The sequence below is a fragment of the Herpetosiphon llansteffanensis genome, assembly GCF_003205875.1.
Taxonomy (GTDB): domain Bacteria; phylum Chloroflexota; class Chloroflexia; order Chloroflexales; family Herpetosiphonaceae; genus Herpetosiphon; species Herpetosiphon llansteffanensis.
Genome location: NZ_PUBZ01000091.1, coordinates 1 through 57,325, shown reverse-complemented (window position 1 = coordinate 57,325; position 57,325 = coordinate 1). Strand labels below are relative to the sequence as shown.

Genomic DNA, 57,325 nt, shown 5'->3' with positions numbered 1-57,325 from the left:
GTGTTCTTCCCGCTCTATCTGAATACCTATCACGGTGTCCGCAGCATCGATCCCAAGCTGCGCGAGATGGGCATTGTCTATGGGCTATCGAAATGGGGTTTGTTTCGCCATATTATCTTTCCCGGGGCGTTGCCCTCGATTTTGGTTGGTTTACGCTATGCCTTGGGAGTTATGTGGCTCACCTTGATCGTCGCTGAAAGCTTGGCATCCAACGCGGGCATTGGCCACTTGACCATGAACGCCCGTGAATTTATGCAAACCGACGTGTTGGTTATGGGCATTGTGATTTATGCCCTGCTTGGCAAATTGGCCGACACAATTGCTCGTTTGATCGAACGCCGCAGCCTTCGTTGGCAAGTTGGCGCATAAACAATAATCTCGTAGGAGTGTGTGTGATGAGTATTCGTGGCGTTGAATTAGGGCTGCGTGGTTTGGGCAAGGCGATTGCCAACCGCACAATTTTGCACGACATCAATCTTGAAATTAAGCCAGGCGAGTTTATCGCCGTCATCGGCAAAAGCGGCTGTGGCAAAACCACGCTCTTGCGCTTGATTGCTGGCCTCACCGAGCCAACCATTGGCCAAGTTGCGCTTGATGATAGCCCGCTCGCTGGCTTGAATCCGGCGGCGCGGGTAATGTTTCAGGATGCGCGCTTGCTGCCGTGGAAACGGGTTTGGGAGAATGTTGCGCTCGGTTTGCCTGGTCTCAATGCAGATCAAGCCCTGCAAGCCTTGCACCAAGTTGGCCTCGCCGATCGCGCCTACGACTGGCCTTTAGGTTTATCTGGTGGCGAACGCCAACGCTTAGCCCTCGCCCGCGCCATCGCCAACACCCCAAGTTTGTTGCTGCTCGATGAGCCATTTGGGGCACTCGATGCCCTCACACGGATCGAAATGCAGCAATTAGTCGAGCAATTGTGGTGGGCTCAGGGCTTCACCGCCATTCTCGTCACCCACGATGTTGAAGAAGCCATTGCCTTAGCCGACCGCGTGCTGTTGATTCAAAATCAACATATTGCGCTCAATTTGCCAATTCACCTGCCGCGTAGCCGCCAACGTGGCAGCGCCGAATTCGCCGCGATCAAAGATCAACTGCTGGGGGCAATTTTTGGCGCTGGCTATCCTTTGGCTACCCGCGTCGTCGGAGCATAAAAGAACATAGAGCATAGAACATAGAGCATAAATCGAGGGGTCAGGGGCTAGTTGTCATGGGTCGGCATATGAATAAGCCCCTAGCTACTGGCCCATGATCCCCTCACCCCAACCCCTCTCCCGTGCGCGGGCGAGGGGCTTTAATCTCGTGGTTCATCCGCAATGCATGGGTAAAAAAGAAGTGCTCCCCTCGCCCGCGTTCAGTGGGCGAGGGGGCTTGGGGGGTGAGGGAACATTGATGCCAATTCAATGAAACACTCTAGCTACTGGCCCCTGATCCCTCTCAACTGCCCCTTCGATTTAGCGAATGCCGAAGATAGTGATGATATGCGGCGTATCAATGATGACGTGCGGCGCGATAGCGTGATAGCCCCAGGCATGGACCGAGGCATTGCCTGTGCGCAAGGTCAGCACCGTTTTGATCATGCCAGCCCCAAAGTAATTGATCAGCATAAAGATAATTGAAATTAGCGCATTGGTTGGCGTGCTAAAGTTGGTCCAAGCCTCGGCCATGTGCACCAGCGCATAGCACAGACCGCCAAGCAGCACCGTGGTGATAGCCGAATTCGTCAGTTTGAGGAAGCGCGGAACCAAAATTGAATAGATCAGCACCATGGTTGGCAGCACAGTGCCAATGCCATAAATCACAAAGGAAAGTGGCAAGCCCAAGGCCAATTGGCTAAAACTTAAGCGATTGAGGCTGGTACTCAAGGTTGTTAACTCGAATAATATTTCTGAAATACCAATCACGCCAATTACCAGCAAATCATTGCGGCGATTGCTTGAGACCAAGTTGAGCTGAGCTGCCGAATAGCGCCGCCGAAACCACAGATACGGCCCAACCGCATAAACCACAAAATTATAAATTGCCCAGCTCCACACTTCGGCTACCGCTAAATCGCTATGCCCACCAACCAAAGTTCCTGCCAAATGAAAACTGAAGGGCTTGAAGCCCAATAACGGGCCTAAAACCCAGCCCAACGCTTGGCCAAACGCGGCATAGGCGATTAATCCAAGTGTTTCGCGCAAGGCTTGGCTCCGTTCAGGAGCGCGCGCAGCAAGATCAGGGATTGTGCGTTTGCGCGTGAGCATATAGGTCAAACCCATCAATACAAACACTTCAATCAGCATAATGCTTGGCACAAGCATCTGCATCAGAAAGGGCGCACCAGCAAACGCAGGCCGATCAAACGGCAACGCGCCATTGGTCAACAACACGATCAGGCCATGGCCAACAATCCACAAAACGAACGTCAATTGAACGCCACGATGGCTTAGTAATGTCCGAAACCAGCTTGCTTGGGTTTGCTGCTGCGCTGGCGCTTGGCTGATTGGTATTTGCACGCTATTGCTCCTTCAGATTAATGAGCAAACCATAAAGCCTGACACAGTGGCAGAGTCAAGTATCAATGTAAGCGCAACCACGAAGAGCGCGAAGGACACGAAGCTGAACAAGCATTGCAGAATTGTTGGCTTTTTGAACATCTATGACAAAGGCTTGGCAAGCAGGCAACTCGTAGTACACTACCTAGGTGCTTGCGATGGCGGCACAGCGAAATATGCAATTTAATCATCCCAGAGAGGAAATAGCGTATGGCTTCATCAGAGGCAAACAGCAGACCCCAACGTCGAGCACGACCGCAACAGCTTAATCGGAGCAAAATCGCCAGCATTGTGATGGCATGGATGGCCTTGTGCTGGCTGATTATTGGCAGCGTGTTTTATAGCATCATCCCTGGTGGTTGGTTCAGCATCGTCGGCTTGATGCTGCTGAGTTATATTCCATTGCTCTTCGTTGCGCGCTCGTTTGGCGGGCCGGTTGCACCATCGGCGCATCTGCGCTTATGGGGCTTTCGACCATTTTGGTATAGCCAATTGCTGTTGCCGCTGATGGCCATGGGTGGCTTGGTCGGTTTAATCATCGGCTTGCCGTTTCATAGCAGTGGCATCGTTGGGCGTAGCCTTGCTGGCGGCATTGGGCTACTCTATTTGGCAGGTATTGGCTTGGCCTATTTTGGCTCACGCCGCTTGGCCGTGCGCGAATTGACCGCCAATTTGCCGCAATTGCCCAGCGAACTGGCAGGCTTGAAGATTGTACAAATTTCGGATACTCATGTTGGGCCGCATACGTCGCGCCACCATTTGCGCAATGTGGTCGAGGCAATCGAAGCAGCCAAGCCCGATTTGATTGTGATGACTGGCGATCAAGTTGATGATTATGTCGATGATGTTAAGCCGTTTGCTGCTGCCTTCGGCCAGCTTTCAGCACCATTAGGTGTGGTCGCGATCGCAGGCAACCACGATGTCTATGCAGGGTGGGATGGCGTGCGCGCTGGCTTAGAACAGATGGGCATCAAAGTTTTAGTCAATCAAGCCACTGCTTTTAACTATCGCGGGGTGCGTTGGTGGTTGGCGGGCACTGGCGATCCCGCCGGAACCTATGTGGCAGCGGGTCGCGAAGCAGTTGGACCAGATATTGCCAAAACCTTGACCAATATTCCGGCCAACGATTTTCACGTGGTCTTGGCGCATAACCCAGCCCTCTGGCCAGCATTGGCCGAACGCAACGTACCATTGACATTGAGCGGGCATACCCACTACGGCCAATTTGCCATCCCCAAACTTGGCTGGAGCATGGCCTCAGCCTTTTTGGAACATTCAATGGGCCACTATCAAGTAGCGCAATCGCTGCTTTACATCAACCCAGGCACCAACTATTGGGGCATTCCCTTCCGGCTTGGCACCAAACCAGAAGTAACCGTGATTACGCTCCAACCAAGCCCAACAGCCTCGATCAACGATTCAAAAGCCTAAATTCCAAGTATTGTTCATCAAACCATCAGCAGCTAGAGCTATTGCATTCTAGCTGCTGTTTTTTTGTTACGCATTTGTTACAACAAACATAGTTGATCCCAAAATTATTTCTTTTATACTTAGGTTATGCAGTATCTTTTTAAAAGTAATTGGCTCGCAATATTAGCATTTACGAGCTGCTTGTTATTGCAATGGATCGGGTTGCGTCCATTAGTGCTCGGTATTTCAGCAACCCAGCTTATATTTGCCCGCAATGAGCCATTCAGTCACCGTTTCTTCCTGTATCTTATTATGAGTTTTAGTTTACTGATTGGTGGCTTATTTGCTCACAAGCACTATCTGCTGTTAGCGCCACTGATCGCAACTAGTAGCTATCTGCTTGGCGTTTGCTATCTACAAAATCTGTTTGTGAACCCCGATCTCTGGAAGTTTAGCCAGCGTGGCTACGGCGTTAGAGCGCTCAAAATTGCCAGCATTGGCCTAGCCCTTGGTTGGCTCGTTGATCGCTTAAGGCACAAGATTCGTATTCGCCAACGCCAACGCCGAGCCCTGCACACAGCAACGCTTTATCCGAATGAGCGATAAGGCGTTCAATGCGCAGGACTAAGCGAGACGGGAACCACAAAGAACGCGAAGAGCGTGAAGCTATGCTTATACCGATCGAATGCAAACGTCATGCTAATTGCACGTTAAAGCAGCGTACTCACCTCAATCAACATTGCTGAAGGCGCTTCAACGTAGAAGCCATAGCTGCCGCGCATTGGATGCGGTTGCTGAATTGTCGCCGCATATTCAGCCTGCAAACGGGCAAAACATTGGTCAACAGCAGCGGTCGATTCAAGAATAAAGCCCACATGAAAACCAGCAGGATACTGCGGTAGCTCGTTTTTTTGGCTTAAAACCAAGCTAAATTGGGCTTGGCCTTGCAAGACCGCCAAACTGGAGCCTTTGGTCGCCAGCACAGCAAAATCAAAATAACGACAAAAGAAATCACACGCCTCAGCCAAATCGCTAACAATCAAATTCAGATGATTAAGCTGCATTGCTGGCCTCGGCATTCTTAATGAGCTGCGCCAACACGTTGAGCGTTGTTTGATACGCTTCTGGCGTGATCTGCTGCATCAGTTGCGCCCGCTGCTGGTGCACCAAGCGCGTAACATCAGCAAAGCGCGCCTGCGCCGCTGGATCGATTGTGAGTTCGCAGGCCAGTACATCATGCTGAGTTACAATCGTCAGCCAATGGTGTTCAATCAAAGCTACGACGGTTGTGCGCAGGTTCGCGTGATCAGCCAACACAGCGCTGATCGTTGACACTGAATCCAAGCGCACTGGCTGCTGTTGCTGCACAATATTCAATAGTTGCCAAGCCAAACGCGATAAGCCAAACTGGGCCATTGCCCGATCCAAACATGCGGTAATCGCCTGATCGGCCTCTTTGAGCCAATAGCCGATTGGTTTTTGTTGCTCGTTCATCGTTACTCCTCGATAACAGAACAACAGCATACTGCCTGCACGAGGCTTAATCTTGTAAAAAATCGGCATTAACTTGCTGGCAAAATTGGCGCGGCGTAAGGCCAGCAAAATGGCGAAATTCATGCAGCAAATGGGCTTGATCGCTATAACCCAAATCGACTGCGAGCGCGGCAATCGATTGTTGTGGTTGCTGCACCAAGCGATCGCGCACCTGCTCAAAGCGAATCAAACGCGCCAGTTGCTTGGGCGTAATGCCCGTTATTTGGCGAAATTGGCGCTCAAATTGGCTTAGCGAGAGCTTTTGATGCTGGGCCAATTCGCTCATGCGCAGATTGCCAAGCTGTTGATAGAGCAGCAAACCGCTGTGGTGCAGCGCCAACGTGGGCTTGCTCGCACCCACGTGATCGATTAAATACTCATGAACGTGCTGCAACAGTGTAGCCAAATCGGCAGCCCGCGCCCAATGACGAACCTGATTGGCAAAACGTTGCCAGTGCAGCTCCTGAAGTGCCAATGGTTGATTCGGTACACAAGCTTGGCCTAGCAAATCGCCAACCGCCCACGCATAGATTTGAATGCCAACCAGTTGGCAAGCGCCAGTTGCATACAAATGCAATGGTTGCTGTTGCACGCCCAAAATAAACGCCGCTGGCAGCTCGCAGAGCGTGCCATTGGGTTGCAGCCATTGCAGCGGCGCACCACAGCAAATAATCAATTGGGCATACGAATCGGGAATAATTGCCTGCCGATTATAGTAGGCCTGCGATTCAGCCAAAGCCCACAGCTGCACAATCTGCGAACGCAGCGATGCGTCAACGTCCAAGCTTTGGTGTTGCATCAAGCCTCCTTGCCGCTAAAAGCAACGTTAAACAAAAAGACACTCGGCAAAACCGAGTGTCTTGGTGACGCATACGGGATTCGAACCCGTGATCTTCACCTTGAAAGGGTGACGTCCTAGGCCGCTAGACGAATGCGCCATGCAACGTTGTGTATTATATCCAGCAGCCGATTTTTGTCAAATTGCCCAACGAATGATCACGATTGAGCGATTGTTGCCTCAGCCCAACCCTGCGCCAGACTGCGGGCACAGGGCTTTGCTTTGACTAAGGCAAGATTATAATTCGACAATTGATAAGCGGTCGAGCGCGAACATGCGCTGCGCATTGCGCAAGTAGCAGTAGGCGTGCAAGATGTGGCGTTTGCCCTCAACCGTCAGGCCAATTGGCAATACCCGCCGCTCAACTGGGTCGCCGCCAGCAGTCCGATACGAAATCATCAACGATTGACGGCTGGTCATGGCCGTCGAAATTTCTTGAATCAACGGGCTTTCTTCATCGCCAGGCAACAGGCCCCGCTGAGCGCGCAGCAAATCGGCCAAGGTATGCACACCTTTGCGATACAAAATATCGAGCAGATGTTCAAAGACTGGGCGCAAGGCCACAACATCGCTCATGGCGCGGTGCGAAGGCGCTTTTTCGCCAAGGTTGGTCGCCAACGAAGTCAAATTGTAGCGCCGCGCAGTGATGTAGCGTCGCGCCAAAGCCAGCGTATCGATAACTGGAGTTTCCAACGGTGGCAAATTAATACGACCTAATTCGCTGGTCAAGAACCCAATATCAAAATAGGCGTTGTGCGCAACTAGCACTGCTTCGTGAAACAATTTATTGACCTTGGGCCAAACTTCGCCAAATGATGGTGCATTTGCGATCATTTCGGCACTAATACCATTAACCGCGAATGCAGCGGGATCAATTTCGCGTTGCGGATTTACCAAAAACTCACAACGATCAATAATCTCGCGACCTTGAATGCGCATTGCAGCCATTTCACAAATGCGATGCCCAATTTGAACATCTAAGCCAGTGCTTTCCATATCGAACAACACAAACGGAATGGTGTGCAACGGACGATCAAGGAGAGTATACATGCGTGCTTCATTTCTAGTTCCCGTGCGGGAAACATTTAACAACTTCGCTCGACAGTACGTGCAAAAGGCTTGCAAGGTTTGTCGTTACTGATTGTCAGTCTAACACGCTCATGTGTCAATATTTGTCATTTTAATAATCAGTTTAGCTCTGGTCGTCGCTAATATCGGCCACTTGGGCTTTGGCTGCTTGTTGTAAATGGCTTGGCGCTACCAACATTTGCAAGCCACGTTGGCCGGCGCTCAAACTAATGCGCGCATGCTGAAAGGCACTGAAATCGAGCACAACCGGCATTGCCCGCCGCGTACCCAACGGCGAAACCCCACCCTTGAGATAGCCAGTCAAGCGAGTTAATTCCTCGATCGGAGCCATTTCAACCCGTTTATCGCCAATTGCATCGGCTAATTTCTTCAGGCTCAAATGATGATCGCTCGGCACAACTGCCAACACATAGCCTTTTTTCTCGCCTTTGACGAGCAAGGTTTTAAACAACATATTCAACGGCAAGTTGAGCTTTGTAGCAGCTTCTTCGGCAGTAAATTCAGTTGCCTCAAAGCTCAATAGCTCAAAATCGCTAGTCACACGGCACATCACATCAGTTGCTCGGGTTCTGGTTCCCATCATTGGCCTCCATTTGCGTTTATGGATAGCATTATAGCGCTTGATTACGCCGATTAAACCCGCCTAAAGCCGCATGCCACAGCAAAAATAGGCGGTATAATCAACCTTGAAATAGTAGCTCAATTGGAAGAGCGCTTAGCCCAAATACTTTGAGATGTGGTTTCGAGGCCCACCTATTTCAAACTTGGCCATGAACCGTAGCTTAATGAAAAGCATTACCTTGCCAAGGTAGTGATAGCGGTGCAAATCCGCTCGGTTCATGGCCTTGATCGCAGCTCAAGATATGAAATAGTAGCTCAATTGGAAGAGCACTGGCCTCCAACTCCGGGGATGTGGGTTCAAGGCCCACCTATTTCAGCCAAGCTCGCGCTGTCGCTTAATGAAAAGCATTGTTTCGCCAAATCAAAGATGGCGGTGCAAATCCGCCCAGCAGCGAGTTTGGCCAAATTTGGCTTATTGAATAACGAAAGGAGCACATGTATACAATTTTCAGCAGAACAGATTGAGCTTTGCTTAACGATTTTGCAACAGATTGCTGATGATCCCAGCCAGATCGACCAGCACGACCGTTTTAAATCATTGGTTGCCAAAATCTATAAGCAAGGCCGCAAAGCCCAAAACGACCGCAAACGCCAACAAATGGTCAATCACGATCAACACTTGAGAGAGCAGACAATCCTTCTGCAACACAAACGCGGCCAAAACGCGCCGCCAGTATTGCCAAGCGAAGCAACTAGCGAGTTGCAACGCGCCAATCATTGTTATAGCTGCAAGCAATCGTATACCAGCCTACACTTTTTTTATCATGCGCTGTGTCCGGCATGCGCTGAACTGAATTATCAAAAACGCCAACAACGCGCCGATCTGACTGGGCGGGTGGCGGTGGTTACTGGTGGCCGGATTAAAATTGGCTATCAATTGGTGTTGCGCCTATTGCGCGATGGCGCACGGGTCATTGCAACCACGCGCTTTGCCCACGATTGCGCCCAACGGCTCAAAGCCGAGCCAGATAGCCACGAATGGCTTGATCGGGTGCAAATTTATGGCTTAGATTTGCGCATGCTGCCAGCGGTTGAGCAATTTATTGCCCATTTGCACGCCACCGAGCCAAGCATCGATCTGCTGATTAACAACGCAGCCCAAACGATCAAACGGCCTTATGAGTTTTATCGGCCTTTGATCGAAGCCGAACGCCAAGCGCAGAATGAAGATCAGCACCTACTGGTTCATCATGAGCAACAGCATTTGGATTTGCTCAAGCAGAGCCAGAGCTATGCTTTGCTTGGAACAGGCCAGCATGTGATTGATCATACACGCCACGATTACGATGGCTTGCCACTCGATTATCGTGAGCACAATAGTTGGTCGTTGCTGCTTGATCAGATTGATACGCGCGAGTTGCTCGAAGTGCAATTAATCAATGCGGTTGCACCATTTATGCTCAATAGTCAGCTCAAACCATTGTTGTTGCGCTCGCCATTTGCGCGGCGCTTTATCATCAATGTTTCAGCCATGGAAGGTCAATTTCAGCGTACCAGCAAAACTGCACGCCATCCGCATACTAACATGGCCAAAGCAGCGCTGAATATGCTCACCAGAACTGCGGCCCAAGATTATGCCCAAACTGGCATTTTTATGAATAGCGTTGATACCGGCTGGATTACCGACGAAAATCCGTATGCTAAGCAGCAGATGTTGCAAAATGAGCATGGGTTTTATCCGCCGCTTGATGCAATTGATGGCATGGCACGCATTTACGATCCGATTGCCCAAGGCATTAATCACGCTGACGAGCCATTGTTTGGCCATTTTTTGAAAGATTACGCGCCATTTCCATGGTAAAGGAGCGCCACAATGAGCGAACCAGTGCTATGCCCAATTCAAGAGCCGCTTGCGCAGCCCAATAACCAGGCTGTTTTGCAACCATTGCTTGCGCATTTATGCCACAATCAGCCAGTAACCAGCGCTACAAGTTTTACGCGCGGAACCGTGCTGCCTGATGGCCGCTTAGATTTATGTAAACAGCAACTTGGCATCGAGGGCTGCCAACTGGTGACCCAAGCGCTTACCCAAAATACCACAATCAAAAGCCTGTTGCTGGGAACAAATGGCATCGGCAATGCAGGCGCAGCAGCAGTTGCCCAACTCATCGAGCAAACTCCAAGCTTAGAAATTGTCTATCTTGGATGCAATGCAATTGAAGCGAGTGGCGTTGAAGCATTAAGCCAAAGCCTGCGCAACAATCGCAATGTGCATGGCCTCTGGCTCAAGCGCAACCCGCTCGGCCTCGCGGGCGCGCAAGCAATTGCCACCCTGCTTGAGCACAACCAACATTTGCGCACGCTCGATTTGGTCAATACCAATTTGGGCATGGAAGGCTTTGGTCTGATTATGCAGGCCTTGATTCGCAGCAATCGCAGCCTTGAGCGCATTTATCTGAGTGGCAATCAGCTTGAGCTAGAGGCCGCCGAGTTATTAGTCGCATTGCTACAGCATAATTCAACGCTCAGCGAGCTTTATTTAAGCGTCAATCAATTTGGCGATCGTGGCGCACAGATTTTGGCAGAAGGCCTAGCTGTCAATCAAACGCTGCGGGTTTTGGAGCTTTCGAGCAATGGCATTGGCTTTGCAGGCGGCGCACCCTTGATCGAAGCAGCCTTTGCCCATCCACGGCTTGAGCAATTTAAGCTTGGCTATGCACCTTCAACCAAGGTTTTAGCGGCGCAGGCCAACCAACTTGGCGATCGCGGCGCACAACTCATTGGCCAATTGCTGCCAATCAATCAGCGGCTGCGTCAACTCGACCTAACGCGCAATGGCATTAGCAAGCTTGGCCAAACCAGCCTGGCTCAAGGCTTGGAGCATAATCAGAGTGTGGTAGAATTGGCGCTTAATAATTTGCAAGAGCCATTGATCAAACACTATCTAGAGCGCAACCGCCAAACAGCGCCGCCAATTCAGCCGCCTGCGGATATTGCGCAAATCAAGAGTGTTTATCGTACTAATATCGAATAAATTTACGCTAGGAGATGGAGAAAGACCCATGTTCAAACCAAAACCACAGCTTAAGCTCTCGAAACAGGGCATCAATGCAGTCTTGCTGATTGGCGGCATTGGCGCAAGTTTTCTGTTGATCACGACGCTAATTATCACGCTCTCAACCAAAGAACTTGATGGTTTTTTATTTTGGTTCAACTTACTGGGATTTCTCATCGTGTTGGTGAGTATTCGGCTGGTGCTACGGAGGCCGGGCATGTACGAATTGCCACCGCCGCCAGTAATGCCAACCAACCCTGATCCAAGTCAAGGCTATTATGTCCCGCCAGCGTATGTCAATGAATCACCAGGGCCATTTGTTCATGGCCGTGGTATGAGTTCAATCCCGCCAATGCGCGCAACCTTGCGTGGCAAATTTGCCTTAGCTGGCACATTTATTTTGGGTTTTGTGGTCATGATTGGCTTGATGGCAATTTTGTCGCGCGTTGCGAAACTTGATAATGATACATTCACCACAATTTTCGTCCTTGGAATGGTTGCGGTTGCCGTCGCAGCACCCAACATTTTGCGCTTACCAGGCATGCGCAAACCCAGACAATAAATCCGATCCACGAAGATCACGAAGGCTATAGGCTGTTGGCTATGGGTTTTAGGATTAATCACCTCTTGCTCATGATGATCCACGAAGGACACGAAGCGCACGAAGGGTTAGCTTTGTGCGCTTCGTGGATTAACATTATGTTCTATGCTCTATGTTCTTCGTGGATCAAATGGGGGATTATGTTAAATATCGCCTATATTGGCCGAACGGCAGCTGGCAAACTAACGAATTTGAAAGCTCTAGCCAAACAGTTACCCCAGCACATTCGCCAGCCATTGAACCAAGTCTGGATAGAATCAGGTTTTTACTATTATCAACTTGGCCTGCATTATGGCGGGCATAACCTCACCCTCAACGCCAATCATGGGGCAATTCTGTTTCAACGCCATCAATTACATATCCTAAATGATGCCGATGGTGTAGTATTCGTGCTTGATTCGAATCGCGAACTGCTTGAGCAAAATATTCTGCTGCTGCGCACAAGTTGCAGCTATTTGGCTCAACAAGGCAGGCTGGCAAAAATCGCCAAGGTTATTCAATTCAACAAGTATGATCTGCCAGATCCATATTTAACGTCGCTAGCTAATTTTCAACACTATTGCAACTCAATGAACTGGCCAAGCATCGCTACGAGTACAGTCAATCAGCAAAATTGTGTTGAAACATTGGATTTACTGCTTACCCAAGTTTGATCTACGCAGAAACGAGGCTATAGGCTATTGGCGTTAGGCTTTTGATTTTACTTCATCCCTCATCCTTCTATTATTTTAGCCACGAATTGCACAGATTGCACGAATAATTATCCAAATAGCCCATAGCCTGACCCTTGGCCCCTTCATCCCTCATCCTTCATCCTTCATCCTTCGGTTCTCTGCGCCTCTGAGTTGAATATTCCGATCCCCAAACCCCGATCCCCGATCCCTATGTTCTATGCTCTTCTTTTGGTGGATCGCCAATCGGCGGTTGGGGTCTGCTTGGTGGATCGCCAATCGTGGGCGGCGCATCATTGGCTGGCTCAATTGGCGGGTCGCCAATCGGCTCGGATTCAGGTGTTGGTGGCTCGATTGGTTTTGGCTGATCGCTTTGGTCGCTCATCGCAATATCCTCATACTAAAGTTAGGCTTTGCCGTTGCGCAAGGTTCGAATAAATTGGATAATCGCAACTAGCGTACCAACAATACTCATCACGACCCCCAAAACCACACCCAAGGCCGTGCCCCCAACCGCATAGGTTGCTTTTTGTTGCGATGTAGCCAGCGCTGGCGGCAAGGCGGTCGTCGGCAGATCGGGCGGCGTGGGCAAGGCGATTGCTGGCGCTCGTTTCGCACGCCGAGTTTGATTCCAATCGGTATAGACACGGCAAAATTCCGCGCCAAAAAAGATAATTTGGCTGGCGTAATAAATCCATGCTAGCAGCGCGATAAAGGCCGCCACTGTTGTCGAAGCTGTATATTTATTGCCGCCAAGAAACAGCGAAAGCACGATTTTGCCAATTTCCCACAGCGCTGCGGTCAAAATCGCGCCTGGCAATATATCACGCCAGCGCATTTTGGGCTTGGGCATGGCAAAAAATAGCAAAAAGAATATCAAAACATTAATCGCAAAAGCTACGACAAAGGTGAAAATTTGCCAGCCAACCCCAACCCCAGGCAAATTGAAGCTCTTGGACAAATTTTCTAAGCCTTGCAAAACCGACGAGAGCACCAACGAGCTAATTAAGAGCAGGCCAATGACCAATACCAAGGAAAATGCTTTGCCGCGCTCAATCACGGTACTTCTGATTGTATACAGAAAATTGCCCTGTTTTGGCTGAATATCCCAAATCACATCAAATGATTTATCGATTTGCACAAAAATTCCGCTAGCAGCAAAAAAAGTTGTAATGAGTGCAATTGGCGCGTTTGTGCCAGCTTGTTGGCTTAAGCTTTTCAAAATTTCAACCAGTGCATTACGAATTGATGAGTTATCAACGCCAACTTGGGGGCTGGTTTGAAAGACTTGCATCATTGAGTCAACTAAGGTCTTTTCAACATCAGTACCTGTATCGCCTTGCAATCGCAACCAATATCCTAAGATCGAAAGTAATAATAAAATCAAGGGAAAGATTGAAAATACCGCGTAATACGCCAACGATGCGGCCATACGCGAACAATCATCATCATTCCAAGCTTTAACCGTGCGTTGCAGCAATGGCCAAGCGGTTTTCGTAACCCATTGTTTCATAAATTGCGCCTCATCTCACACTAGGCGATTAATTGCCCGATTATGCTTGTTCGCGGTTGAGCATGCCAGCGCTGCCAAGCACGCTTTGGGTTTCATCCATCAGCTCTTCAATTTGGCGAATATACGATTGATGTTGGGCCGTCGCCGCAACTTCAGCAGTAACCTCGTCTTGCTGAATTGTGACCAAGCGCTCACGCAGCACTTGCAGTTGGTTGCGGTAGGTAGCAGTCAATTGTTCATCAATCGCTTTGTTAAACCACAACTCGCGGCCCAAAATTTGAATCGTCGCTGCCAAGGGTGGCGCAATCAGCATGCCCAAAATCCCCGAAGCCTGGGCCATGACCATCAATATCAAGACCACCAGCACCGGGCTAACGCGGTTGGCTCCGTATAAACGTGGCTCGACCCAAATTTGCAGCATTGCAAAAACGGCAATCGTTGATAAACCAGCCAACAACGCAACTGGCAAGCCGACCAACATTCCCATCGCGACCGCTGGAATCAGCGCCAACAACACCCCAACCCACGGCACAAGCCACGCAATCGCAATCCATAAGGCCAGCAAGGTTGGGTACGGCATGCCAATTAATTCAAATATAATGCCCAAGCTAATGCCCGCCAACGAGCTTTGCGCCACTTCGCTGCGAATATATGCGCCGACTTCAAGCTCAACCGCCCGCCAAATCGTGCGCGCACGCTGGCGATGTTTGGCATTAATTAATGAGAGCCACAAACGCTCAAATCGATTTTGATCAACCGCCCAATAGGTGCTCAGCGAGAGCAAAATGACCAACTGGGCCAGAAAATCAAACACTCCACTGCTAAACCCAATAATGCTATCTACAACTGCCGTGCCATCGGTGCCAGCCATATAATCAAGCAAGCCTTGGCGCGATGGCAATTCGCTGGCAATCGTTTGTTGCCATTGTTGGCCGTTGGGCCATGTGATGGTGATATTGGTATATAAATTGAGCAATTGATCGCCAGCCCGTTGCAATTCAGTCAACAAGCCGCGGCTAATCACTGCAAACAAGCTGCCAAAAAAGATAAAGCTCGCAAAATAAACCAAGCCATAGGCCGCGCCACGACTCATCCCGCGATCAATCAAGCGTTGAGCAAATGGCCGAACTGCCGAGGCAATCACCAACGAAACCAAAAAGAGCAACACCGCAGCGCTAAACATCCACATCAGCGCCACGAGGCCAATTGTGAAAAGGATGGTTGCAGTAACTCGCGCAAGCTGTTTCATGCGGCTAGTTCCTCGCCGCTATTGATCGCCGCTAACATGCCATCCAAATCAACAATCACATGCTCAAGTTGATCATCAAACACAATATTGGCTTCATCTTCGTTTTCATCAGCCCGATTATGCCGCTGCAAGGCTTGGAGCAATTGTTGCGATTCGTAATGCAACACGCCAAAGCGATCGCGGCGGGTTACATTCGTGCCGGCTTCACTTTGATTAAACACCAAGCGGCTGAAGATAATTTGGACAATTGCCGCCAATGGCACGGCCAAAATCCCACCTGCCAAGCCCAAAGTCGCGCTAAATGCAGCAAATGCGACCAACGTCAGCACTGCATTGACCCCAACCGCGCGATCCATGACCTTGGGAACCAAGAACGTGCCTTCGATTTGCTGAATCACCACAGTTGCCACAATCACCCAGGTAAACGCGGTTACATCGCCTTGCGCAAGCGTAATCAGCAATGGCGGCACAGCGCCAAGCACCGGCCCCAGAATTGGAATTGTCTCCAGCAAGCCGGCCAAAATGCCCAACACAATCGCATAATCAATGCCAATCAACAGGTAGGCAGCGGTCGAAAGTGCGCCAATCGAGAAATCAAGAATCAATTGGCCGCGAATAAACGCACCCATTTTGGCTTGAATTTCAGCAATCAGCGAACGCCAATTCTCACGCTTTTCGACATCAACTAATTGCAATAGCGTGCGTAGCACCCGATCGCCATCGAGCGTCCAGTAGAAGCCAAGCAATAATGTAGCAATCACCACAAAAACACTAATGCCCGTATTTTCGAGCACACTAACTAATTGGCTCACCGCCACATCAGTTTGTTGTTGGTTGGTTTCGGCGGGAGCAACGCCCGAGAGCGAAAGCGGTGCATCAAGCGGCAAACGAGCAGCCAAATTGCGAATAAAACTACTACGCGAGGAAACTAAAAACTGGCGCGCATCGTGGTAATAATCGGGTATTTTGGCGGTAATCGCGGTAATTTGCTCGGTAATCAGCGGAGCCATCAACACCACGACCCCAATCAGCAAGCCCAATAACAGCAGGTAGGCGATAATTACCCCCAGCTGCGGCGAGATTTTGAGCCGTTGCAAAATTTGCACCAGCGGGCGAATTGCTGTGCTGAGCACAAACGCAATAAACGCCACCACAAACACACTATAAAAATTAACAATCACAAAAGCGAGGCCGATCATCGCAAGGACGACCAAAGTTGCGGTCATGACACGCCGCGTTGTCCAACGAGCGAGGGTCAACGAAAGCTCGTCCATTGGCGACTCCCATACACAAATATGCTTGGCTGGATTGATACAGGCAGGATTTAAGCAACAACTATACCAAAAACATCGCTTGTAGCAAGCGTAAAATTAAGCCAATCCTTAACCGATTCTTGCCAGATTTTCAGCAGAGTGTGCTATGCTAGGGGAATAATTCCGAATCCCACCACCTCAGCGGTGTTGCCTATTATTCAAGAAGGAGTGTGCTGCATGAGCCAACCGCAAGCTGCTGCACGAATTTTGGTTGTCGAGGATGAAAAAGAAATTGCTGGCTATTTGCGGCGAGGTTTGGCCTTCGAAGGATTTACAGTCGAGGTAGCACACGATGGGCCAACCGGCATTGCCGCTGCCCGCGAACGCCCCGCCGATCTGGTGATTCTCGATATTATGTTGCCAGGCATGGATGGCTTTGAGGTTTGTCGGCGCTTGCGTGCTGGCAGCGATGTTCCGATCATTATGCTAACTGCCAAAGAAACCGTGCCCGACCGCGTGATGGGCTTGGAAAGCGGAGCTGATGATTATTTGATCAAGCCCTTTGCCTTTGAAGAATTGCTTGCCCGCATTCGGGCTTTGCTGCGTCGCCATGTAGCGCGCACCGAAGGCCCGGTTGTGCTGCAAGTTAATGGCTTAGAGATGAACACTGCTTCGCGCGAGGTTACGATTGCTGGGCGTGCGGTGCAGCTAACCGCCAAAGAATACGAATTGCTCGAATTATTTATGCGTCACCCGGGCCAAGTGCTAACTCGCGATGTGATTTACGATCGGGTTTGGGGCTATGATTTTGGCGGCGAATCGAATATCATTGAGGTCTATGTGCGCTATTTGCGCCAAAAACTCGAAGAATCGGGCGAAGGCCGCATGCTGCACACCGTGCGCGGCGCTGGCTATATCTTACGTGAACAACCCTACGGTGAACGATGACACTACGCTATCGGCTAACCTTCATTTCCGTTGCCTTTATGACCCTTGGATTGCTCATTCTGGGGTTGACGCTCTATTCTGCTGAACGGGCGATTTTGCTCAATGGCGTGCGCGATGATTTGGTGCGGGCTACCAACCAAATTCAAAGCCAATATGCCCAAGCCAAAAAGCCACTCGAGCGCTATTTCAGCGGCACAAGCATCTCGTTGTTGCCTGTGCCCAACGAAGATTTTGAAGGTTCGCCGATTTCGGTCGCGGTCTTTTATCCCAACGGCGTGCGCTTGGCGGCAACGCCCGCGTTTATGGGCGAAGGCCCAAGCCTCGATAGCACTGAATTGGCTTCGGCGCTCGAAAAAAATTCAGTCATGAGCACCAAGCCATCGGCTTATGGCCGCACCATGCAAGTGGTTTCGCCATTAACCTTCGATCACACGGTGGTCGGCGTATTGGTTGCTAGCCAATCGTTGCGCACGGTTGATCGCGCCTTGGATACCTTGTCGTTGGTGTTTTTGATTGCTGGCTCGCTCACGATTGTGCTGATGTACCTTGGGATTAGCCAAATTACCAAGCGTGGTCTGCGCCCAATTGATATGATTGCCAATACTGCCGAGCAAATTGTGCGTGCCGAAGATTTGAGCCGCCGGATCGCCGTGGCCAATCCCCACGATGAGCTTGGTCGGCTGGCCACCATCACCAACGATTTGCTAGCGCGCATGGAAGGGTTGTTCAACACCCAAAAACGGCTCACCGCCGACGTTTCGCATGAATTGCGCACGCCGCTCGCCGCCATGCGTGGCAATCTCGAAGTGCTGCGCCGCGGCGCAATGCACAACCCCGAATTGCTCAGCGAATCGCTCAGCGACTTAGAACGCGAGGTTGTGCGGTTGAATCGTTTGGTCAACGACCTGTTGTTTTTGGCCCAAACCGAGGCGGGCGTACAAATGCGCAGCGAGCCAGTTGAGCTTGATACCTTGATTTTGGAAGTATTTCGCGAATTGCGTCCACTCGCCGAGCATGTCAAGCTGCAAATTGGCAGCGAAGATCAAGCAACGGTTATCGGTGATCGCGACCGACTCAAGCAAGCAATGCTCAATCTGGCCTACAACGCGATTCAACATACGCCCGACGATGGCACAGTTACCCTCAGTTTGGAACGGGTTGGGCGCGAAGTGGCGCTGCGCGTGCAAGATACTGGCGAAGGCATTCCGCCTGATGTATTGCCCAATATCTTCCAGCGTTTCTATCGCGCCGACAAATCGCGGGTACGCAAAGGCGGCGGCGCTGGCATTGGCCTAGCAATCGTCAAATGGATTACCGATGCCCATCGGGGCACAATCGAAGTCCGATCAAACGTTGGCGAAGGCAGTATTTTTACCTTGTGGCTACCCTTAGCACCAGCCACCGATCGGCTCATCACCAGCCAACTCCGCGATTCGCCATCGCAACCATTGCCCGTTATCCGGCAATAACGATATTTTAACCGCGAAGAACGCGAAGGACACGAATGGGAATGAGGGCTATAGACTGAAGGCTATCGGCTATCGGAACATTGCATGAAATTTCAAACAATCTCCCATAGTCAAAAGCCAATAGCCAAAAGTCCTTTCCCCATTCGTGTCCTTCGTGGTTTAATCAAGTCTTGGTGGATATAAACCTATCCCGATAGCCAATAGCTGTAATGGTTCATTAGGTTATCAATCGTATTCCCTCACCCCCCAGCCCCCTCTCCCACAAAAACGCGGGCGAGGGGGAGCCGACTCTTTTTTATGAAGGATTTGGGGGAGAACCATGGCGTTAAAGCCCCTCGCCCGCCGCGTGGGAGAGGGGTGGGGGTGAGGGGATCAAGCTGTGGTTAACCCAATGAACCATTACAAATAGCCTCTACTCCGTTGGTAATTCGAGCTTTTTGAACAACACTGTTGGCGCTGCTAATTCGCGGCCTGCTGGCAGATCGCTCCATTCCCAGCGTCCAACCCATGTGCTTGGTTCGCAAGTCAGCACTTCGTGGCTGTGCTGGCTTTCTTGACGTTCCTCAAACAGCAATGGCCCGGCCAAATAGCCTTCATTACCCAAGAGTTCGTGCAATTTTTGGCTGGTGAAAGGCAAAAATGGCGTGAACAAGGTGCGCAAATTGTTGATTGCTTGCAACGCAACATACAAAATCGTGCCGCCACGCTCGCGATCGGTTTTGAGCACTTTCCATGGTTCTTGGCTAGCCAAATATTCGTTGACCGAACGCGCCGCTGCCATCGTCGCAATCAAGGCTGCTTTGAAATGAGCTTGCTCCAATTCCTTGCCAACGGTTTCAAAGGCGTTGCGCACGGTTGCCAAAGCAGCTTCATCTTCGGCGGTCAGGGCTTGTGGCGTTGGCACATGGCCAAAATTCTTGTGGGTGATTGAAAGCACCCGATTGACCAAATTGCCCCACGTTGCAACCAATTCTTCGTTGTTGCGCCGAATAAATTCGCTCAGCGACCACTCGGTATCCGAGGTTTCGGGGCCAGCAATCACCAAGAAATAGCGCAACGGATCGGGATCATACTGGGCCAAAAATTCGCCCACAAACGGAATGCTATTGCCCTCAGCACGTGATGATGAGATTTTCTCGCCGCCAGCCAAGGTCAAAAACTCGCTGCTGACCACTTCGTAGGGCAATTCAAGCTCGCCATGGCCAATCAGCATGGCTGGCCAAATGACGCTATGAAACACAATATTGTCTTTGCCCATAAAGTAGTAGTGACGGGCCTCTGGGTTGAGCCACCATTCGCGCCAAGCCTCAGGCCGCCCAACCTTGGTTGCCCATTCAACCGCTGCCGAAAGATAACCAATCACCGCATCAAACCAAACGTAAATCCGCTTGCCATCGAATTCGTCGCCTTCGACCGGAATTGGCACACCCCAGGTTAAGTCACGGGTAATTGCACGGGCTGGCACTTCTTCAAGCAAGCCCAACGAAAAGCGTTTTACATTTGGTCGCCAATGTTCTTGGCTTGAAATCCATTCGCGCAAACGCTCGACAAAGGCTGGCAAATTCAAGAAAAAGTGGGTTGTTGGCTTGAATATCGGCGTTGCACCGCTCAAAGTCGAACGTGGCTCAATCAAATCGACCGGATCAAGTTGCTTGCCACAGTTATCGCATTGATCGCCGCGCGCCTTGGTGTAGCCACAATGCGGGCACGTGCCTTCGACGTAGCGGTCGGGCAAAAAGCGCTTGTCGGCTTCGCTATACGTACCAATCATTTCTTTGGCAAAAATATAGCCTTTTTCCTGCAAGCGGGTAAAAAATGCTTGGGTTATTTGGTAATGATTTTCGGTCGATGTGCGGGTAAACAAATCATACGACAAGCCCAAATCACGCAAGTTGTTGCGAATTTCAGCATTGTAGAAATCGGTGACTTCGCGCGGCGTTTTGCCCTCGCGCTCAGCACGCACCGTAATGGGCGTGCCATGATCGTCGGTACCGCTGACCATCAAAACATTATTGCCGACCAAACGTTGATAGCGGGCAAAAACATCGCTGGGCACGCCAAAGCCTGCAACGTGGCCAAGGTGACGTGCGCCTGAGGCATACGGCCAGGCTACCGCCACTAAAATATTTTTTGACATACACACATCCTTAAACAAATTGAGGGCAACAAAAAACCGAGCGCAAGTCGCCCGGTTGCGTGAATCAACGAGGTGGGCGCATCTTCTAGTTGGCGGGGAAGCCCGCCATGAAGCCGCCAGCGGTAAGGCGAATCCCAGCCCATAGCCAAAAATCGGCTGCTGCTTGCGCCGCTTCTGGGGAAGTTTTGGCTGTGAGTTGCAATAGTTGCATTGGGTTACCTCGCCTACGTGGCCTCATTGTACCACACTGGCTGGTTGGTCGTATAGGCCTAGGGGAGTAGAGCATAGAGCATAGAGCATAGAGCATAGAACATAGAGCATAGAACATAGAAAAGGCAGAAGGCAGAAATTTAACGCAGAGGCGCAGAGGAACGAGGGCTATAGGCTGTTGGCTATGGGCTAACAAAACATGCTTCGTGCAATTCGTGGAATTCGTGGCTATGGGCTGTTGGCGATCGGAGATTTCTTGCAATGGCAATAATTGTTCCGATAGCCCATAGCCTAGAGCCAAAAGCCCCATCCCCTTCGCATCCTTCGCGGTTTCTCGCCTTTGTGTGCTTCGTGAATAAACAATACGTTGCAGGTTTCTCAATTGGCATAAAAAAGGACGTAGCGTTGATGCTACGTCCTTGGTGTTTGGTGAGCCGGGTGGGACTCGAACCCACAACCAGCTGATTAAGAGTCAGATGCTCGACCATTGAGCTACCGGCCCAAACAGCGTCTACAAGTATACCGAGCTTGGGCTTTTTTGTCAAATTGTAACGAAAGGGTCAGGGGCCAGTTTATGAAATCAGCTAAGATTGACTCAGATTTATAGTCCCATAGCCAAAATCCCATAGCCCATAGCCATACGTTTTCAGCCACAGATTGTACAGATTGGCTCAGATTCATAGTCTCAATAGCCAATGACCCATAACGTTTTCCGCCACGAATTGCACGAATTGCACGAAGTATGTTCCGATAGCCCAAAGCCATGAGTTGTTTGCCACAGATTGCACAGATTGGCTCAGATTCATGGTCTCAATAGCCAATGATCCATAACGTTTTTCGCCACGAATTGCACGAATTGCACGAAGTATGGTCCGTTAGCCCATAGCCATGAGTTGTTTGCCACAGATTGCACAGATTGGCTCAGATTCATAGTCTCAATAGCCAATGATCCATAACGTTTTTCGCCACGAATTGCACGAATTGCACGAAGTATGGTCCGTTAGCCCATAGCCTTATTCCTCTGCGTCTCTGCGTTAATAAATTGATCCACGTTGTTCTATGCTCTATGTTCTCTGTTCTGACTTTCCCCAACAACCAACCCCCAACAACCAATCCCCAATTCCTATGCTCTTTGCTCTATGTTCTTCTTTAACATAGCTTGCTCAAAGCAAAACCCCCGATCGAATATATATCGATCGGGGGTTTTATGCGAGTTTTGGTTCTAACGATCAGGAATCACATCAAGGAACAAGGTTGAGTAGGCACGACCCAACTCAATTGGGCCATCAAGCGCGCCTTGGGTTTGCAACATTTGATGGGTAAATGACCACAGATCAGGCCGCATATCGCCAACTTTGGTATTCGCTGGCTTGACCAATTTGGTTAGTTCGTTCAAACGCCGCAGTTGCGCATCACGATTAAGTTTAGGATCGTAGCTGACCACATAATCAACAGCCTGATTGGGATTAGCAATCACATCATTCCAGCCTTTAAACGTTGCCTTAAGAAAGCGCGTAACCAGATCGGGATTTTCGGTCGCCATTTTCTCGGTCGTAATCAGCACCAGTTCATAGCTATTGATGCCATAATCGCTGAGCAACATGATTGAAGGTGGCGAGCCACGTTCGCTTAATTCAATCGCTTCGTTGATATTCCAGGCTACCAAGGCATCAATCTCGCCTTTGATCAGTTGCTCAATCCCCGAATCGAAGCGTGGCAAGGGCTTAGCACTAGCCAAATCAATGCCTTGGGCGGTGAGCAAGGTGTTGTACAGTTGGGTTGCGCCACCTTCTGAAACCAAAACTTTTTTGCCCACCAAATCTTGCGGAGTGCGAATATTGGCTGCTGGCAACGAAAGAATCGCCAGCGGGCTATTTTGGGTTAGCACGGCAATCCCAACGACTGGTTTGCCATTGGCGCGGGCTTGAATCACGCTATCGGCGCTGGCTACCCCAAAATCAGCAGCGCCGCTACTGACGCGTTCAGTGCCATCGATATAGCCCTGATCATCAAAACCACCAGCAATCAACTCGACATTCAAATTTTGCTCGCTAAAACGTCCATTCTTTTCAGCGGCAAAAAAGCCTGCCGAAGAATAATCGTAGACCCAGTTGAGCTGAAGCTTAACCGAATCTTTGGGGGCTGGGGTAGGGGTTGCTTGGCCGGTGCTACAAGCAGCGAGAAGCAGCAGCAAGATTACATTGACATAGCTTAATCGACGCAACCTTGCTCCTCGATGGGGTAAACGCTTAACCATGGGCAACCTCCATGAACAAAAAGAAAGAATAGCGAGTACGATAAACCAAATGGGCTGATATGCCATTATCAACACGACGAAAGCCCTTGTCAAGGTCTATAAGTCCTAAGCAAACGCTAGGCGTATAACCCCAATCGACGAGCAAGGTTGTAAGCTCAACCAAAAAGTGTCAGATTTGGCTGCTGCTTGGCTCTCTCTATGTGGCAAATTAATCTATATAGCTAGTTTAGAGTGTGTACAAATCGAAAGGATTTTTATGACTTCCGCTCAAACAATTTTGGTTACTGGTAGCAGCAGTGGGTTAGGTCGGGCAATCGTTGAAACCTTGGCCCAGCATGGCCATACGGTTTTCGCCTCGATGCGGGGAATTAATGCCAAAAATGCGCAAGCAGCGCAAGAATTACGCGATTTTGCCAGCCAACGCGGCTTAACTATCGAGCCAATCGAGCTTGATGTCACCAATCAAGCTTCAGTCGATCAAGCGATTGCCACAATTCAGTCCAAAGCTGGCCGCCTCGATTGTTTGATCAACAATGCTGGCGCTGGTTTGGCAGGCTTGGCCGAGGCCTGTAGCATCGAGCAAGTGCAGCAATTGTTTGAAATTAATGTGTTTGGGGCTTTTCGGGTTACGCAGGCGGTGTTGCCCTTGATGCGCCAACAACAAGCTGGCCTCTTGCTTACAATCTCTAGTACCAGTACCCAAATAGTCGTGCCCTTGTTGGCAGCGTATGGGGCAAGCAAAGCTGCCGAAGAAAATCTGGCCCAAGGTATGGCCTATGAACTGACCGCGCTTGGCATCGATAGCGTGATTTTACAATTAGGTGGTTATTCGACCAAGTTTGGCGCAAATATCCAGACCGCCGCCAATCAAAACTTGAATGCAGAATATGGCGTGGCAGGCCAATATGCCCAAGCGATCAGCACTGGCATCGTAACAGGGCTTGAGCATGCCGATAATCCAGTTGATGTTGGTAATAAGATTCACGAGATTTTGGGCTTGCCTAGCGAGCTGCGCCCACGCAAATTTAGCATGGGCACTGGCTCGCAAGGCCTCAACGAACTCAACCAACAGCTTGAGCCACTGCAAGCAGGCTTGATTGATATGATGAATATGCAACCAATGCTCTTACGCAACCAAGCCGTGGCTGTTTAATTAATCTTCGTCTTGCTCAATCTCAGCGAGATGCAACTCGATCCGGCGGTCTGGCAACAACCAGATCGCCGCCACCACCACATATAAAAAGCCCGCTATAGCTGGATGAATAAACGCCCCCGCGATTGCCAACGTATACAGCAATGGCGAAAGTTTGCCTTTAAGGTCAGGTCCAATCAGCTTGGCAAGTGCTGAGTTGGAGCCTTGGCTGCGAATAATCGTGCGTTGCAAAATCCAGTAGGCAACCCCCGAACCCAACATCACAAATCCATACGCCGCCGTCGGAATCGTCGCAAAGTGATTTTCACCCATCCAACCAGTGGTGAACGGAATCAGCGAGAGCCAAAACAACAAGTGTAAATTTGCCCATAACATTGCGCCAGTCGTACGTTTGGTCACATGCAACATATGGTGATGATTGTTCCAATAAATCCCGATGTAGACGAAACTCAACATATACGACAGCAAAATCGGCACGAGGGGCTTAATATCAGCCCAGGTATCCCCATGGGGAATCTTCAACTCCAACACCATAATCGTCAAAATAATTGCGAGCACGCCGTCACTGAACGCCTCTAAGCGCTGAGTCTTCATACACACTCCTGCATCTTTTTGGAACCGCTCCTATTTGACAATTTTTGGCATATTGTGTCAAGCCCCAAATTGCTATGCTGCCAATTAATCGATTGACCTTGGTTATAGGAGGATTGACGATGATTACACGCTGGCTATTGATTGGAGTTGGATTGCTTGGTTTTGGGCTGGGGCAGCCAATTACGCCGATTGTTGCAAGCCCTCAGGATTTAACGATTGCGCCAAGTGGCTCGATCAGTTGCGCCACCCCAAGTAGCGAACGGATCGATTGCTTTGTGCTTGGCGACGATGAGCAAGTTTGGCAACGTTCGTGGCAAAGTAGTGCAGGCTGGGGCAACTGGCAAGGCTTAGGATTAAGCCAATTCAGCCTTGACCCAAGTGGCGGCGTAAGTGCAATTGCTCGCGACAGCACAACCCTCGATATTTTTGTTAGTGGCAGGCAAGGCAATTTCATTAATCTGTATCAACGCACGTGGAATGGCACAAGTTGGAGCACGTGGCTCAACCTTGCTGGGCCTGGCGCATTGCAGATTTACGAAACAAGCTGCACATCATCCTCGGCTAGCAATATCAGTTGTTTTGTTCGGGCAAGCGATAATCATTTATGGCAAAGAGTGTGGAATGGAACAAGTTGGACTGGGTGGGATGACCTTGGGGAATTTATCAATGGCGGAAGTTTCAAAGGCTTGGCTGCGGCCAATTATGGCACAAATAATGTCGTGGTGTATGCGATTGGCAACGATGGCCACGCCTACCGCCGCTTTTATGAAGCTACGTGGAGTGCATGGCAGGACGATGGCATGCCAAGCACGAGTTTGTTGCATCAGACCAGCTGTCATCGCCAAGCGACCAATGCCCTAAGCTGTGCATTTAGCGATACTGCTGGCGCTGTTTGGATTCGCACGTGGGATAGTGGCGGATGGAGTAGTTTTAGTATGTTGGCAGAATTGCCTTCAGCCGCCACCGGTGTTGCGATTGCCCATTATCTTGATACTGGAACTATGGTGATTGCCAATGCAAGCAATGGCAAACTTTATCGAACGTTTCGCAACAGTGCGACAAGTGCTTGGACAAGTTGGATCGACGATGGTCGCCCGCAAGATCTTCAAATCTTTATCCCCATCGCTCAAAAACCCAATTAAGCCTTAAGTAAGGCAAAATGACGCATATCGGCCACTTGTTGCTTGTTGCGTTTGAACAATTCTTGATTGTAGCCCACAATCAAGGCCAAAGCGCTAGCTTCGTATTCGCTGTAGTCTGAATCAAAATACATGGCAGCAGCCTGCATGAGGCTAGTGCGATCGGTGTATTGATGGCCGATCAATTGACGCTTGGCAGTTGCTAGAGAGATTTCGGTTACTGGCAGACCTGTGCCATAAATCACCCCAATCACGGCCCCCACAATGCGTTGGCAAGCAATCAAATCAGCTGGATGAGTTTTGGGCACTGGGGCGTTAATCACACATTCGATCAGCTGAGGATAATCACGCAACCATTGTTGGCATGATTGAACTGCGAGGATAATTCGTTGCTTGGGGGTACAACGACGGGCATCAAGGTCAAAATGGGCATGTTCAACAACGCGGGCAGTTGCTCGCTCGAAGACAACCATCCCCAAATTGGCGGCTGAAATATCAAGTGCAAGAATCATCGTGGTGCTCCTTTAGGTACTACAACGGTTCAGGAGGTCGCGTGAATGCTATGACCATGCGGGAATAAACATAGCTCTGGCTTAATAGTCTCAGTGCCAACCATACGCCAAAGGGTTAATCCTTGGATGCTAACCTATTAGGGGGATATTTAGTCGATTACATCCCTCAGTACTAGTCTTGGTTGGGTTCCCGACAAGTGCTAGTGTAATGGCCCAGCCTTACCAAAAGGATTACTACCAATCGATAATATCAGGCAATTTGCTACCTCGTTGCGGGGCGATAACTCACCCAAGGGAGCATTGATCAATTCACCGTGAGGTTAAAAAACGACTAAAACCACAAACGGCTCGCAAAATGGAGCCGCTTGTGGGAGAGAAGAGAGAGGAGAAGGTTTGACATGACTATAGCAAAATTAGCAATATTTGTCAAGGGCTGAATCTCTTTATTCGTTCGCCGGAAGCTGCGCCATATAGTCAGCCAATGCTTCTGGCGAGCGAATCCAAACTACGCTTTTGCTGGTTTGATAGTGCTCAACCAGGCTCGCCAATTTGGGACGCAAGTTTTCATGCACCCACCAGATCGTCTCGAACATGCGCTTCGTTACGTCGCGCAAATCGCAGTCGGGCGGCCCACCAAGCCGTGGATTGCCCTGCGCCGCAGCAATCTGGCGCTCGCAGGCCCACCAAAAATGCACCCAAATTGGATGATCAACAAAAATGATTGTATCGGCGAGCTGTGCTCGTGCTTCAATCTGATCCCATGGGCCAAAGCCGTCGATCAGCCAACGCTCGGTCTGGTGAATGTGCTCAAGCGTTTGGCGTAACTCAGTTGCGGGAGTTGCAACCCAGCCTGGCTGAAATTGCAGCGCATCGATCTCATGCAGCGGCAAATCATACCGCGCCGCCAGTTGATAGGCAAGGGTTGTTTTGCCGCCGCCGCCATTGCCAATAAGCATTACTTTTTGCATCATACTGTCCCTATAAATTGCACGCTAGCCCAAGGTTGTATGGTATTATCGAATGCCACATCCTACTAAAACACTACGCTCATTCCACCAGCGATCATGTGGGTTAGGAGCACACTACTATGTCCTTCGGAAGTGTTTTTATCGCCATGGAAGAATCCATGAGCCATCAATTAGTTGATCGGGCATTAGTGGAAATTCCAGGCTATCGCAAAATTCCGCTGACGAAACAGCAATTAACCCAACGGGTGCTGATTACTGTCCACGCCTTCGGCTTAGATTTGGACGAACCAGAGCCACATTTTTACCGCACTCACCTCGAAGAAGGGGCCTACCAACGCGCCATGCAAGGCTTGCCAATCGACGATTTTGAGCAATTAGTCTTGCTTTGGCATCAACGTGGCGTTGAAATGTTGATGGAAAAATTTGATCAGCCAAGCGATAAGATTGATCTGTTGCGCCAAGCGCTAAAAGTCATTCAATCGGGGCTGGCTGGTTTGTATCGCGGCTATGATCGAGCACGAATTGGCCAACTTGACCGCCAACAAGCAATTTTGAGCGAACTGGCCTTGCCAATTATTCCCGTCTACAAGCAAATTTTGGCAGTTCCGCTGATTGGGGTCATTGATAGCAGCCGTGCCCAGCAGATGATCGAGCGCCTGCTTGAAGAGATTACCAATCTCAAGGCTCAAATGGTCATTCTTGATCTGACTGGAGTGCCATTGATTGATACTGGCGTGGCACATCATCTGCTTAAAACGGTGAATGCAGCCCGCTTGCTTGGTGCGCAAGTGATTATTGTGGGAATTCGCAGCGAAATTGCCCAAACCATGGTGCATTTGGGTATTGATTTGAGCGAAATTATTACCCGCGCCAATCTTCAAGCAGGCCTAGAATATGCGCTGGCTTGCAGTGGCGTTGCAATTCGGCCTTTATAGCCACTATCTAGGAAACCAAACTATGGCCGACCAAATGCCTGATCCTGATCAAAATGCAGCATTAACTGCCTTAGCCGAACGTGAACGCGAATTAATCAAACATTTTATCGAACACCCAACGATTAGCAAAAATACCAACCATCAATTTGAAGCAACCCAAAGTTTCGGCGATCGAATAGCTGATCGGATGGCGGCATTTGGCGGCTCATGGCCATTCTTAATTGGCTTCTCAGCAGCATTATTGGCTTGGATGCTGATCAATGGGCTATTTTTGGCCCGACCATTTGATCCCTATCCGTTTATTTTGCTCAACTTGGTTTTATCGAGCGTTGCAGCGCTGCAAGCCCCAATTATTATGATGTCGCAAAGCAGGCAGGCTGCCAAAGATCGGCTTGATGCAACCCATGATTACGAAATTAACCTCAAGGCCGAATTGGAAATTCAGCGCCTGCATAACAAAATTGATGATCTACGCGACGCGCAGTGGCGCGAACTCGTACAATTACAACAAGAGCAAATTCAATTGCTCAACGAAATTTTGCGCAAGCGTGCTGAATAAGCGGGCTACTCGTTAACTTTACGGTTATGTTGGCTTGCCATACTGCTACTATCAAGCCCAAAAGGCCACAATTGAACCCTAGGAGCAAGCAGATGGACGCAACACTCAGAAAATCGCAACGCCAAGGTAATCTTTTGTTGGTTGGTCTGTGTATGCTTTTATTGTTAATTGGCCTACAATTAGGCCATCAATTGGCCTATTCAGCCCCCAAACATTTCAATCAAGCATATTCAGCGGTAAAATGTCATTCTTTATGCAAAATAATCACAAGCGAGTAAATAATAATTAATTATTATTGAATATTAATAGACTCATTTGAACATCCATTTTACTATCTGTAGCTACTCTCCATAGCAAAAATAATGCAATTAATCGTTTCTAGCACATTACTGACAGATTTATATTAGTACTTCAATCCTAGAGTGCTATTAACCATTGAGCACGTCCTAAACAATGACTAGGCTTTGGCCTAGTCTATTTTAGTTTTCTCAAGGATAAAAGTACTTGACTAGAAGTACTAAATATCTCCTTACAGAAGTACGACAAAACTTGAACATTTTGAGCGATTGTATTAACGAGCGTATTAATAAAGAATAAAGATCCTATTTACTTAACTGGTTCGGTGAGCAGCAGCATTACAATTTTACACCGTACTCGCGAACCTTCAGCGATTGCGCGAGGTTTGTATGTCAGACACCACGATCCGTTTCCCACAAAAATTCCAAGGCATCTTCCAACGTTCTCAAGCCAGCTTCGCTCCGCACTTACAGGTCGCGCGGCGTTTGCTCAACCAGCTCAATATGCCAGCTCCTTTGCAACATGTTTGGGATTATGTGGTCGTGGATAATCCACAACCATCGTTTATTTTGCTGCCCTTGCTCTATTTGAGTTTGGCCGAGCAGTTGGGCGGCATTACGCCAGCCCATCAACGAGCTTTACCAGTAATTATGTTAACTATGGAAGCAGTGGCGGTGATGGATGATACGGTTGATATTGCCAGTCGGCGTTCGGAGCGAGCAACAGTTCCGGCGCGCTTTGGTGTAACCCAGGCCACGCCAATCGCCACGAGCCTCACCGCCACCGTCGCTGAATTAGCAGTTCAAATCGACCCGCGCTTGGTTCAGCCAACCATGCATTTTTTGCGCGAATTAGGCGCGTTACAAATTTGGGAAGTTGAACACAGCTATCCGGAGCAAACCGATTGGGAGGAATGGATGCAACATCGCTATCGTCAAGGCCAAATTGCGACCGAATTTGCGCTCAATTTGGCGCTCATGTACCATCGCCAACCGCTCTTTCCTGCGACCCCAGCCTATTTCTTTGCCCAAATAATGCAAGATATTGACGATGTGGTGGGCCTTTTAGAACAACGGGTGCAATTTGGCGAAGGATGCGATCTCCAGCGCGGTCGGGTTATTGCTCCGCTTGCTGATGCGTGTGATAATAATCTCCAGTTAGCAAGCTTTATTAACCAGCTTTGGCGTAAAAAACAAGCCTTGTTAAGCGATTCGCACCAAACAACCCTCCAACAACTTAACCAGCATGTGCTTGAAGCAGGATTAGCCACAACCCTTGATCGCTTGACCCAGATTGCGATAGCGTGCGAAGAACAAACGCCGCCCGCCCTGCAATCGTGGATGCGTGACGTGATTTGCACATTTATGGCGCGCCTCAGCGGTGTTGGCCTTGCACAAACCCAAGTCGCCTAAACAGCATGGCCCAACCACTGATCGCCAACAATCGGATAGCCACAGCTATCAGTGGAGCAATCATGAAGGATGTATGGGGCAACCTATTCCGATCATGGCTTAACGCCTATCAACGCATTGGCCAAGAACTTGATCCATTGCCGTGGGTCACATGGTTAATTGCCTGTTTTAGTGTTGGCGTGGGCAGTTTGGGGCTAGCTGGCCTCGATCATAATACCTCACGGAGCTTAATTTGGATCGATTTTAGTTTGGCGCTGTATCTGTTTTGGCTTGGTTGGTTGGTCTATCGCCGCCCACAGTTGGCTTGGCCCCGTTGGTTAATCGTGCTCAGCATGACTTCAATCTGCTTAATTGCGCTCAGTATTGTGAAACTAGAAAGCGCGGCGGTTATCTTAATCACTGTGCCCATCTTGCTGGCCATTATCACGACTGGGCGTTTATGGCCGATCTTCAGCTATCCGCTTTTTTTGCTAATAGCCAGCATTTTGCATCCAGCAGGCTGGAGTTTAATTAATCCGGCGGTGATTGTCTTCAACTTACTTTTATTTTTGACGATGTGGCAATTGCGCAGCTCGGCCAGCAGAGCCACCCAAATTCAGGTGCAGGCCAAAGCCCAGCTTGAACAAGAACAACAAGCACGCCAATTTATTCGCTTTTTTCAGCACGAACTGCGCGGCTATAGCAGTGGCTTAGAAGGCTTAGTGCCAATGTTTGAACGCTTTTTGGCCAATGCGCCACAGCAAAATGCAGGCATTAGCAGCAGCGAAGCCTTGGCAGCCTTACAAACCACAACCCAACAGCTTAAGCAATTAACCAGCCAATTATTAATCTTGACCCGCGAGGGCGTGTTGCAACCCCAACAATTGCAAACGCTGAATGTGGCTGAGCTGCTACATAAAATTGTCAATGAAGTGCGCGCCGCCCATCAGTTTGATCACAACTATTTGCAAGTCGCGGTCTGCAACCAAGCTCCAATCTTGATCAAAGGCAATGATTTGTTTCTGAGCTTGGCGCTGCGCACGATTATTCAAAACTCAATCGAAGCCAGCCTAATCAGTGATCAGCAGATTAAAATTGAATGCAATCTTAAGCAGGCGATGGTGGTTATTAGGATTAGCGATCGCGGCACGGGCTACCCCAAAGAACTGCTGCAACGCCTCGCCAGCAAGCAAATTCCGGCGGTGCTTGGCTGGAGCGGCAAGCTGGGCGGCAACGGCTTGGGCTTAGCATTAATTATGCAAGTTGCGCGGTTGCATCAAGGCTCGGTCAGCTTTGAAAATCAAGCTCATGGTGGCGCATGCACAAGCCTCGCCTTACCGTGCGTTCAGGCAATTAACGATGATTTAGCCCATGGCACCGGCAAACCAACGCTCGTCCAGCCAGCTCCATGCAAACGTTGCTGATAAATCCATTCGATCGCTTGGGCAACGTCGCGTTGGTCTAAATGCTTGCTAATAAACCCATCGAAGCCGACCGAACGAAACAGCGAATCAACATCCTCATAGGCGCTCCAGCCAATCAGTAAGGCTTCGGGATGCAAGGCTGGATGCAAGGTACGGCTGGTGCGTAGGCGATAAATAACGTGCAGCGGCGTACGCCCAACCATCGCATAATCGACCACCATCAAACGAATGCTCTGCGGTGGGTACAAACCTAGTTGGCGTTCTAGATCAGCGACCGAACTAACCCGATCGCAGGCATAACTAAGGTTGCGCAATAAGCTCAGCTGTTGGTCGGCAATCGAAGCTTGTAAGCTCAAAGCGGCTGCTGGCTGGTCATCAACAATTACCACATACGGTTGATTTGGAAGCTGCATTCAGGGTTCCTTTCAGTGCTTTTTTATCAGCGTTGCAAGGTCAATCCATGCTTTTTAACCGCGGTCCATGGCTACGATGTGGGTTGTTCGCTTGATTATACTGTGATTCAATGTCAAAAACTACCATCAATAGTCTGAATCGTACAATGAGCTTACAACGTTTAAATGCTTGCAGCTCAAGGCGTTGAGGCTGAGCCAAAACTCAGTCGTAAAACCGATGTTTGCGCGCCTACAAGGCCTATAATCAAGCGCATATCGCAATTGTAGCCTTGTAGAAGGGTCGTTATGAGCAGTGAAAATCCAGTTTATCCAGTCGTGACGGGCCAACAGATTTATTTTGCGACCCTACGCCATGAGCATTTGCCGCTGTATGTGCGCTGGTTTAGCGACCTTGGCATGACCGCCAATTTGGGCGCAATCGGCTTTGCGGCCACGCTTGAAGATGAAGAAGCTTGGTATCAACAAGTTTCGAAGCAAAATCCCGAACGACTTACCTTCGCGATTCATATCAAAGAAACCCACCAGCCGATTGGTAATATTAGTTTGTTTGAAATTAATCATCGTCGTCAAAGCGCTGCCTTGGGCATTATGATTGGCGAATCAAGCCAACGCAGCAAAGGCTATGGCACCGAGGCTGTGCGCTTGATAGCCGAATATGGCTTTTTCTTCCTCAATTTGTACAACATCAAGCTTTGGTATTATGGCTACAATGCGCGGGCTGGCCGCGCCTACGAACGAGCTGGTTTTCGCGAGGTCGGTCGCGTGCGCGGCGCAATTCCCTTGGGCAATCAGCGCTACGACGAAATTTTGATGGATATTGTGCGCGATGATATTGATCTGCGAACCATGAGCATGCTCGTGCCTGGAGCGAATCATGACTAAATGGTGGCAGCCAAAACCTGAGGCGCTGTATCATCTCAGCGAAGATGCCACGATTAGTCAATTTACGCCACGTCCGCATCCGCGCCAAGCAGAACACCCCGACTTAGTTTGGGCAATTCAAGGCAGTCATGTGGTCAACTATTTGTTGCCACGTGATTGCCCACGGATCTGTATTCGCTGCGATCAGCACACCAACGCAGCGGATCAAGCGCGCTTCTTTGGGCTGAGCACCGCCGCCACGATTATTGCGGTTGAACATGCTTGGCTTGAACGGATTCGTTCAACCAAGCTGTATGCCTATGAATTTTCGCAGGCGATGTTTGAATTATCCGATGCGGCGGCGGGCTATTGGATGAGTTTAAGTACGGTTACACCCCAAGCGCTGCATCCGATTGACGATTTGCTGGGGCAGTTGCTAGGTTTGGGGGTTGAATTGCGCATTATGCCAAATTTATGGCGCTTGCAGCAGGCAGTAGCTCAATCGACATTGCAATTTTCGATGATTCGCATGCGTAATGCCCAGCCTAGTAGCGAATAGGTCACTATGGGTAGTGTTTCCTCACCCCAGTGGTTGCGCGCGGCATGCTATAATGGGCGCGTTGTCAGCCATAAGGAGCATTCTCAATGATTGACCGTATTACAGAATTATTAGGCGATGAAGCATCGTCACTCTTAGAACATCAATCGAAAACGATTAGCAAAGATTTGATCCATCAACCAGGGCCAGACTTTGTTGATCGGGTCTGGACGGCCTCAGATCGCAGTATTCCGGTATTGCGCAGCTTGCAAAGCCTCTATGGCACAGGCCGCTTGGCCAACACTGGCTATCTTTCAATTTTGCCAGTCGACCAAGGCATCGAACACTCAGCTGGTGCTTCATTTGCTCCTAATCCTGCGTATTTCGACCCTGAAAATATTGTAAAACTTGGCATCGAAGGTGGCTGTAACGCCGTTGCCTCAACCTTTGGTGTGTTGGGCGCAGTTGCCCGTAAATATGCCCACAAGATTCCGTTCGTGGTCAAAATCAACCACAACGAGTTTTTGTCATATCCCAACAAGTTCGACCAAATCTTGTTTGGCACGATCAAAGAAGCTCACGAAATGGGTGCAGTTGCAGTTGGCGCAACGATCTACTTTGGCTCAGCAGAATCGGGCCGCCAAATCGTCGAAGTTGCGCAAGCCTTCAAGATGGCTCACGAGTTGGGCATGGCCACAATTTTGTGGTGCTACTTGCGCAACAACGCCTTCAAAAACGACACCACCGACTTCCACGTTTCAGCAGACTTGACGGGCCAAGCCAATCACTTGGGCGTGACGCTCGAAGCCGACATTATCAAGCAAAAATTGCCTGAAAATAACGGCGGCTACAACGCAGTTACCTCAAAAGACAACCCATATGGCAAAACCGACAAACGCATCTATAGCGATTTGACCAGCGATCACCCAATCGATTTGGTTCGCTATCAAGTTGCCAACTGCTTCATGGGCCGCGCCAGCTTGATCAACTCAGGTGGTGCATCGAGTGGCGAAAGCGACACCGCCGAAGCAGTGCGCACCGCCGTCATTAACAAGCGTGGTGGTGGGGCTGGCTTGATCTCAGGCCGCAAAGCCTTCCAACGCCCAATCGCCGAAGGCGCAGCGTTGTTGCAAGCCATCCAAGATGTGTACTTGTGCGAAGACGTTACCATCGCCTAAACCACGTCGAGCCAGCCAAATCGAGCGAGTGCATAGCCACGCTATGCGCTCGTTTTTCAATGGAGCACCATTTATGGCATCGTATGATTATCGTACCCGTCGCGGAGTAGACCCGATTAGTTGGCAGCGTTTCGAAGAAATAACCCGCCAACTGGCCATGCAAATTGCCCCCTGGGGACCAGAATTGGTCTTGGGGATTGCTCGCGGTGGCTTATTTCCAGCAACCTTGCTTTCCTACGCGTTGCGCCGCGAACTCTACCCAATTCGCTTAACTCGGCGCTTTGAAGATCAAGTTGTGCGCCGCGATCCATCGTGGTTGGTCAAGCCACCAGCAAAAGTGCGCAATCGGCGGGTGCTGATTGTCGATGAGATGGCTGATTCGGGCCAAACGTTGCTGGTTGCAGGCTTGGTTGTGCGCGATATGGGTGCTGCTGATGTCAAAACTGTTGCGTTGTATGCGCATACGTGGGCTAGCCCTCGCCCAGATTATGTTGGCCTACTCTCGGATCAATTGATTATGAACCCATGGGATAGCGAGATTCTGCAGGATGGCCACTTTGTGCAGCACCCTGAATATACAGCAGCAATTCGCGCCCAAGATGATGATGAACAAGCGCCTGATTCGCAGTGAAACTATAGCAAAGTAGGACTGTTGCGCTATAGGCAAATGCAACAAAATCTACTACATTGCAGCATAATCGTTAACTTTTTTAAGGACACGCATGTATGCGGGCATTGGTTGTTAGCAGTTTAAGCATTTGCTTTACGATGCTGTTGGTTGTTGCGCTTTTAACTGCGCAATCATTGGCCGGAGTAGAGCAAGCCCAAGCACAAACGATTGAGGCGCACCAAGCAGCTCAGACATTCACGCTTCGCCTTCAACACACAGCGGCCAACATCACGTTGTATCAGATCATTGATCATGGGGCTAGCGGCATTCACACAGCCGCCACGAGCCAACCAATTGAAATTCCTAGCTATCTTTTGGGGCCATATCAACTGACAATGCAACGCTAATAATTTGGCAATTCAACGCTCAATTGATCACGAGAACTGGCTGCTTCTGTCATTCTTAGAAGCAGCCACTATGCTACCAAATTCAGCTTGCAAGCGCTCAAAATAGGCCTGCATAGCTTCGTTGTGCAACGGAAACGCCAACACCTGTGGGCGATTGATCACCACTAATTCTTCGGTTTCACTACGATCAAAATCAGTTGGAATCGCGGCACGACTGATTGGCTCGGCCAAGCCAAAAATCAAAATCATGCCATCGGGTGTGCTACGCGTCCACCAATCACGAATGCTTTGCACCTCAAGCTGAATATTGGTTTCCTCGAATACCTCGCGCACGCCTGCTGCCTGCCAACTCTCATCAAAATTGACAAAGCCACCAGGTAAGGCTAATTGGCCTTTGCGGGGCTCGATTGCACGGCGCACAGTCAACAAGCCGCCATCAACAGGCACTAAAATAACGCTAACTGGAATCGGGTTGCGATAGGTTGAATTGCCACAAACGCTACATTTGCGCGGAAAGCCTTGCAACGCATCGAACGCAGCCCCACACCAATGGCAATGCTGAAATGCTGGCATGAACAATACCTCATCAAAAAAATTTTTGAGCAAATACATTTAAAATGACATGATATTGATATTTGCGAATATTACTAGTCTCGCCTCTTAAAATAGAAGATCTAACGATATTAAGAGAGTAATTTAGGCAATTTTAGCCCTACAAATATTAGCATGTAATCTAGACAAAGACTACTTCTATATGATAGGATAAAATAAGTAAACCCTGTTATTGTATGCATAAATTAATCATTAGTAATCTACCTATTCTACTGTGTACCAAAGGTATTTAAAGAAAGATATCTATATCTCCATAAACCATATTTACTAAAGTATCTATATCGATCGCTATGTATTAGTATGATTAAGTTAAATATATTTTATTTTGATACAGAAATTTTTCGATTTGATATCAATCCATAAATTGCCCTTGGAAAATTTGTGGCTGTAGTTGACACTGAGTAAAGTTATACTATGCTGCAATAGATAATTTATGGAGGATCTTATGAAAAGTATTTCTGTTCTTATCACTGACCTCGATAATACTCTTTATGACTGGGTTCATATGTGGTATGAATCGTTCAATGCCATGTTGGATGAAATTATTAAAATAAGCAATGTTGATCGTAACCAATTATTGAAAGATATACGCCAGATACATCAAAAATATGGTTCTTCCGAATATAGTTTTTTGATAGAGGAAATACCATCACTCAGGAACAAACACAGTCATATAGGGGTCTTAGAAACATATATTTCAGCTATAAATGCATATAGAAATGCCAGAAAGAAAAGTTTAAATTTATATCCTACAGTATATAAAACATTAAGAGAATTAAAGAGTAAAGGAACGCTTATTGTTGCATACACAGAATCTAAAGCTTTTTATACTAATTATAGACTCAGGAGCCTGAATTTAGATGGAATTATTGACTTTGTATATTCCCCAAAAGATCATTTAATTGATGAAGAAAAGAAAATAGAATCTAGACTTTTCTCAGAAATCTATTATGAATTAAAGAAAACTAAACATTTTTTTATCCCGGATGGAGAACATAAACCAAATCCAAAAATATTAATGGATATTATTAGTAATATCGGAGCTAATATTAATAATACAATTTATATTGGAGATAGTTTGATGAAGGATATAGCTATGGCTCAGGAATGTGCAATTATAGATGTTTATGCGAAATATGGAGTCTCTCAACATAAGGAGGAATATGAGTTACTAAGAAATGTTAGTCATTGGACAGATGAAGACGTTGAGCGAGAAAAGGAAATTCAAAAAAAAGGACTTCTCTATCCACCCTCGTATATATTAAACAAGTCCTTTTCAGAAATCCTAACTCTATTCAACTTTATTGAATTTGATAATAATTTTAAGGACTAATATGAGCGAACTAGACAATAAAAGTCAAGAGTCAGATTCAGAAATCCTGAAACTAACCATTGAAGCATGGAAAAAAACAATAGATGTCCAACAACATTTTAATGATTTAGAAGTTCGAATTCGAAATTTTGCCGTAACCGTAATTACGGCAGTCATTGCCGCCACCGGGACGGCATTGAAAGATCATGTAATGATCTATATACCAATATTCGGAGAAACTGCACTTGCTGCTTGGTTTGTAGTCGCAGGATTGGCAGCTTGGACTGGCTTCTATGTTCTTGATCGTTCATATCATAAGCTTCTTTTAGGTGCAGTACAACATGGCGAATATATTGAGAAGCTTTTGAAGGATAAAATACCAAGCATAGTACTAACCACAACAATTAGTAAGTATAGCAGAGAGAGAGAGTCATGGTGGGAATTTAGATCTCTTGGAAGAATAAGAACTTTTTATGTAATAGTCGGGGTTATGCTATTAGGATTAGCATTAGTATTGTATTTTGGTGTTGATGCTTCTTCTTTTCCGAATGGAGTTACATCGACTCCATTACCAACATTACCAGCTATACCTTCACCCACTCCATAGTAGTATAAAAAGTTGCCTTTCTTTGCATTTGTTAAATTTCAATTACGTTTTTAATATACCAGATAATTCTTTGAAAGAATTATCTGGTATATTCATAATTTAGCTTAAACGAGCCACGCTAAAAAAACAACAGCGTATCAACGGTGATACGCTGTCCAATCGCCCATCGTGTTCTATGCTTCATTACAATAAGGCTGCTCCATGGTCAACCAAAATCGACTGAATGCGCCCACGGGCGGTAGCGGGATCGTGAAGTTGGGCAACAGGCACTTCTAACCGAAAATGACAGCCATCACGAACATGTTCATCTGGATGCCAATAGATCCTGGTAATATTGAGGCTGGTGCGAATACTGCGCATTGCTCGCCATAAAACCGGGACGGTCGCTTCCACTGGTACTACAATAAAGGCACTCGAATCAACGGCCATGCCGAACCTCCTTTGGGTAGAATCACCCATGTGGTATAGGACAGATGTTTTGGCGATTGTAACGACGCAGTGTAGCAAGCTTTGACCAAGATTTCAAGCCCTTTGATCCTAGATTAGGGTGAGCAACGAGTAGTACTTTCTCACCCCTTAGTAGTATAGCTATATATCCAGATTGATCAAGATTAATTTTTGGTCAATTGCGCTTATTCCAGCTCACTATTCGAACACATGATCAACTGATCGGCAAAATCATCGTGTTGTTGGGATTGATCGAGGCCTAAGCGCCAAATTTCTTGCACACACTGCCAGCCTTGCGCTTGATAGAAGCGTTTGGCGCGATGATTGCTCGCAGTTACATACAACTGGATGCGTTGATAACCTTGCTTGCTTGCCCATGCTTGCGCTAGCTTAAGCAAACTTTGCGCCACGCCTTGGCTGCGATAATCTTGCTCAACATACAATGCAAGCAACTCGGCCCAACGTCGGCGTTTAAATAAAGCTGAATCTTGTTGACCAGTCACGATCAACAGGCCAATTGGCACGCTACCATGCCATGCCAGCATCGTTATGCCACTTGTATCGAGAACTTGTTTAACTAAAAAATCATGTAACAGCTCGCGCCAATCTTCAGCTAAACCAAAGTAGGGATCAAGCAATGTGTTATAGTGGTGTAAGGCTTCAAATAAGTGAGCAACAGCCCATTCTTCATCAGCCTGCGCCGGGCGAATTTCAAAAGCAATCTTCATAGTGGGTACGATATCCTTTATGCCTGCAAATAATCATCATTGATTCTACTGAGTGCATCCAGCATTTGGATGATGCAGTATTCAGCACAAAATAGGCCATTCCAAATTGGAATGACCTATCAGTATACCAGCAACGACGCTTTTTAGCGGCTTACAAAACTCCAGATCGTACCATCCCAGCCATAGGTCGTACCATCCAAAGCGAGGCACACATGGCCAAGATACTGATCAAGCGTGGTTTGCCAAAAGGCCAAGCCCGCAGCATTGCTGGCCAAACAGCGAATCTCCCAGGTCGCCGGAAAGCGATCGAACAAGAGCCACGCGGTTTGGCGTGCAGCACCTTGGCGACGAGCATTTGGCTCAACGTACAATTCAGCAATCGCAAAGGTTGTTTGGGGCAAGAGGGCATAGCGATTCAATAGCACAAAGCCAATTCGCTGCTCTGCTTGCTCAATCCACAACGGCACGCGCTCAGGATCTGCCCAATAGCTCGCCAAATAGGGATACTCTGGGCCTGATGCAGGCTCAAGCTCGGCCAAATAATCGGCAAGCAACGCTGCTAATTGGGCTTGTTGCTCGACCAAAATTGGCCTCAGTTGAATGGGTTGCATAGCTTAGGCCACGCGCGCTTGCACTTCGGCGGCAACCTGCGGCGGATCGCTCATGGTAATGCTGATGGTTGGCGTGCGATGCCAGTTGGCACAATCGCGCAGCATCACGGCCAAATCATCGTACAAGGCTTCGCTTGGTATGATGTTTGGCTCCAAATGCAAGGCATGAACGCGAAAAATCCCTGCGCTGCGTTCAGCCTTGGCATCAATCCGCCCAATCACCCGATCCTTCCAGAGAATTGGCAAGGTGAAGTAGCCATAACGCCGCTTGGGTGCTGGCGTATAGCATTCGAGTTTATAATCAAATTGCCAAAAATCCATGGTGCGCTGGCGATCCCAAATGAGGTTATCAAACGGCGAAAGCATGGTGGTGAGGCTTGGGGTGGGCGTTTGCTCCAGCAAATGGCGTTGCTCATGATGGATATAGGCTGGCGCGCTCCAACCTTCGACCTTGACCTCAATCGCTTTGCCTTCTGCGGCCCATGTTTGCAAGAGTTCTTTGATGCCTGGTCGGCGTTGGCGAAAATAATCGGGCAGATGGCGCTCGGTCGCAATACCCATTGAACGCAAGCCGCGCTCGCTCAGTTGCTCGGATGCATCCTCAAAGCTCGGGGTGTCGCGATCATTCCAATTGGGCATAACCCGCTCGGTTAGCTCATAAACGCGCTGGAATTTTTCGCGGCGGATAATCATTAACTCGCCCATGCCCCAGAGAATATCGAGCGCCGATTTGGCAGGCTTCCAATTCCACCAGCCGCCGCCAGCATGATCGTCTGGCGCTTCAAAATGGGCCGAGCGCAACGGGCCACGCTCGCGAATTGTCGCCAAGACGAAATCGGCAACTTCTTTATGTTCTTCGAGCCAACGCCGCGAACGATGCCACTCATGGATATAGCGCAACATCGCCGGTCGTAGCAACGGAAATAATTCGATTGGCAAGAATGAGGCTGCATGCGCCCAATATTCAAATAATTGGCCCGCCGGAAACTGCAATTGATCAAACCAGTCTGGATCATAATTGCCCAAACGACTCCAGAGCACAAAGTAGGGCGCACGCGCCACAACATTGATCGTATCGATTTGCACAATTTGCATGCGCTTGATGGTTTCGTACAAGGTTGCTTGATCAACAACGCTTGGGCGGCGATCTAAGCCTTGGGCCGCAATCGCAATTGCCCGAGCTTGATCAAGCGAGATGGTGGGTGTCATGAATCATCCTTAATCCAAGCGCCAACAGCCGCAGTTTAGGTGCAACTGTTGGCAACAAGCAACTGCTTATTCGGCTTTCAAGCTAGCAAGGTCGATCACAAAGCGATATTTCACATCACTTTTGAGCATGCGGTCGTAGGCTTGGTCGATCTGTTGCACGCCAATCAGCTCAATATCGGCCAAAATATTGTGTTCGGCACAAAAATCAAGCATCTCTTGGGTTTCGGCGATGCCACCGATCAACGAGCCAGATAACTGACGACGGCGAAAAATCAGGTTAGGATAGCTTGGAGTTGGGTGGGGATTTTCGGGCACGCCCACGAGGCAAAGCGTCCCATCGCGTTTCAAAAGGTTTAAATAATCATCAAGATTATGTGAAGCTGAAACCGTATTGAGGATAAAATCGAAGCTATTGCGTTGGCTGCGCATCGCAGCTGGATCTTTGGAGATAACGACGGAAGCACCCAAGCGCTCGGCATCGGCTGCTTTATGCGCCGAAGTGGTGAAGAGCACAACTTCAGCACCCATGGCTTTGGCAATTTTGACCCCAATATGACCAAGGCCGCCCAAGCCAACTACACCAACTTTCTGGCCGGGCTGCACGTTCCAATGGCGCAATGGCGAGTAGGTGGTGATGCCAGCACAGAGCAATGGGGCAACGCGGGCCAAATCCAAATGCTCGGCGATGCGCAGCACAAAATTCTCAGTAACCACAATTTGGCTTGAATAGCCGCCGTAGGTCACGCCGCCGGTGTGTAAATCGGGGCTATTGTAGGTATAAGTGGTTTTGGGGCAAAATTGCTCTTGCTGATCGTGGCAATCGGCACATTGGCCACATGAATCGACCATACAGCCTACGCCAACCGTATCGCCAACGTGGAATTTGCGTACCTCTGAGCCAACGGCCAGCACGCGGCCAACAATTTCGTGGCCAGGCACAATTGGGTAGACCGTGCCATCCCATTCGCTGCGCGCTTGATGCAAATCGGAATGGCAAATGCCACAATATAAAATTTCAATGTGCACATCAGTGGGAGTTAAATCGCGGCGCTCAAATTCGAAGGGGGCAAACGGCGCAGCGTTGTTAAATGCAGCATAGGCTTGCGTTTTCAGCATGGGCTTCCTCCTACAATAAAACATATGTGCAGTTTACCCAAAAAACGCCAATCGTGCATGTGGCCTAAGGCTTATTTTAGAAGGATGAAGGATGAAGTATGAGGGATGAAAGGCTAAGTCAAAAAAGAAGAACATAGAGCATAGAACATAGAGCATAGCATTTGGGGATCAGGGGTTGGGGATTGGGGATCAGGCTCTAGGCTATAGTCTCTTGGCTATTGGAATATAATCAAGCGAATCTGTGGAATCTGTGGCTAAAAAACATGCTTCGTGCTCTTCGTGCAATTCGTGGATCGGAAATTTAACGCAGAGGCGCGGAGAGCGTTAAGGATGAGGGATGAAGTCAAGAACATAGAACAGAGAGCATAGAACATTATGGGGCTATGGGAACATAATCCGTGGAATCTGTGCCAATCTGTGGCTAAAAAACATGCTTCGTGCTCTTCGTGATCTTCGCGGTTTCGATCCCTAACCTCTACTTTTGAATCCAGACAATTGTAATATCATCGACTGGCGTGCGCTCAGCCATAAAATTGCTAATTTGTTTGAATAAATGCTCGTGATATGGCTCGATTGCTGGCCAATGTCGATAGCCAGCCAGAATTGTTGCGAACAACTCGAAGCCGAGCATTTGGTTGGCAGGGTTACGCGCTTCGACCACGCCATCACTGACAAAAACCACATGATCATCAGGCTTCAGCTGAATGTTTGCTTCTTGATAGCGAACATCGTGGCGTGAGCCAATTGGCAAGCCAACAACCTCAATTTCCTCAAGCGTACCAGCACGCAGTAAGTAGGGCATAACCATACCAGCATTGGCAATTTGCAGGCTTGCATTGGCTTGATCATAAACCGCATACATCACCGCAGCATTCATGCGATTGGCTTTGAGCCGTTCGATCAACAAAGTATTGAGGGTTTGCAGCAAAACCGCTGGTTGGCTACCTTCGCGGGCGCGTTCTTCCAAGGTGCTCGAAACCAGCGCCATCATCAGGGCTGCGCCAACACCCTTGCCCGAAATATCGCCAATTGCCATGCCAACCCGACCATTGCCAAGATCGATAAAGCTATAGAAATCGCCGCCAACTTCTGCTGATGGCAATGAATAGGCATTGGCGCGCAAAATATCGGGGTTCCACGGCGGGCGCTGCGAGAGTAAGCCAATTTGAATATCGTGGGCAAGCTTGAGGCCTTGCTGCAAATAATCGTTCTTCTCTTGGAGTTGATCGGTGAGTTGCACCAATTGTTGATAGGCTAGGCGCAATTCGTTGGTACGCAAGGCAACTTGGTCTTCGAGTTGCTCGCGGTTGGCACGCAATTGCTTGGTCATACGGGTAAAACTGCGAATCAACAAGCCCAATTCATCATCACGCGCTGGCAAATCTGCTTGTTGTAAATTACCTTCGGCAACTTGAACCGCAGCCTCGGTTAGTTGGGCCACAGGCACAACGACTTGCCGCATCAATGCAAACACCGCCAACAGTGCCAAGCCCTCTAAAACCAAGCCAATGGTAAAAATTACAATACTCAATTCGCGGGCAGGAGCAAAAGCCTCAGCTTGGTTAACTTCGCTCAACAAAATCAGATCGCGGCCTTCAAGCCAATGGTAAACCCCAACCACCGCTTCGCCAGCGTAGTTTTGATATTTGGCAACGCCATTTTGGCGCGCCAGCGCTTGCTGAATGCCATATGAATCCACGACAATTGGCATGCCAGGCCGGCCAAAACGTTTGCTTGAAACAAAGCGTTGCTTGCTATCGACCAAATAGGTTTCGCTGCTACGACCTAAACCAACCCGTTGAACTAAAATATCATCAAGCCGCGATAAATTAACGTTCGCAGCGAGAATTGCATAGACATTGTTATCGCGGTCAAAGAGCGGGCTTGCAATCGTCAGCGTGGGAATATCTGCATCGTTGGGGTAGATATTTTCGATATATAAGCCAAATTGGGCAACATTGGTATATTCGCGATCAGTAATAATAGTACCTTCGTGCAGCGGATCGGTTGAGAAAATGACTCGCCCAACTTGATTGAGCACAAAGATTTCATCGAATTTGGTTTGATTTTTCACCACTGAGCGCAAGTAGGTCGCAAGCGTATCGTAGGCGCTATTGGCTTCGGGGCTGACCAGTTTGGCGTTGGCAAGCATGCTTGCGTTGCTACGCACCAAGGGCAAGCCCGCCAACAACTGTACCTCTTTGCGCTGATCGTCGACCCAGCGCTCGATTTCTTGCTCTTTGAGCGAAGTTGCAATGCTCAGCCGTTCAATCACCGATTGCTCGATCACGCGGCGGCCAAGCCAATAGGCCGTCAAGCCTAAGAGACTTACAGCTAGGGTGGCTACCAAACAAAACATTGCCACTAAGCGGGCAACTAAGCTACGTTTAATTAAGCGCAGCACCATAAACCTCGCGCACCATCGCTAGATTGCGCATCGGCCCCATTGTAGCAGTAAATAGAACTCAGTAGAACATAGAGCAAAGAACATAGAGCATAGCGAAAGGCTGAAGGCTGAAGGATGAGGGATGAAGGCAAAATAGGGCTATAGGCTGATGGCTATTGGCTAGCGGAGATTGGTTTGAAATACCAACGATTGTTCCGATAGCCCAAATCCTAGAGCCTTATCTTCGTGCGCTTCGTGGATCAACCTGCTGCTTCATGGCGCAAAGGCTCAAATCGCACTACAATACTGCCATGACAACACACGATTTAAAACATCTCTACATTCATATACCATTTTGCCAAACCCGCTGTGCCTATTGCGATTTCAACACCTTTGCCAATCGCGAAGATTTTATGCAGCGCTATGTTGATGCGCTGTGCTTGCACCTCGAACGCATGGCGAGCGGCGCAACCAGCGTTGACCAAACATGGCCGAAAACAGCAACCCACCCAATTCCATGGGCCAGCTATCAACTGAACGATCTTACGGGGCCGTTGCAGCAAGCCGATTTACCAGCTACCGTCTTTTTGGGCGGCGGCACTCCAACCGCACTGCCCTTGCACTTGCTTGAACAACTGATGCAAACCATCGGGCGAATTATTCCGCTTGAGCAAGCAGAAGTGACCAGCGAAGCCAACCCAGGTACGGTGCTTGACCATGAGTATTTGCGGGCGATGCGTTCGATGGGCATTAATCGTTTGAGCATGGGCGTACAAACCCTGCACGACCCAACTTTGCGCGTGTTGGGGCGCATTCATACGGCCAGCGAGGCCTTTGCTTCGTATCAGGCAGCGCGTAAAGTCGGCTTTGATAATATTAATCTTGATTTTATGTTTGGCTTGCCTGGCCAAGATATTGCCCAATGGCGCGCGATGCTTAAGGAAATTGTCAGCTGGGATACCGAACATTTTGCCCTCTATTCGCTGATTGTTGAGCCAAGCACACCGCTGGCAGCTCAAGTGACCGCAGGCCGCGTGAGCATCCCCAACGATGATGCTACTGGCGAGATGTATGAGGCGGCGATGGATATTTTGGGTGCAGCAGGCTATGGCCATTATGAGATTTCCAATTGGGCCAAAACCAAAAGCCCCCAGTTCAATCCAAGCGAACGCTTGCCAGCCTATGCCTCGCGTCACAACGTTGCCTATTGGCTCAATGCCGATTACTTGGGTGTTGGTGCTGGCGCACATAGCCATTGGCGCGGCTGGCGCTGGGTTGATCAACGGGTTTTGGAGCCATTCGCCCAACAGGTTGAACGCGGCCAAGCACCATTGGTTGATGCGCAGGCATGCGAGCCAAACGACCGTAATTTTGAAACGATTATGATGGGCTTGCGGCTGAATTGTGGCTTAGGGTTTGCCCATTTTCAGCAACGCACTGGCCACGATTTGCTTGAGCAGTATCAACCAATAATTAATACATTAGTTGAGCAAGGCATGCTCGAACAAACCGCAAATGCAATTCGCTTTACGCCACGCGGGCGCATGGTTGGCAATCAAGTCATCGAACGCTTTTTGGTCGATTAAGAACATAGAGCATAGAACCTAGAACATAGGGATGAGGGAATTACTTTAATCACGAAGGACACGAAGAGCACGAATGTTGGGTTTTGAGTCCTATCAGATTTGAACGCAATTCAGACATTCAACCAATGCAACTTCGTGTCCTTCATCATTTCTTCTCTGCGCCGCTGCGTTAAATATTTTTTGCATTTTGCATTTTGACTTGACCTTTCATCCCTCATACTTCATCCTTCATCCTTGCTTCTCTCTGCGCCGCTGCGTTAAATTTTCGCCACGAATTGCACGAATTGCACGAAAAATATGTTTTAGCCACAGATTCCACAGATTTTTATGATTATATTCTTGCCAACCCAAAGCCAACAGCCAATAGCCAAAGTTCTCTCAGTTAAATATTTTTCAACTTTTTGCATTTTGCCTTCTGACTTGGCCTTTCATCCTTCATCCTTCATCCTTCATCCTTTCTTTTCTCTGCGTCGCTGCGTTAAATATTTTTTGCATTTTGCATTTTGACTTCTGCCTTTTGACTTGACCTTTCATCCCTCATAATTCATCCTTCATCCTTTCTTCTGACTTTTGACTTTAACTCAGGGTTGCCCGTATAATCGTGGCTGCAATTTACAACTTGTTTGTGGTGCGTTGCTGTCCCGGATGACACAAACGCGCAATGGGGGAAGCCAGTCCAAGTCTGGCGCTGTCCCGCAACGGTAGGAAGCTTTGCTTCAAGCCCGATAACCCGCCACAAACTCATCGACACTCCAACATTTCCCTCGCGGATCAGGGAAGGAGTTGCTAGGCCCTGCTGGGTTTAGTGCCTCTTTTCCTCTTTGGCATGAGCCGAAGAGGTTTTTTCTTGGCTGTTTGCATGCTGGTGTGTCGCCCAACGGAGCCAGCATGAGCGATGCCCCACTGACGATGCGTGCCTATGGCCGCCATTTATTTATTTGCACTGGTGATCAATGCAACGGCGACGCTGACGGCGCGGCCTTAGCTCAACACGCCCTCGAACAACTCGGCGATCGGCGCAAATTACGCAATCCTGAACGGGTCAAATGCTCGACCGTCAGCTGCTTAGGCGTGTGCCAGCGCGGCCCAATTGCGGTGGTCTATCCAGAAGGCATTTGGTATCAGCAGCTTGATGCGGAATTAGTTGAACGCATCGTTCAAGAGCATCTGATCAATGGCGAGCCAGTTGAAGCAGCGATTTTTCATCGGCTCTATCCGGCTGGGCAAGAGCCAGAATACGCTCCGGCAGTGCGCGGCGATCAAGCGTTTAATCCAATTGAATTGCAGCACGATGATGCAGTTGAGCAATTGGAACCAATTGTCGTTGCTGGCACGCAACTGCATTCGACCGAGGAAAAACAGCGCTATCGCGAGCAAGTGCGCAAATTGCGTAAGGGCAAAAAAGGCTTAGTGATTGTCAATACAGGCAATGGCAAGGGCAAAACTTCGGCAGCTTTGGGCGTGATGACCCGCGCGTGGGGTCGCGATCTGAAGGTGCGCATGATTCAGTTTCTCAAACATGAAAATGCCAAATTTGGCGAATCGCGGGCCGCTGCCAAGATGGAGATTGAGTTTGGCGGCACTGGCGATGGCTTTACGTGGACATCGAAAGACCTTGATGCGACCAAAGCCAAAGCCTTGCATGGCTGGGAACTAGCCAAAACTGCGATTAGCTCGAATCAGTATCAAATCGTGATTCTCGATGAATTTACCTATGTGCTGGCGTTTGGCTGGCTCGATGTCAACGAGGTTGTGGCTTGGTTAGCGGCCAACAAGCCCGAATTGCTGCATGTAATTATCACAGGCCGCGATGCACCAGCTGCCCTAATTGAGCACGCCGACCTCGTGACCGAGATGCGCGAGATCAAACATCCGTTTCGGCTTCAAGGCATTCGCGCTCAAATAGGGATTGATTTCTAATGACTGAACGTTTGCAACGCAATATGGTCGAGCGCATCGATGGGCGCATGGTCAACGCTGGCTATAAACGCGGTATGTTGTTTATCTGCGCTCATGGCTGCTGCTGTGGCATTACCGAACGTGGTTTTGCCCCCGTCTGGCCGGAAATTCATCAGCACGAATGGGAAAGTCGCAAGCTGCGCAACCTTGTGCATCTGAATATGGGCGGCTGTTTGGGGCCATGCCCGCTGGCCAACGTCGCCATGTTGATGTTCGATGGCCAGCCGATTTGGTTTCATTCGCTCAATCAGCCAGAGTTGGTGGTAGCGCTCTACGACTACATCGAAACCATGATTCAGGCCGATCAGGTACTGCCTGCGCCAGCCAATCTCAAGTCGCATGTCTTCAATGGCTTCAAATGGGATGGTCACGCACCAGCAGCAACCAGCCAAGCGCCAACCTTGCCAGCTAGCCAGCCCAGCCTTGGCAATGGGATTCTCTTTTTGACCCAAGCTGATACCGATATTTTGCTGATTGAGCAGGCTCGTCGCCAATTGCCAAGCGATTTTACCATCCTACAAACCGCCAACGTGGGCGAGGCCGAAGATCAAACGGCACTTGATGGTTTGCTTGATCGCTTGTTGCCGCAGGCCGAAATTGTGGTGGTGCGCCTCATTTCTGGGAGCCGTGGCTTTGAGCATGGCATCGAGCGCTTGCAACAATGGACGCAGCAAACCAATGGCTTTGTGCTGTATTTGCCTGGCTTCGAGGCGCTTGACCCTGAATTGATGGCGCTTTCGAATGTTGGCGTGCCGCTGGCGCACTTGATTAGCACCTATTTTATGCAGGGCGGCTTGGAAAATGTGGTCAATGCCTTGGCATGTTTGAGCGACCACTTGTTGCTCACAGGTTGGGGCTATGACGCACCGCGCGAATTACCACGCCATGGCATCTACACGCCAGCATTAAATCGCTGCGAAGGGTGCACTGGTGCTCAATGCCAAACGAGCGAGCAACCAGCCAAGCCAACCGTGGGCGTGCTGTTCTATCGAGCGCATATGCTCAGCGGCAACACCGATTTTGTTGATGCAATTTGTCGGGCAATCGAAGCAAAGGGCATGCAACCACGGGCGGTCTATAGCCACTCGCTCAAGGAAGGCGGCAGCAACAATTTGCCCGCTGCCTTGGAATGTTTGCAAGCTGATGGGCCGATTGATGCCTTGATTTGCAGTTTGTCGTTTGCCTTGGGCAATGTCAATACTGAAGGCCCAACCCTCGCAGGCTGGGAAATCGACATGCTGCAACAGATGAACGTACCGATTATCCAAGCGATTGCCAGTGGCCGCTCGCGTGAGCAATGGCAACGAGCAGGCCGTGGATTAAGCTCGTTGGATACAGCAATTAATGTGGCGATTCCCGAATTTGATGGACGGATTATCACCGTGCCAATCTCGTTCAAGGAGCAAGACCCCAATTCTGGCGGCGTGCGCTACGTGCCAGATCTTGAGCGGGTTGAGCGGGTAGTTGGCATTACGCGGCGCTTAGTCACTTTGCGCCACAAACCAAACGCCGAAAAACGTATTGCTTTTGTGTTTACCAATAGCAGCGCCAAAGCCTCGCGAGTTGGCAACGCGGTCGGCTTAGATGCGCCAGCTTCATTATTGACCTTGCTGCACGCCATGCAAGCAGAGGGCTATCAGGTCGGCAAATTGCCAGCGAGCAGCGATCAATTATTGCTCGATTTGATCGATCGTTGTTCGTATGATGAAACTTGGCTGACCGAGCAGCAATTAGCTCAAGCGGTGCATGTGCCAGTTGCGCAATATCAACAATGGTTTAGCGAATTGCCCGCCAATTTGCAAGCCAGCATGATCAAACAATGGGGCGAAGCGCCAGGCACGGCCTATTTGAGCGAGCATGGATTAGCCTTGGCGGGCTTGGAGTTTGGCAACGTTTTTGTGGCCTTGCAGCCACCACGTGGCTATGGCATGGACCCCAACGCAATTTACCACATGCCCGATTTGCCGCCGCCGCACAGCTATTATGCGCTCTATCGCTGGCTGCGCGATGGCTGGCAGGCCGATGCCTTGGTGCATATGGGCAAACACGGCACGCTCGAATGGCTCCCTGGCAAGAGCGTTGGCCTCAGCCGCGAGTGCTTCCCCGATGCCTTAATCGCTGATTTGCCAGTGATTTATCCATTTATCATCAACGATCCAGGCGAGGGTAATCAGGCCAAACGCCGCAGCCATGCCGTGATTATCGACCATATGACTCCGCCGATGACCAGCGCTGGAGCCTATGGCCAGTTGGCCGAATTGGCGCAATTGGTCAATGAATATTATCAAGTTGAGCAACTAGACCCGAATAAATTGCCCTTGTTGCAGCGCCAAATTTGGAACTTGCTGCAAACGAGCAATCTCAGCGACGATTTGCAATTTATTCTCAAGGCCAACCACGGCGACCACACCCACGAGTGGGATGGCTCATTCCTTGAGGATGGCACACCCACGGCCTTTGCCGAGATGGAAGGCCGCCAAGTCGCCCACTTGCTCGAAGATATTGAAGGCTATTTGTGCGAACTGACCGGAGCGCAAATTCGCGATGGCTTGCATATTTTGGGAACCTTGGCCGAGGGCGACCAACTGCCAGAATTGCTGTTTCACCTGACCAAACTGCCCAACCTTGATGTGCCAAGTTTGCCCGTGGCGGTTGGCACGCTCTATGGCTTGGATTGGAATACTTTACAAGTTAATTTGGGCGAACGCTTAACCCAACCTTTGCAATTAGCCGAACAAACCTTGTATAGCAATGGCGATGTAGCGGCGTGGCTCGAACAGCATTGCAAAACAATTTTGCATCAACTTGAGCAACAAAACTGGCAAATTGCGGCAATTCCAGCAGTTTTAAACGCCAGCTTGTTGCCTAGCGCAGCGGCGTGGGATCAAACGGTCGTCGCGCCATTGGAATTTATCTGTAGCCAGTTGATTCCTAATTTGCATGAAAGTGCGCGCGCCGAAATTGCCAGCCTCTTACACGCCTTGAATGGCGGCTACATTCCAGCGGGGCCTAGCGGCGCACCAACCCGTGGCATGGCGCATGTGCTCCCAACGGGCCGCAATTTCTATGCGGTCGATCCACGCTCGTTGCCCAGTGCGGCGGCTTGGCAAGTTGGCCAGCACTTGGCCGATGATTTGATTCGGCGCTATCAACGCGAGGAAGGCAGCTACCCGCGCAGCGTTGGCATCAGCATTTGGGGCACCAGCGCGATGCGCACCTATGGCGATGATATTGCCCAAGTGCTGGCCTTATTGGGCGTGCGGCCAGTGTGGCAAGCTGAAAATCGCCGCATCACGGGCGTTGAAGTTATTCCCATCGCCGAACTTGGCCGCCCACGAATTAATGTGGTGTGTCGAATTAGCGGCTTCTTCCGCGATGCCTTCCCGCATTTGGTCAGTTTGCTTGATCAAGCAGCCCAAACAGTAATCGCGCTTGATGAACCGCTTGATCAGAATTTTGCTCGCCAGCAGACGTTTGCCGCCACCGAGCAGCTGATCAAAAACGGCTTAGCGCCCGAAATTGCCCAGCAACAAGCGCGTTATCGGGTTTGGGGCTGCAAGCCAGGCAGCTATGGCGCAGGCATTTTGCCCTTGATCGATAGCCAAAATTGGCAAGATGACGCTGATTTTGCCCAAGCCTACATTGCGTGGGGCGGCTATGCCTACACTAGCGATGAATATGGCGTTGAGGCCGCCAATGCATTTGGCACAGCCTTGAGCGAAGTGCAAATTGCCACTAAAAACCAAGACAACCGCGAACACGATATTTTTGATAGCGACGACTACATGCAATATCACGGCGGCATGATCGCCACGATTCGCGCCTTGACTGGCCGCAACCCACGCCGCTACTTTGGCGATTCGAGCAACCCGCAGCGCCCTCAAACCCGCGACCTGCGCGAAGAAGCGCGGCGGGTGTTTCGCAGTCGCGTGGTCAATCCCAAATGGATCGAAAGTATGCGTCGCCACGGCTACAAAGGCGCGTTGGAGCTAGCCGCCACCGTCGATTACCTGTTTGGCTACGATGCCACCGCCCAAGTTGTCGATGATTGGATGTATCACTCGATTGCTGAGCACTATTTGCGCGACGAGGAGATGCAGCAATTTTTTGCCGACAGCAACCCGTGGGCTTGGCAAGCAATTGCCGAACGCTTGCTCGAAGCAATTGATCGCGATTTATGGCACGACCCAGAGCAACACGACATCGATCTGCTTAAAGCCGCCCAATCGTTGGGCTTGAGCAATTTACAACAGCGAGGCCAGCTATGAACAACAACGATTGGTATCGCTATTTTGCGCCGCGCCAAGTTGCCACGCTCAGCGCCGAACGCCAACACGCCGATTACACTGCCGCCCAGCACGATCTCGATTTTGTGCTGGCGCAGATTGGCATTGGCTCAAACGCCAGCATTTTGGAAATTGGCTGTGGTTGGGGTCGGCATAGCGTGGCGTTGGCTGAACGCGGCTTTGATCACGTTTTGAGCATCGATATTGCGCCAGAATTGCTGCACGCAGCCCAAGCCTTTGCCCAGCAACGCGGCCAAAATTGCCAATTTCGCCAACAAGATTTTATCGAAATTGCTGCGCAACCGTTCGATGCAATTTTCTCGTTGTACGATCGCAGTTGTTGCGGCTACCCCAGCGAGGCCGCCGATGCCCAAAGTTTGCAGCATTTAGCCAATCTGCTGCAACCAAACGGCTGGCTGATTTTTGGGATCAACGATTGGCCGTTTGTGCTGCCCGAAGCCAGCCAACGCTGGGCCGAAACTGAACAAGGCTTGGAATTATACGAAGTGCTTCCTGATCGCAATGCCATGACCTGCACCGATCGCTTGACGGTGCTGAAAGCAGGCCAGCGCACGAGCTACGAATTGACCCGCCGCCATTATTACTTGCCCGAATTGCAGCGCTTGCTCAGCAATGCAGGCTTACATTTGGTCAGCGCTTGGCATCGCTTAGACCAAAATCGACCGTATGGCGATGGTAGCAACGGCCTGTTTATTGTTGCTCAGCGAGCTAACAATGGCTAAGCGAGCATTGAGTGCGTTATTGGCCTTGGCCTGCGATACGCTGCTGCCAGAATTGCCCAACTCTGTGCATCCGGTGGTCTGGATGGGCAAGTGGATCAAGCAGGGCGAGCGATTCGCGCCAAACAACCAAGCGGCGCGTTTGGCTTGGGGCGCGATTTGGCTGAGCGCAGGCTTGGGCTTGAGCGCAGGTTTGGCCACCAGAATTCCCAAACATTCGTTGGCGCAAGCCTTGGTAGCCCAAAGTTTGTTGGCCTATCGAGCGCTTGATCGGGCGGTTGGCGAAGTGCAAAGCGCACTTGCCACCGACGATTTGGCCGAAGCACGGCGCTTGTTAAGCTGGCATTTGGTCAGTCGCGATACGGCGGAGCTAAGCTCAAATGAAGTTGTCGCCGCCGCCATCGAATCATTGGCCGAAAATCTTTCGGATAGCGTGATTGCGCCCTTGTTTTGGTATTTGGCAGCAGGCTTGCCTGGCTTGGCGGCCTATCGTATGAGCAATACTTTTGATGCGATGTGGGGCTATCGCAATCAGCGTTTTGAATATCTCGGCAAAGTTGCCGCCCGTTGCGATGATGCACTCAATTTGATTCCAGCCCGCTTGACTGCCATGTTGCTTTGGCTGGTTGCCCATGGCCAACGCCAACCAACATGGCAGGTAGCTTGGCGCGATCACGGCAATACTGCTTCGCCAAATGCTGGCTGGCCAATGGCGGCTATGGCTGGCGCGTTGGATACCCAGCTGATCAAAATCGAGCATTATACGCTTGGCGACGGCCCAACCCAGCCCGACCCAGCCCTAATCCAAGCCGCTCGCCAGCTAGCCCGCCGCGTGATTGTGGTGATTGTGGCAGGTTTAGCAATAGCTGCATGGGGAGCTGAAACTAAGAATTAGTGAGTAACGTTTTAACCGCTAAGATCGCGAAGGACACGAAGGAGCCGATTTAACAATTTCATCCTTCATCCCTCATACTTCATCCTTTATAAAATGGGGTTCAATTCCGATGAACAAGGTTCGATTTAGCCGATTTTTGAGCGTTTTCTTGTTGTTGAGCAGCCTTGTAGCCTGTGGGACTGCCGAAAGTAGCATTACCCAAATTCCAGCGACCACCGTGCCAGCAACCGCAACAACTGATAGTGCCGCCGTAGCACCAACCGCCACCACAGCAGTAAGCGCAACCGCCGAATTGGCTCCGACCGCAACAATTAGCCCAACCGCTGTGGTCAGCAGCACCAGCAGCGTCAGCTATCCCTTGACGATCAAGGATAGCCTTGGCCGCGAAGTGACCTTGCAAGCAGCACCCAGCCGCATCGTCTCGTTAGCGCCATCGAACACCGAAATGCTGTTTGCAGTTGGCGCAGGCGATGCCTTGGTTGGCGTAACAAAGTATTGCAATTATCCCGAAGCTGCTAAGAGCATCGATCAAATTGGCGGTTTTTCGGCCAAGTCAATTAGCCTCGAAACGATTGTGGCGCTCAAGCCCGATGTAGTGTTTTCGGGCGATGAAAGCCAACAAACCGTGATCGATGCGCTGGCGCAAGCCAATATTCCGGTGATTGCAATTAAAGCTGAAAACTTCGCAGCGGTCTATGAAAACATTAATTTGATTGGCCAAGCCACCAATCATCCAAGCGAAGCGGCCCAAGTTGTGGCCGATATGCAAACGCGCATTGATGCCGTAACTGCTAAAACCAGCACAATCGCCACAGCCGATAAATTAAGCGTGTTCTACGAAGTGTATGATGAGCCATTGATGACCGCTGGCCCGCAAACCTTCATTGGCCAGCTGATTGAGCTTGCAGGCGGGGTCAATATTTTCGCTGAATTGAGCGAAGAGTATCCCGAAATTAGTGCCGAAGAAGTGCTCAATCGCCAACCAGCGGTGATCATCGGGCCAGATACACGCAGCGAGAAATTCAGCGCCGAGATTATTGCGCAACGCCCAGGCTGGAGCGAAATCAAAGCTGTCAAGGATGGCAAGGTCTTGGTGTTGAACGGCGATATTCTTTCGCGCCCAGGCCCACGCTTGGCCGATGCCTTGGAAGCAATCAGCCAAGCCTTGTATCCTGAATTGTTCAAATAAACCCCAAACAAGTTTAATTGATGTTTTGCAAGCAGAGTCAGCGCTGGCTCTGCTTGCTCAAGTTTTGAAGGGTTGGTTTTGGCACGTTTATTCTCGAAGCCCTATTGGCGCGATCTGCTGGCATTTGGTGGCATGCTTGGCCTCTTAGGATTGACGATGGTAGTGAGCCTTGGCATCGGCGCAGTGCAATTCAGCCCCAGCGATGTGCTGCAAGCGATTGTTCAGCCCAATCATGCCAGCACTAACAGCACCGCCGTGACAATTGTTTGGGATTTTCGGCTGGCGCGCATGCTCCTAGCAGCGCTAATCGGCGCTGGTTTGGCCAGTGCTGGGGCGGCATTCCAAGGCTTGTTTCAAAATCCCCTCGCCGATCCATTTTCGATTGGCGCATCTGGCGGCGCGGCCTTGGGCGCAACCTTGGCGATTGTGCTGCAAATTCAGTGGCAATGGTTAGGCTTTAATGCGATTGCGCTGTGTGCCTTTATTGGCGCATTGCTGGCGGTTGCCGTCGTTTATAGCATTGCTGAAGTTGGCGGCCAAGCCCCACGCACGGCCTTGCTGTTGGCGGGAGCGGCACTTAGCACAATGCTTTCAGCAACCGTGTCATTATTGTTATTAATGAATGAACAGCCGTTGTATGAGGTATTTGCCTGGTTGCTTGGCGGTTTATCAGGCCGCAGCTGGGATAATTTGCGCAGCAGTTTGCCATTTGTGCTACTTGGGATTGCTTGGCTCTGGCTGCTAGCACGCCGGATTGATGCGCTGAGTTGTGGCGATGAAGTGGCGCAAAGTTTAGGTTTATCGCTGTGGCGCACTCGCAGCGCCGTAATTGCCGCCGCCAGCATCACCACAGCCGCAACCGTCGCCAATGGCGGGATTATCGGTTTTATTGGCTTGATTGCGCCGCACATTGCCCGCTTGCTGTTTGGAGCCAACCACGCACGCTTGATTCCGGCCAGCGGCTTAATTGGGGCGATGCTGCTGGTGCTGGCCGATACAACTGCTCGCACCATCGCCGCGCCATTGGAGTTGCCAGTTGGCATTTTGACGGCGATGCTCGGCGGGCCATTCTTTTTGTATGTGCTCAAACGCTCGCGAGGAGGCCAACGGAGGGATGAATTATGAAGGATGAATGCAAGAACATAGAACATAGAGCATAGAACATAGAACATAAGGTTTGGGGATATGGGTAATCTGTGGCAAAAAACTTAACCTTCGTGTCCTTCGCGATCTTCGCGGTTTCTGGCCCTTCGTGCGCTTCGTGGATCAATTTTGGAGTCAAACTTAGCATGAATCAAAGCAAGCAAATCCGGCCCCTAGCCCCGTCTCTTATAC

General features: G+C 49.7%; 54 protein-coding genes, 5 tRNA genes and 1 riboswitch (1 of these 60 cut by a window edge). Of the genes, 33 read left to right on the top strand and 26 right to left on the bottom strand.

The window, feature by feature from the left end:
* Both C5S61_RS11455 and C5S61_RS11450 read left to right on the top strand, forming a co-directional pair.
* Positions 1-369: the final stretch of an ABC transporter permease subunit gene (locus C5S61_RS11455; RefSeq protein ID WP_110515188.1), read on the top strand. It extends 447 nt beyond the left edge of the window; only the last 369 of its 816 coding nucleotides appear in the window; its start codon lies off the left edge, out of view; the stop codon is at positions 367-369.
* Positions 370-395: 26 nt separating this feature from the next.
* Positions 396-1,151 (top strand): ABC transporter ATP-binding protein, encoded by a 756-nt coding sequence (locus C5S61_RS11450; RefSeq protein WP_110515187.1) that lies wholly within the window; start codon positions 396-398, stop codon positions 1,149-1,151.
* Between the two features lie 300 nt (positions 1,152-1,451).
* Here the strand turns inward: C5S61_RS11450 and C5S61_RS11445 are convergent, their stop codons facing one another.
* Entirely contained in the window at positions 1,452-2,495 is a 1,044-nt protein-coding gene (locus C5S61_RS11445) for a hypothetical protein (protein ID WP_110515186.1), read from the bottom strand.
* 249 nt (positions 2,496-2,744) lie between these two features.
* Between C5S61_RS11445 and C5S61_RS11440 the strand changes: the two genes are divergently transcribed.
* A complete protein-coding gene (locus C5S61_RS11440; protein ID WP_110515185.1) occupies positions 2,745-3,965 on the top strand; it encodes a metallophosphoesterase in 1,221 nt (406 codons plus the stop codon).
* Between the two features lie 291 nt (positions 3,966-4,256).
* A complete protein-coding gene (locus C5S61_RS11435; protein WP_124033421.1) occupies positions 4,257-4,550 on the top strand; it encodes a hypothetical protein in 294 nt (97 codons plus the stop codon).
* A 104-nt stretch (positions 4,551-4,654) separates the two neighbouring features.
* Here C5S61_RS11435 and C5S61_RS11430 read toward each other — a convergent pair whose 3' ends face one another.
* From C5S61_RS11430 to C5S61_RS11405, 6 genes are all read right to left on the bottom strand, one after another.
* On the bottom strand, positions 4,655-5,008 hold the full coding sequence (locus C5S61_RS11430; RefSeq protein ID WP_164689387.1) for a VOC family protein: 354 nt from the start codon (positions 5,006-5,008) through the stop codon (positions 4,655-4,657).
* Complete coding sequence (locus tag C5S61_RS11425) at positions 4,998-5,438, bottom strand: winged helix DNA-binding protein (RefSeq protein WP_110515182.1); 441 nt, start codon at positions 5,436-5,438, stop codon at positions 4,998-5,000. The genes C5S61_RS11430 and C5S61_RS11425 overlap by 11 nt, the downstream gene beginning before the upstream one ends.
* Before the next feature lie 46 nt (positions 5,439-5,484).
* Positions 5,485-6,276, bottom strand: a complete 792-nt coding sequence (locus tag C5S61_RS11420; RefSeq protein ID WP_110515181.1) for a helix-turn-helix domain-containing protein — start codon at positions 6,274-6,276, stop codon at positions 5,485-5,487.
* A gap of 62 nt (positions 6,277-6,338) precedes the next feature.
* Positions 6,339-6,415 (bottom strand) — tRNA-Glu (locus C5S61_RS11415).
* A 137-nt stretch (positions 6,416-6,552) separates the two neighbouring features.
* Positions 6,553-7,365 (bottom strand): exonuclease domain-containing protein, encoded by an 813-nt coding sequence (locus tag C5S61_RS11410; RefSeq protein WP_110515180.1) that lies wholly within the window; start codon positions 7,363-7,365, stop codon positions 6,553-6,555.
* A gap of 142 nt (positions 7,366-7,507) precedes the next feature.
* Positions 7,508-7,984 carry an aminoacyl-tRNA deacylase gene (locus C5S61_RS11405; RefSeq protein ID WP_164689385.1) on the bottom strand — a complete coding sequence of 159 codons (477 nt, stop codon included), beginning with the start codon at positions 7,982-7,984 and terminating at the stop codon, positions 7,508-7,510.
* Between the two features lie 108 nt (positions 7,985-8,092).
* Here C5S61_RS11405 and C5S61_RS26845 point away from each other — a divergent pair.
* The 7 genes from C5S61_RS26845 (at position 8,093) to C5S61_RS11375 (ending at position 12,274) form a co-directional block, all read left to right on the top strand.
* Positions 8,093-8,165 (top strand) — tRNA-OTHER (locus tag C5S61_RS26845).
* Between the two features lie 10 nt (positions 8,166-8,175).
* Positions 8,176-8,245, top strand: a tRNA-Gly gene (locus C5S61_RS11400).
* Positions 8,246-8,269: 24 nt separating this feature from the next.
* Positions 8,270-8,341: transfer RNA gene (locus tag C5S61_RS11395), tRNA-Trp, on the top strand.
* 57 nt (positions 8,342-8,398) lie between these two features.
* Positions 8,399-9,826, top strand: a complete 1,428-nt coding sequence (locus tag C5S61_RS11390; protein ID WP_205701385.1) for an SDR family NAD(P)-dependent oxidoreductase — start codon at positions 8,399-8,401, stop codon at positions 9,824-9,826.
* A 12-nt stretch (positions 9,827-9,838) separates the two neighbouring features.
* Complete coding sequence (locus tag C5S61_RS11385) at positions 9,839-10,999, top strand: leucine-rich repeat domain-containing protein (protein WP_110515178.1); 1,161 nt, start codon at positions 9,839-9,841, stop codon at positions 10,997-10,999.
* A 28-nt stretch (positions 11,000-11,027) separates the two neighbouring features.
* Positions 11,028-11,582, top strand: coding sequence for a hypothetical protein (locus C5S61_RS11380; RefSeq protein ID WP_110515177.1), 555 nt, complete (start codon positions 11,028-11,030; stop codon positions 11,580-11,582).
* Between the two features lie 179 nt (positions 11,583-11,761).
* Positions 11,762-12,274, top strand: a complete 513-nt coding sequence (locus tag C5S61_RS11375) for a GTPase domain-containing protein (RefSeq protein WP_110515176.1) — start codon at positions 11,762-11,764, stop codon at positions 12,272-12,274.
* A gap of 229 nt (positions 12,275-12,503) precedes the next feature.
* Here the strand turns inward: C5S61_RS11375 and C5S61_RS26840 are convergent, their stop codons facing one another.
* The 4 genes from C5S61_RS26840 to C5S61_RS11360 are packed head-to-tail and all read right to left on the bottom strand — an operon-like array spanning position 12,504 to position 16,328.
* The gene (locus C5S61_RS26840) at positions 12,504-12,677 is read right to left on the bottom strand and encodes a hypothetical protein (RefSeq protein WP_164689384.1); all 174 of its coding nucleotides are present in this window, start codon (positions 12,675-12,677) and stop codon (positions 12,504-12,506) included.
* A gap of 21 nt (positions 12,678-12,698) precedes the next feature.
* Positions 12,699-13,805 (bottom strand): YihY/virulence factor BrkB family protein, encoded by a 1,107-nt coding sequence (locus C5S61_RS11370; RefSeq protein ID WP_110515175.1) that lies wholly within the window; start codon positions 13,803-13,805, stop codon positions 12,699-12,701.
* Positions 13,806-13,845: 40 nt separating this feature from the next.
* Positions 13,846-15,054 (bottom strand): AI-2E family transporter, encoded by a 1,209-nt coding sequence (locus C5S61_RS11365; RefSeq protein WP_110515174.1) that lies wholly within the window; start codon positions 15,052-15,054, stop codon positions 13,846-13,848.
* A complete protein-coding gene (locus tag C5S61_RS11360) occupies positions 15,051-16,328 on the bottom strand; it encodes an AI-2E family transporter (RefSeq protein WP_110515173.1) in 1,278 nt (425 codons plus the stop codon). The genes C5S61_RS11365 and C5S61_RS11360 overlap by 4 nt, the downstream gene beginning before the upstream one ends.
* 216 nt (positions 16,329-16,544) lie before the next feature.
* On the opposite strand from C5S61_RS11360, the gene C5S61_RS11355 reads away from it, so the two are divergent.
* Together C5S61_RS11355 and C5S61_RS11350 are read left to right on the top strand one after the other, a co-directional pair.
* Positions 16,545-17,255: a response regulator transcription factor gene (locus tag C5S61_RS11355; protein ID WP_012190338.1), complete on the top strand. Its 711-nt coding sequence runs from the start codon at positions 16,545-16,547 to the stop codon at positions 17,253-17,255.
* Entirely contained in the window at positions 17,252-18,724 is a 1,473-nt protein-coding gene (locus C5S61_RS11350) for a sensor histidine kinase (RefSeq protein WP_110515172.1), read from the top strand. The genes C5S61_RS11355 and C5S61_RS11350 overlap by 4 nt, the downstream gene beginning before the upstream one ends.
* Before the next feature lie 412 nt (positions 18,725-19,136).
* On the opposite strand, the gene metG is transcribed toward C5S61_RS11350, so the two are convergent.
* From metG to C5S61_RS11335, 4 genes are all read right to left on the bottom strand, one after another.
* Positions 19,137-20,861 carry a methionine--tRNA ligase gene (gene metG, locus C5S61_RS11345; RefSeq protein ID WP_110515171.1) on the bottom strand — a complete coding sequence of 575 codons (1,725 nt, stop codon included), beginning with the start codon at positions 20,859-20,861 and terminating at the stop codon, positions 19,137-19,139.
* An 85-nt stretch (positions 20,862-20,946) separates the two neighbouring features.
* Positions 20,947-21,072: a hypothetical protein gene (locus tag C5S61_RS27415; RefSeq protein WP_276309104.1), complete on the bottom strand. Its 126-nt coding sequence runs from the start codon at positions 21,070-21,072 to the stop codon at positions 20,947-20,949.
* Between the two features lie 426 nt (positions 21,073-21,498).
* Positions 21,499-21,573 (bottom strand) — tRNA-Lys (locus tag C5S61_RS11340).
* Between the two features lie 720 nt (positions 21,574-22,293).
* Positions 22,294-23,295: an ABC transporter substrate-binding protein gene (locus C5S61_RS11335; protein WP_240614498.1), complete on the bottom strand. Its 1,002-nt coding sequence runs from the start codon at positions 23,293-23,295 to the stop codon at positions 22,294-22,296.
* Positions 23,296-23,584: 289 nt separating this feature from the next.
* On the opposite strand from C5S61_RS11335, the gene C5S61_RS11330 reads away from it, so the two are divergent.
* Positions 23,585-24,481, top strand: a complete 897-nt coding sequence (locus C5S61_RS11330) for an SDR family NAD(P)-dependent oxidoreductase (RefSeq protein WP_110515169.1) — start codon at positions 23,585-23,587, stop codon at positions 24,479-24,481.
* Here C5S61_RS11330 and C5S61_RS11325 read toward each other — a convergent pair whose 3' ends face one another.
* A complete protein-coding gene (locus C5S61_RS11325) occupies positions 24,482-25,075 on the bottom strand; it encodes a TMEM175 family protein (protein ID WP_110515168.1) in 594 nt (197 codons plus the stop codon). It abuts the gene before it with no gap.
* A gap of 119 nt (positions 25,076-25,194) precedes the next feature.
* Here C5S61_RS11325 and C5S61_RS11320 point away from each other — a divergent pair, with 119 nt between their 5' ends.
* Complete coding sequence (locus C5S61_RS11320) at positions 25,195-26,217, top strand: DUF8189 domain-containing protein (protein ID WP_110515167.1); 1,023 nt, start codon at positions 25,195-25,197, stop codon at positions 26,215-26,217.
* On the opposite strand, the gene C5S61_RS11315 is transcribed toward C5S61_RS11320, so the two are convergent.
* Positions 26,214-26,726, bottom strand: coding sequence for a hypothetical protein (locus C5S61_RS11315; RefSeq protein WP_110515166.1), 513 nt, complete (start codon positions 26,724-26,726; stop codon positions 26,214-26,216). The two genes, C5S61_RS11320 and C5S61_RS11315, sit on opposite strands and share 4 nt — an antisense overlap.
* A 443-nt stretch (positions 26,727-27,169) precedes the next feature.
* Positions 27,170-27,694, bottom strand: coding sequence for an AAA family ATPase (locus C5S61_RS11310; RefSeq protein ID WP_164689382.1), 525 nt, complete (start codon positions 27,692-27,694; stop codon positions 27,170-27,172).
* A gap of 119 nt (positions 27,695-27,813) precedes the next feature.
* Here C5S61_RS11310 and C5S61_RS11305 point away from each other — a divergent pair, with 119 nt between their 5' ends.
* From C5S61_RS11305 to C5S61_RS11285, 4 genes are all read left to right on the top strand, one after another.
* A complete protein-coding gene (locus tag C5S61_RS11305) occupies positions 27,814-28,629 on the top strand; it encodes an STAS domain-containing protein (RefSeq protein ID WP_110515164.1) in 816 nt (271 codons plus the stop codon).
* Positions 28,630-28,651: 22 nt separating this feature from the next.
* Positions 28,652-29,188: a DUF1003 domain-containing protein gene (locus C5S61_RS11300; protein ID WP_110515163.1), complete on the top strand. Its 537-nt coding sequence runs from the start codon at positions 28,652-28,654 to the stop codon at positions 29,186-29,188.
* A 686-nt stretch (positions 29,189-29,874) separates the two neighbouring features.
* The gene (locus tag C5S61_RS11290) at positions 29,875-30,897 is read left to right on the top strand and encodes a polyprenyl synthetase family protein (RefSeq protein ID WP_110515161.1); all 1,023 of its coding nucleotides are present in this window, start codon (positions 29,875-29,877) and stop codon (positions 30,895-30,897) included.
* 62 nt (positions 30,898-30,959) lie between these two features.
* The gene (locus tag C5S61_RS11285) at positions 30,960-32,300 is read left to right on the top strand and encodes a sensor histidine kinase (protein ID WP_164689380.1); all 1,341 of its coding nucleotides are present in this window, start codon (positions 30,960-30,962) and stop codon (positions 32,298-32,300) included.
* On the opposite strand, the gene C5S61_RS11280 is transcribed toward C5S61_RS11285, so the two are convergent.
* Complete coding sequence (locus C5S61_RS11280) at positions 32,222-32,713, bottom strand: response regulator (RefSeq protein ID WP_110515159.1); 492 nt, start codon at positions 32,711-32,713, stop codon at positions 32,222-32,224. The genes C5S61_RS11285 and C5S61_RS11280 overlap by 79 nt on opposite strands.
* A 285-nt stretch (positions 32,714-32,998) precedes the next feature.
* On the opposite strand from C5S61_RS11280, the gene C5S61_RS11275 reads away from it, so the two are divergent.
* From C5S61_RS11275 to C5S61_RS11255, 5 genes are all read left to right on the top strand, one after another.
* Positions 32,999-33,595, top strand: a complete 597-nt coding sequence (locus C5S61_RS11275) for a GNAT family N-acetyltransferase (RefSeq protein WP_110515158.1) — start codon at positions 32,999-33,001, stop codon at positions 33,593-33,595.
* Positions 33,588-34,133 carry a DUF6886 family protein gene (locus tag C5S61_RS11270; RefSeq protein WP_110515157.1) on the top strand — a complete coding sequence of 182 codons (546 nt, stop codon included), beginning with the start codon at positions 33,588-33,590 and terminating at the stop codon, positions 34,131-34,133. The genes C5S61_RS11275 and C5S61_RS11270 overlap by 8 nt, the downstream gene beginning before the upstream one ends.
* An 86-nt stretch (positions 34,134-34,219) precedes the next feature.
* On the top strand, positions 34,220-35,290 hold the full coding sequence (locus tag C5S61_RS11265) for a class I fructose-bisphosphate aldolase (protein WP_110515156.1): 1,071 nt from the start codon (positions 34,220-34,222) through the stop codon (positions 35,288-35,290).
* A 73-nt stretch (positions 35,291-35,363) separates the two neighbouring features.
* Entirely contained in the window at positions 35,364-35,921 is a 558-nt protein-coding gene (locus C5S61_RS11260) for a phosphoribosyltransferase (protein WP_164689379.1), read from the top strand.
* Positions 35,922-36,016: 95 nt separating this feature from the next.
* Complete coding sequence (locus tag C5S61_RS11255) at positions 36,017-36,307, top strand: hypothetical protein (protein ID WP_110515154.1); 291 nt, start codon at positions 36,017-36,019, stop codon at positions 36,305-36,307.
* A gap of 27 nt (positions 36,308-36,334) precedes the next feature.
* Here C5S61_RS11255 and C5S61_RS11250 read toward each other — a convergent pair whose 3' ends face one another.
* On the bottom strand, positions 36,335-36,880 hold the full coding sequence (locus tag C5S61_RS11250; RefSeq protein WP_164689377.1) for an NUDIX domain-containing protein: 546 nt from the start codon (positions 36,878-36,880) through the stop codon (positions 36,335-36,337).
* A gap of 484 nt (positions 36,881-37,364) precedes the next feature.
* Here C5S61_RS11250 and C5S61_RS11245 point away from each other — a divergent pair, with 484 nt between their 5' ends.
* Entirely contained in the window at positions 37,365-38,252 is an 888-nt protein-coding gene (locus tag C5S61_RS11245; RefSeq protein WP_110515152.1) for an HAD family hydrolase, read from the top strand.
* Position 38,253: 1 nt separating this feature from the next.
* Complete coding sequence (locus C5S61_RS11240; protein WP_110515151.1) at positions 38,254-38,838, top strand: response regulator; 585 nt, start codon at positions 38,254-38,256, stop codon at positions 38,836-38,838.
* A gap of 183 nt (positions 38,839-39,021) precedes the next feature.
* Here C5S61_RS11240 and C5S61_RS11235 read toward each other — a convergent pair whose 3' ends face one another.
* From C5S61_RS11235 to C5S61_RS11210, 6 genes are all read right to left on the bottom strand, one after another.
* A complete protein-coding gene (locus tag C5S61_RS11235) occupies positions 39,022-39,267 on the bottom strand; it encodes a hypothetical protein (RefSeq protein ID WP_054533563.1) in 246 nt (81 codons plus the stop codon).
* 203 nt (positions 39,268-39,470) lie between these two features.
* Complete coding sequence (locus tag C5S61_RS11230) at positions 39,471-40,013, bottom strand: GNAT family N-acetyltransferase (protein ID WP_110515150.1); 543 nt, start codon at positions 40,011-40,013, stop codon at positions 39,471-39,473.
* A 143-nt stretch (positions 40,014-40,156) separates the two neighbouring features.
* Complete coding sequence (locus C5S61_RS11225) at positions 40,157-40,624, bottom strand: GNAT family N-acetyltransferase (RefSeq protein ID WP_110515149.1); 468 nt, start codon at positions 40,622-40,624, stop codon at positions 40,157-40,159.
* Positions 40,625-40,627: 3 nt separating this feature from the next.
* Positions 40,628-41,833 (bottom strand): winged helix-turn-helix domain-containing protein, encoded by a 1,206-nt coding sequence (locus C5S61_RS11220; protein WP_110515148.1) that lies wholly within the window; start codon positions 41,831-41,833, stop codon positions 40,628-40,630.
* Between the two features lie 66 nt (positions 41,834-41,899).
* Positions 41,900-42,949, bottom strand: a complete 1,050-nt coding sequence (locus C5S61_RS11215; RefSeq protein ID WP_110515147.1) for an NAD(P)-dependent alcohol dehydrogenase — start codon at positions 42,947-42,949, stop codon at positions 41,900-41,902.
* Between the two features lie 475 nt (positions 42,950-43,424).
* Positions 43,425-45,356, bottom strand: a complete 1,932-nt coding sequence (locus tag C5S61_RS11210) for a SpoIIE family protein phosphatase (protein WP_110515146.1) — start codon at positions 45,354-45,356, stop codon at positions 43,425-43,427.
* A 290-nt stretch (positions 45,357-45,646) separates the two neighbouring features.
* Here C5S61_RS11210 and hemW point away from each other — a divergent pair, with 290 nt between their 5' ends.
* The 7 genes from hemW (at position 45,647) to C5S61_RS11175 (ending at position 57,115) form a co-directional block, all read left to right on the top strand.
* Positions 45,647-46,921, top strand: a complete 1,275-nt coding sequence (gene hemW / locus C5S61_RS11205; RefSeq protein WP_110515198.1) for a radical SAM family heme chaperone HemW — start codon at positions 45,647-45,649, stop codon at positions 46,919-46,921.
* 609 nt (positions 46,922-47,530) lie between these two features.
* Positions 47,531-47,673: riboswitch (cobalamin riboswitch) on the top strand.
* Between the two features lie 136 nt (positions 47,674-47,809).
* Positions 47,810-48,841 carry a cob(I)yrinic acid a,c-diamide adenosyltransferase gene (gene cobO, locus C5S61_RS11200; RefSeq protein ID WP_240614496.1) on the top strand — a complete coding sequence of 344 codons (1,032 nt, stop codon included), beginning with the start codon at positions 47,810-47,812 and terminating at the stop codon, positions 48,839-48,841.
* On the top strand, positions 48,841-53,148 hold the full coding sequence (locus tag C5S61_RS11195; protein WP_110515145.1) for a cobaltochelatase subunit CobN: 4,308 nt from the start codon (positions 48,841-48,843) through the stop codon (positions 53,146-53,148). The genes cobO and C5S61_RS11195 overlap by 1 nt, the downstream gene beginning before the upstream one ends.
* Entirely contained in the window at positions 53,145-53,909 is a 765-nt protein-coding gene (locus C5S61_RS11190; RefSeq protein ID WP_110515144.1) for a class I SAM-dependent methyltransferase, read from the top strand. The genes C5S61_RS11195 and C5S61_RS11190 overlap by 4 nt, the downstream gene beginning before the upstream one ends.
* Positions 53,902-54,801 carry an adenosylcobinamide-phosphate synthase CbiB gene (gene cbiB / locus C5S61_RS11185; RefSeq protein ID WP_110515143.1) on the top strand — a complete coding sequence of 300 codons (900 nt, stop codon included), beginning with the start codon at positions 53,902-53,904 and terminating at the stop codon, positions 54,799-54,801. The genes C5S61_RS11190 and cbiB overlap by 8 nt, the downstream gene beginning before the upstream one ends.
* A 109-nt stretch (positions 54,802-54,910) precedes the next feature.
* Positions 54,911-55,990: an ABC transporter substrate-binding protein gene (locus C5S61_RS11180; RefSeq protein ID WP_110515142.1), complete on the top strand. Its 1,080-nt coding sequence runs from the start codon at positions 54,911-54,913 to the stop codon at positions 55,988-55,990.
* Between the two features lie 78 nt (positions 55,991-56,068).
* On the top strand, positions 56,069-57,115 hold the full coding sequence (locus C5S61_RS11175; protein WP_110515141.1) for a FecCD family ABC transporter permease: 1,047 nt from the start codon (positions 56,069-56,071) through the stop codon (positions 57,113-57,115).
* Positions 57,116-57,325: the final 210 nt, after the last annotated feature.

Bases quoted from the DNA above. Each gene is read 5' to 3' on its own strand.
- C5S61_RS11285 (WP_164689380.1), top strand. From the start codon at position 30,960: ATGAAGGATGTATGGGGCAACCTATTCCGATCATGGCTTAACGCCTAT.
- C5S61_RS11215 (WP_110515147.1), bottom strand. From the start codon at position 42,949: ATGCTGAAAACGCAAGCCTATGCTGCATTTAACAACGCTGCGCCGTTT.
- C5S61_RS11225 (WP_110515149.1), bottom strand. From the start codon at position 40,624: ATGCAACCCATTCAACTGAGGCCAATTTTGGTCGAGCAACAAGCCCAA.
- C5S61_RS11210 (WP_110515146.1), bottom strand. From the start codon at position 45,356: ATGGTGCTGCGCTTAATTAAACGTAGCTTAGTTGCCCGCTTAGTGGCA.
- C5S61_RS11300 (WP_110515163.1), top strand. From the start codon at position 28,652: ATGGCCGACCAAATGCCTGATCCTGATCAAAATGCAGCATTAACTGCC.
- C5S61_RS11245 (WP_110515152.1), top strand. From the start codon at position 37,365: ATGAAAAGTATTTCTGTTCTTATCACTGACCTCGATAATACTCTTTAT.
- C5S61_RS11450 (WP_110515187.1), top strand. From the start codon at position 396: ATGAGTATTCGTGGCGTTGAATTAGGGCTGCGTGGTTTGGGCAAGGCG.
- C5S61_RS11250 (WP_164689377.1), bottom strand. From the start codon at position 36,880: ATGCCAGCATTTCAGCATTGCCATTGGTGTGGGGCTGCGTTCGATGCG.
- C5S61_RS11265 (WP_110515156.1), top strand. From the start codon at position 34,220: ATGATTGACCGTATTACAGAATTATTAGGCGATGAAGCATCGTCACTC.
- C5S61_RS11435 (WP_124033421.1), top strand. From the start codon at position 4,257: ATGAGTTTTAGTTTACTGATTGGTGGCTTATTTGCTCACAAGCACTAT.
- C5S61_RS11240 (WP_110515151.1), top strand. From the start codon at position 38,254: ATGAGCGAACTAGACAATAAAAGTCAAGAGTCAGATTCAGAAATCCTG.
- C5S61_RS11290 (WP_110515161.1), top strand. From the start codon at position 29,875: ATGTCAGACACCACGATCCGTTTCCCACAAAAATTCCAAGGCATCTTC.
- C5S61_RS11405 (WP_164689385.1), bottom strand. From the start codon at position 7,984: ATGGGAACCAGAACCCGAGCAACTGATGTGATGTGCCGTGTGACTAGC.
- C5S61_RS11410 (WP_110515180.1), bottom strand. From the start codon at position 7,365: ATGTATACTCTCCTTGATCGTCCGTTGCACACCATTCCGTTTGTGTTG.
- C5S61_RS11180 (WP_110515142.1), top strand. From the start codon at position 54,911: ATGAACAAGGTTCGATTTAGCCGATTTTTGAGCGTTTTCTTGTTGTTG.
- C5S61_RS11430 (WP_164689387.1), bottom strand. From the start codon at position 5,008: ATGCAGCTTAATCATCTGAATTTGATTGTTAGCGATTTGGCTGAGGCG.
- C5S61_RS11280 (WP_110515159.1), bottom strand. From the start codon at position 32,713: ATGCAGCTTCCAAATCAACCGTATGTGGTAATTGTTGATGACCAGCCA.
- C5S61_RS11275 (WP_110515158.1), top strand. From the start codon at position 32,999: ATGAGCAGTGAAAATCCAGTTTATCCAGTCGTGACGGGCCAACAGATT.
- C5S61_RS11235 (WP_054533563.1), bottom strand. From the start codon at position 39,267: ATGGCCGTTGATTCGAGTGCCTTTATTGTAGTACCAGTGGAAGCGACC.
- C5S61_RS11305 (WP_110515164.1), top strand. From the start codon at position 27,814: ATGTCCTTCGGAAGTGTTTTTATCGCCATGGAAGAATCCATGAGCCAT.
- C5S61_RS11260 (WP_164689379.1), top strand. From the start codon at position 35,364: ATGGCATCGTATGATTATCGTACCCGTCGCGGAGTAGACCCGATTAGT.
- metG (WP_110515171.1), bottom strand. From the start codon at position 20,861: ATGTCAAAAAATATTTTAGTGGCGGTAGCCTGGCCGTATGCCTCAGGC.
- C5S61_RS11385 (WP_110515178.1), top strand. From the start codon at position 9,839: ATGAGCGAACCAGTGCTATGCCCAATTCAAGAGCCGCTTGCGCAGCCC.
- C5S61_RS11270 (WP_110515157.1), top strand. From the start codon at position 33,588: ATGACTAAATGGTGGCAGCCAAAACCTGAGGCGCTGTATCATCTCAGC.
- C5S61_RS11195 (WP_110515145.1), top strand. From the start codon at position 48,841: ATGACTGAACGTTTGCAACGCAATATGGTCGAGCGCATCGATGGGCGC.
- C5S61_RS11310 (WP_164689382.1), bottom strand. From the start codon at position 27,694: ATGCAAAAAGTAATGCTTATTGGCAATGGCGGCGGCGGCAAAACAACC.
- C5S61_RS11315 (WP_110515166.1), bottom strand. From the start codon at position 26,726: ATGATTCTTGCACTTGATATTTCAGCCGCCAATTTGGGGATGGTTGTC.
- C5S61_RS11190 (WP_110515144.1), top strand. From the start codon at position 53,145: ATGAACAACAACGATTGGTATCGCTATTTTGCGCCGCGCCAAGTTGCC.
- cbiB (WP_110515143.1), top strand. From the start codon at position 53,902: ATGGCTAAGCGAGCATTGAGTGCGTTATTGGCCTTGGCCTGCGATACG.
- C5S61_RS11370 (WP_110515175.1), bottom strand. From the start codon at position 13,805: ATGAAACAATGGGTTACGAAAACCGCTTGGCCATTGCTGCAACGCACG.
- C5S61_RS26840 (WP_164689384.1), bottom strand. From the start codon at position 12,677: ATGAGCGACCAAAGCGATCAGCCAAAACCAATCGAGCCACCAACACCT.
- C5S61_RS11350 (WP_110515172.1), top strand. From the start codon at position 17,252: ATGACACTACGCTATCGGCTAACCTTCATTTCCGTTGCCTTTATGACC.
- cobO (WP_240614496.1), top strand. From the start codon at position 47,810: ATGAGCGATGCCCCACTGACGATGCGTGCCTATGGCCGCCATTTATTT.
- C5S61_RS11330 (WP_110515169.1), top strand. From the start codon at position 23,585: ATGACTTCCGCTCAAACAATTTTGGTTACTGGTAGCAGCAGTGGGTTA.
- C5S61_RS27415 (WP_276309104.1), bottom strand. From the start codon at position 21,072: ATGCAACTATTGCAACTCACAGCCAAAACTTCCCCAGAAGCGGCGCAA.
- C5S61_RS11420 (WP_110515181.1), bottom strand. From the start codon at position 6,276: ATGCAACACCAAAGCTTGGACGTTGACGCATCGCTGCGTTCGCAGATT.
- C5S61_RS11255 (WP_110515154.1), top strand. From the start codon at position 36,017: ATGCGGGCATTGGTTGTTAGCAGTTTAAGCATTTGCTTTACGATGCTG.
- C5S61_RS11375 (WP_110515176.1), top strand. From the start codon at position 11,762: ATGTTAAATATCGCCTATATTGGCCGAACGGCAGCTGGCAAACTAACG.
- C5S61_RS11355 (WP_012190338.1), top strand. From the start codon at position 16,545: ATGAGCCAACCGCAAGCTGCTGCACGAATTTTGGTTGTCGAGGATGAA.
- hemW (WP_110515198.1), top strand. From the start codon at position 45,647: ATGACAACACACGATTTAAAACATCTCTACATTCATATACCATTTTGC.
- C5S61_RS11440 (WP_110515185.1), top strand. From the start codon at position 2,745: ATGGCTTCATCAGAGGCAAACAGCAGACCCCAACGTCGAGCACGACCG.
- C5S61_RS11230 (WP_110515150.1), bottom strand. From the start codon at position 40,013: ATGAAGATTGCTTTTGAAATTCGCCCGGCGCAGGCTGATGAAGAATGG.
- C5S61_RS11425 (WP_110515182.1), bottom strand. From the start codon at position 5,438: ATGAACGAGCAACAAAAACCAATCGGCTATTGGCTCAAAGAGGCCGAT.
- C5S61_RS11320 (WP_110515167.1), top strand. From the start codon at position 25,195: ATGATTACACGCTGGCTATTGATTGGAGTTGGATTGCTTGGTTTTGGG.
- C5S61_RS11220 (WP_110515148.1), bottom strand. From the start codon at position 41,833: ATGACACCCACCATCTCGCTTGATCAAGCTCGGGCAATTGCGATTGCG.
- C5S61_RS11380 (WP_110515177.1), top strand. From the start codon at position 11,028: ATGTTCAAACCAAAACCACAGCTTAAGCTCTCGAAACAGGGCATCAAT.
- C5S61_RS11365 (WP_110515174.1), bottom strand. From the start codon at position 15,054: ATGAAACAGCTTGCGCGAGTTACTGCAACCATCCTTTTCACAATTGGC.
- C5S61_RS11360 (WP_110515173.1), bottom strand. From the start codon at position 16,328: ATGGACGAGCTTTCGTTGACCCTCGCTCGTTGGACAACGCGGCGTGTC.
- C5S61_RS11325 (WP_110515168.1), bottom strand. From the start codon at position 25,075: ATGAAGACTCAGCGCTTAGAGGCGTTCAGTGACGGCGTGCTCGCAATT.